This window comes from Kocuria sp. WRN011, assembly GCF_002295155.1.
Taxonomy (GTDB): domain Bacteria; phylum Actinomycetota; class Actinomycetes; order Actinomycetales; family Micrococcaceae; genus Kocuria; species Kocuria carniphila.
Map to the genome: position 1 here is coordinate 115,343 of NZ_NSGI01000006.1, position 56,555 is coordinate 171,897.

The 56,555-nt window shown below is 65.1% G+C and carries 56 protein-coding genes and 1 pseudogene (2 of these 57 running past the window's edge); 27 read left to right on the plus strand and 30 right to left on the minus strand.

Annotated features, from left to right (window positions below; genetic code table 11):
• Positions 1–181 carry the final stretch of a ubiquinol-cytochrome c reductase cytochrome b subunit gene (locus tag CKW39_RS09730; protein ID WP_095797945.1) on the plus strand. Its footprint begins 1,484 nt before the window's first position, so 181 of the gene's 1,665 nt are visible here — the last part of the coding sequence; its start codon lies off the left edge, out of view; its stop codon occupies positions 179–181.
• A 67-nt stretch (positions 182–248) separates the two neighbouring features.
• Here CKW39_RS09730 and CKW39_RS09735 read toward each other — a convergent pair whose 3' ends face one another.
• The 7 genes from CKW39_RS09735 to CKW39_RS09765 form a co-directional block, all read right to left on the minus strand.
• On the minus strand, positions 249–815 hold the full coding sequence (locus tag CKW39_RS09735; protein WP_095797946.1) for a dihydrofolate reductase family protein: 567 nt from the start codon (positions 813–815) through the stop codon (positions 249–251).
• A gap of 123 nt (positions 816–938) precedes the next feature.
• Positions 939–1,583: a polysaccharide deacetylase family protein gene (locus tag CKW39_RS09740; RefSeq protein WP_095797947.1), complete on the minus strand. Its 645-nt coding sequence runs from the start codon at positions 1,581–1,583 to the stop codon at positions 939–941.
• Between the two features lie 417 nt (positions 1,584–2,000).
• Positions 2,001–2,405 (minus strand): cytochrome c oxidase subunit 4, encoded by a 405-nt coding sequence (locus CKW39_RS09745; protein WP_095797948.1) that lies wholly within the window; start codon positions 2,403–2,405, stop codon positions 2,001–2,003.
• Entirely contained in the window at positions 2,402–4,123 is a 1,722-nt protein-coding gene (gene ctaD, locus CKW39_RS09750; protein WP_095797949.1) for a cytochrome c oxidase subunit I, read from the minus strand. The genes CKW39_RS09745 and ctaD overlap by 4 nt, the downstream gene beginning before the upstream one ends.
• Positions 4,124–4,133: 10 nt before the next feature.
• Positions 4,134–4,997 carry a cytochrome c oxidase subunit II gene (gene coxB, locus CKW39_RS09755; RefSeq protein ID WP_254049359.1) on the minus strand — a complete coding sequence of 288 codons (864 nt, stop codon included), beginning with the start codon at positions 4,995–4,997 and terminating at the stop codon, positions 4,134–4,136.
• Positions 4,998–5,279: 282 nt separating this feature from the next.
• Positions 5,280–5,648: an iron-sulfur cluster assembly accessory protein gene (locus CKW39_RS09760; RefSeq protein ID WP_095797950.1), complete on the minus strand. Its 369-nt coding sequence runs from the start codon at positions 5,646–5,648 to the stop codon at positions 5,280–5,282.
• A gap of 80 nt (positions 5,649–5,728) precedes the next feature.
• Complete coding sequence (locus CKW39_RS09765) at positions 5,729–7,141, minus strand: dipeptidase (protein WP_095797951.1); 1,413 nt, start codon at positions 7,139–7,141, stop codon at positions 5,729–5,731.
• Between the two features lie 85 nt (positions 7,142–7,226).
• Between CKW39_RS09765 and CKW39_RS09770 the strand changes: the two genes are divergently transcribed.
• Positions 7,227–7,823, plus strand: coding sequence for a DUF3043 domain-containing protein (locus tag CKW39_RS09770; protein WP_095797952.1), 597 nt, complete (start codon positions 7,227–7,229; stop codon positions 7,821–7,823).
• A gap of 104 nt (positions 7,824–7,927) precedes the next feature.
• Here the strand turns inward: CKW39_RS09770 and CKW39_RS09775 are convergent, their stop codons facing one another.
• The 8 genes from CKW39_RS09775 to CKW39_RS09810 all read right to left on the minus strand — a co-directional run bounded on the left by CKW39_RS09775 (position 7,928) and on the right by CKW39_RS09810 (position 17,185).
• Positions 7,928–9,022 (minus strand): quinone-dependent dihydroorotate dehydrogenase, encoded by a 1,095-nt coding sequence (locus CKW39_RS09775; RefSeq protein ID WP_095797953.1) that lies wholly within the window; start codon positions 9,020–9,022, stop codon positions 7,928–7,930.
• A 94-nt stretch (positions 9,023–9,116) separates the two neighbouring features.
• The gene (locus tag CKW39_RS09780) at positions 9,117–9,902 is read right to left on the minus strand and encodes an isoprenyl transferase (protein ID WP_095798098.1); all 786 of its coding nucleotides are present in this window, start codon (positions 9,900–9,902) and stop codon (positions 9,117–9,119) included.
• A gap of 20 nt (positions 9,903–9,922) precedes the next feature.
• On the minus strand, positions 9,923–10,678 hold the full coding sequence (gene recO, locus CKW39_RS09785) for a DNA repair protein RecO (protein WP_095797954.1): 756 nt from the start codon (positions 10,676–10,678) through the stop codon (positions 9,923–9,925).
• Between the two features lie 124 nt (positions 10,679–10,802).
• On the minus strand, positions 10,803–12,557 hold the full coding sequence (gene leuA / locus CKW39_RS09790) for a 2-isopropylmalate synthase (protein WP_095797955.1): 1,755 nt from the start codon (positions 12,555–12,557) through the stop codon (positions 10,803–10,805).
• Positions 12,558–12,712: 155 nt separating this feature from the next.
• A complete protein-coding gene (locus CKW39_RS09795) occupies positions 12,713–14,407 on the minus strand; it encodes an LCP family protein (RefSeq protein WP_095797956.1) in 1,695 nt (564 codons plus the stop codon).
• A gap of 94 nt (positions 14,408–14,501) precedes the next feature.
• Positions 14,502–15,551 carry a GTPase Era gene (locus CKW39_RS09800; protein WP_095797957.1) on the minus strand — a complete coding sequence of 350 codons (1,050 nt, stop codon included), beginning with the start codon at positions 15,549–15,551 and terminating at the stop codon, positions 14,502–14,504.
• Positions 15,552–15,584: 33 nt separating this feature from the next.
• The gene (ybeY, locus tag CKW39_RS09805; protein ID WP_095797958.1) at positions 15,585–16,091 is read right to left on the minus strand and encodes an rRNA maturation RNase YbeY; all 507 of its coding nucleotides are present in this window, start codon (positions 16,089–16,091) and stop codon (positions 15,585–15,587) included.
• Entirely contained in the window at positions 16,088–17,185 is a 1,098-nt protein-coding gene (locus tag CKW39_RS09810) for a PhoH family protein (protein ID WP_371514711.1), read from the minus strand. Before CKW39_RS09810 ends, ybeY begins: the two co-directional genes overlap by 4 nt.
• Before the next feature lie 187 nt (positions 17,186–17,372).
• Between CKW39_RS09810 and CKW39_RS09815 the strand changes: the two genes are divergently transcribed.
• Positions 17,373–18,296 (plus strand): GerMN domain-containing protein, encoded by a 924-nt coding sequence (locus CKW39_RS09815; RefSeq protein ID WP_095797959.1) that lies wholly within the window; start codon positions 17,373–17,375, stop codon positions 18,294–18,296.
• A gap of 83 nt (positions 18,297–18,379) precedes the next feature.
• On the opposite strand, the gene CKW39_RS09820 is transcribed toward CKW39_RS09815, so the two are convergent.
• The 3 genes from CKW39_RS09820 to hrcA all read right to left on the minus strand — a co-directional run bounded on the left by CKW39_RS09820 (position 18,380) and on the right by hrcA (position 21,367).
• Positions 18,380–19,141: a 16S rRNA (uracil(1498)-N(3))-methyltransferase gene (locus CKW39_RS09820; RefSeq protein WP_095797960.1), complete on the minus strand. Its 762-nt coding sequence runs from the start codon at positions 19,139–19,141 to the stop codon at positions 18,380–18,382.
• On the minus strand, positions 19,138–20,280 hold the full coding sequence (dnaJ, locus tag CKW39_RS09825) for a molecular chaperone DnaJ (RefSeq protein WP_095797961.1): 1,143 nt from the start codon (positions 20,278–20,280) through the stop codon (positions 19,138–19,140). The genes CKW39_RS09820 and dnaJ overlap by 4 nt, the downstream gene beginning before the upstream one ends.
• A 73-nt stretch (positions 20,281–20,353) precedes the next feature.
• Complete coding sequence (gene hrcA, locus CKW39_RS09830) at positions 20,354–21,367, minus strand: heat-inducible transcriptional repressor HrcA (protein ID WP_095797962.1); 1,014 nt, start codon at positions 21,365–21,367, stop codon at positions 20,354–20,356.
• A gap of 173 nt (positions 21,368–21,540) precedes the next feature.
• Between hrcA and CKW39_RS09835 the strand changes: the two genes are divergently transcribed.
• Positions 21,541–22,407 carry a DUF3097 domain-containing protein gene (locus tag CKW39_RS09835; protein ID WP_095797963.1) on the plus strand — a complete coding sequence of 289 codons (867 nt, stop codon included), beginning with the start codon at positions 21,541–21,543 and terminating at the stop codon, positions 22,405–22,407.
• A 193-nt stretch (positions 22,408–22,600) separates the two neighbouring features.
• Positions 22,601–23,053, plus strand: a complete 453-nt coding sequence (locus CKW39_RS09840) for a DUF4870 domain-containing protein (protein WP_095797964.1) — start codon at positions 22,601–22,603, stop codon at positions 23,051–23,053.
• 138 nt (positions 23,054–23,191) lie between these two features.
• On the opposite strand, the gene hemW is transcribed toward CKW39_RS09840, so the two are convergent.
• Complete coding sequence (hemW, locus tag CKW39_RS09845) at positions 23,192–24,436, minus strand: radical SAM family heme chaperone HemW (protein WP_095797965.1); 1,245 nt, start codon at positions 24,434–24,436, stop codon at positions 23,192–23,194.
• Positions 24,436–26,292, minus strand: a complete 1,857-nt coding sequence (gene lepA / locus CKW39_RS09850; RefSeq protein ID WP_095797966.1) for a translation elongation factor 4 — start codon at positions 26,290–26,292, stop codon at positions 24,436–24,438. The genes hemW and lepA overlap by 1 nt, the downstream gene beginning before the upstream one ends.
• 118 nt (positions 26,293–26,410) lie before the next feature.
• On the opposite strand from lepA, the gene CKW39_RS09855 reads away from it, so the two are divergent.
• Together CKW39_RS09855 and rpsT are read left to right on the plus strand one after the other, a co-directional pair.
• On the plus strand, positions 26,411–27,052 hold the full coding sequence (locus CKW39_RS09855) for a type II toxin-antitoxin system PemK/MazF family toxin (RefSeq protein ID WP_095797967.1): 642 nt from the start codon (positions 26,411–26,413) through the stop codon (positions 27,050–27,052).
• Between the two features lie 147 nt (positions 27,053–27,199).
• Positions 27,200–27,460 (plus strand): 30S ribosomal protein S20, encoded by a 261-nt coding sequence (rpsT, locus tag CKW39_RS09860; RefSeq protein ID WP_016995919.1) that lies wholly within the window; start codon positions 27,200–27,202, stop codon positions 27,458–27,460.
• A gap of 628 nt (positions 27,461–28,088) precedes the next feature.
• Here the strand turns inward: rpsT and holA are convergent.
• Complete coding sequence (gene holA, locus CKW39_RS09865; RefSeq protein ID WP_095797968.1) at positions 28,089–29,090, minus strand: DNA polymerase III subunit delta; 1,002 nt, start codon at positions 29,088–29,090, stop codon at positions 28,089–28,091.
• 173 nt (positions 29,091–29,263) lie between these two features.
• On the opposite strand from holA, the gene CKW39_RS09870 reads away from it, so the two are divergent.
• Together CKW39_RS09870 and CKW39_RS09875 are read left to right on the plus strand one after the other, a co-directional pair.
• The gene (locus tag CKW39_RS09870) at positions 29,264–30,322 is read left to right on the plus strand and encodes an alpha/beta fold hydrolase (protein WP_254049360.1); all 1,059 of its coding nucleotides are present in this window, start codon (positions 29,264–29,266) and stop codon (positions 30,320–30,322) included.
• Between the two features lie 189 nt (positions 30,323–30,511).
• Positions 30,512–30,739 (plus strand): 4-oxalocrotonate tautomerase family protein, encoded by a 228-nt coding sequence (locus CKW39_RS09875; RefSeq protein WP_095797970.1) that lies wholly within the window; start codon positions 30,512–30,514, stop codon positions 30,737–30,739.
• Between the two features lie 133 nt (positions 30,740–30,872).
• Here CKW39_RS09875 and CKW39_RS09880 read toward each other — a convergent pair whose 3' ends face one another.
• On the minus strand, positions 30,873–32,633 hold the full coding sequence (locus CKW39_RS09880) for a ComEC/Rec2 family competence protein (RefSeq protein ID WP_256382228.1): 1,761 nt from the start codon (positions 32,631–32,633) through the stop codon (positions 30,873–30,875).
• A gap of 27 nt (positions 32,634–32,660) precedes the next feature.
• Between CKW39_RS09880 and CKW39_RS09885 the strand changes: the two genes are divergently transcribed.
• From CKW39_RS09885 to CKW39_RS09895, 3 genes are all read left to right on the plus strand, one after another.
• Positions 32,661–34,193, plus strand: coding sequence for a recombinase family protein (locus CKW39_RS09885; protein ID WP_095797972.1), 1,533 nt, complete (start codon positions 32,661–32,663; stop codon positions 34,191–34,193).
• A 215-nt stretch (positions 34,194–34,408) separates the two neighbouring features.
• On the plus strand, positions 34,409–34,726 hold the full coding sequence (locus tag CKW39_RS09890; RefSeq protein ID WP_095797973.1) for a DNA-binding protein: 318 nt from the start codon (positions 34,409–34,411) through the stop codon (positions 34,724–34,726).
• A 374-nt stretch (positions 34,727–35,100) separates the two neighbouring features.
• A complete protein-coding gene (locus CKW39_RS09895; protein ID WP_143469976.1) occupies positions 35,101–36,732 on the plus strand; it encodes a hypothetical protein in 1,632 nt (543 codons plus the stop codon).
• Between the two features lie 120 nt (positions 36,733–36,852).
• Here CKW39_RS09895 and CKW39_RS09900 read toward each other — a convergent pair whose 3' ends face one another.
• Genes CKW39_RS09900 through CKW39_RS09910 form a run of 3 tightly spaced genes read right to left on the minus strand, consistent with a single transcriptional unit; the run spans position 36,853 to position 39,669 of the window.
• Positions 36,853–37,671: an AAA family ATPase gene (locus tag CKW39_RS09900; protein WP_010552309.1), complete on the minus strand. Its 819-nt coding sequence runs from the start codon at positions 37,669–37,671 to the stop codon at positions 36,853–36,855.
• Positions 37,668–39,065 carry a Mu transposase C-terminal domain-containing protein gene (locus CKW39_RS09905; protein WP_095797975.1) on the minus strand — a complete coding sequence of 466 codons (1,398 nt, stop codon included), beginning with the start codon at positions 39,063–39,065 and terminating at the stop codon, positions 37,668–37,670. The genes CKW39_RS09900 and CKW39_RS09905 overlap by 4 nt, the downstream gene beginning before the upstream one ends.
• Positions 39,066–39,072: 7 nt before the next feature.
• On the minus strand, positions 39,073–39,669 hold the full coding sequence (locus CKW39_RS09910) for a recombinase family protein (RefSeq protein WP_006590953.1): 597 nt from the start codon (positions 39,667–39,669) through the stop codon (positions 39,073–39,075).
• Between the two features lie 305 nt (positions 39,670–39,974).
• On the opposite strand from CKW39_RS09910, the gene CKW39_RS09915 reads away from it, so the two are divergent.
• From CKW39_RS09915 to eno, 6 genes are all read left to right on the plus strand, one after another.
• Positions 39,975–40,481 carry a universal stress protein gene (locus tag CKW39_RS09915; protein WP_076693227.1) on the plus strand — a complete coding sequence of 169 codons (507 nt, stop codon included), beginning with the start codon at positions 39,975–39,977 and terminating at the stop codon, positions 40,479–40,481.
• 5 nt (positions 40,482–40,486) lie between these two features.
• Positions 40,487–41,224, plus strand: a complete 738-nt coding sequence (locus CKW39_RS09920) for a 2,3-diphosphoglycerate-dependent phosphoglycerate mutase (protein WP_063718739.1) — start codon at positions 40,487–40,489, stop codon at positions 41,222–41,224.
• Positions 41,221–41,724, plus strand: a complete 504-nt coding sequence (locus CKW39_RS09925) for a CrcB family protein (protein WP_002854165.1) — start codon at positions 41,221–41,223, stop codon at positions 41,722–41,724. Before CKW39_RS09920 ends, CKW39_RS09925 begins: the two co-directional genes overlap by 4 nt.
• On the plus strand, positions 41,721–42,092 hold the full coding sequence (locus tag CKW39_RS09930; RefSeq protein ID WP_002854166.1) for a CrcB family protein: 372 nt from the start codon (positions 41,721–41,723) through the stop codon (positions 42,090–42,092). Before CKW39_RS09925 ends, CKW39_RS09930 begins: the two co-directional genes overlap by 4 nt.
• Before the next feature lie 47 nt (positions 42,093–42,139).
• On the plus strand, positions 42,140–42,625 hold the full coding sequence (locus CKW39_RS09935; protein ID WP_095797976.1) for an inorganic diphosphatase: 486 nt from the start codon (positions 42,140–42,142) through the stop codon (positions 42,623–42,625).
• 142 nt (positions 42,626–42,767) lie between these two features.
• Complete coding sequence (gene eno / locus CKW39_RS09940) at positions 42,768–44,102, plus strand: phosphopyruvate hydratase (RefSeq protein ID WP_082687493.1); 1,335 nt, start codon at positions 42,768–42,770, stop codon at positions 44,100–44,102.
• Here the strand turns inward: eno and CKW39_RS09945 are convergent.
• Complete coding sequence (locus CKW39_RS09945) at positions 44,087–45,085, minus strand: LysR family transcriptional regulator (RefSeq protein ID WP_254049361.1); 999 nt, start codon at positions 45,083–45,085, stop codon at positions 44,087–44,089. The genes eno and CKW39_RS09945 overlap by 16 nt on opposite strands.
• Here CKW39_RS09945 and CKW39_RS09950 point away from each other — a divergent pair.
• The 3 genes and pseudogenes from CKW39_RS09950 to CKW39_RS09960 all read left to right on the plus strand — a co-directional run.
• On the plus strand, positions 45,084–46,241 hold the full coding sequence (locus CKW39_RS09950; RefSeq protein ID WP_095797977.1) for a TDT family transporter: 1,158 nt from the start codon (positions 45,084–45,086) through the stop codon (positions 46,239–46,241). The two genes, CKW39_RS09945 and CKW39_RS09950, sit on opposite strands and share 2 nt — an antisense overlap.
• A complete protein-coding gene (locus tag CKW39_RS09955) occupies positions 46,238–46,822 on the plus strand; it encodes a uracil-DNA glycosylase family protein (protein ID WP_076693228.1) in 585 nt (194 codons plus the stop codon). The genes CKW39_RS09950 and CKW39_RS09955 overlap by 4 nt, the downstream gene beginning before the upstream one ends.
• Positions 46,823–46,962: 140 nt before the next feature.
• Positions 46,963–47,379, plus strand: a pseudogene (locus CKW39_RS09960) (recombinase family protein); the annotation flags it as partial.
• 11 nt (positions 47,380–47,390) lie between these two features.
• Here the strand turns inward: CKW39_RS09960 and CKW39_RS09965 are convergent.
• Positions 47,391–48,556, minus strand: a protein-coding gene (locus tag CKW39_RS09965) for an IS3 family transposase (RefSeq protein WP_095797978.1) whose coding sequence is annotated in 2 segments (ribosomal slippage) — positions 47,391–48,269 and positions 48,272–48,556 — 1,164 coding nt in all. Because the reading frame shifts where the segments join, the coding sequence is not laid out codon by codon here.
• Between CKW39_RS09965 and CKW39_RS15870 the strand changes: the two genes are divergently transcribed.
• From CKW39_RS15870 to CKW39_RS09990, 5 genes are all read left to right on the plus strand, one after another.
• A complete protein-coding gene (locus CKW39_RS15870; protein WP_256382225.1) occupies positions 48,555–48,836 on the plus strand; it encodes a helix-turn-helix domain-containing protein in 282 nt (93 codons plus the stop codon). The two genes, CKW39_RS09965 and CKW39_RS15870, sit on opposite strands and share 2 nt — an antisense overlap.
• 6 nt (positions 48,837–48,842) lie before the next feature.
• Entirely contained in the window at positions 48,843–50,237 is a 1,395-nt protein-coding gene (locus tag CKW39_RS09975) for a Mu transposase C-terminal domain-containing protein (RefSeq protein ID WP_002857201.1), read from the plus strand.
• Complete coding sequence (locus CKW39_RS09980) at positions 50,234–51,046, plus strand: AAA family ATPase (RefSeq protein WP_095797979.1); 813 nt, start codon at positions 50,234–50,236, stop codon at positions 51,044–51,046. Before CKW39_RS09975 ends, CKW39_RS09980 begins: the two co-directional genes overlap by 4 nt.
• A 183-nt stretch (positions 51,047–51,229) precedes the next feature.
• On the plus strand, positions 51,230–51,589 hold the full coding sequence (locus tag CKW39_RS09985; RefSeq protein WP_006590980.1) for a helix-turn-helix transcriptional regulator: 360 nt from the start codon (positions 51,230–51,232) through the stop codon (positions 51,587–51,589).
• Positions 51,586–52,188, plus strand: a complete 603-nt coding sequence (locus CKW39_RS09990; protein WP_062949375.1) for a cadmium resistance transporter — start codon at positions 51,586–51,588, stop codon at positions 52,186–52,188. Before CKW39_RS09985 ends, CKW39_RS09990 begins: the two co-directional genes overlap by 4 nt.
• Positions 52,189–52,729: 541 nt before the next feature.
• Here the strand turns inward: CKW39_RS09990 and CKW39_RS10000 are convergent.
• The gene (locus CKW39_RS10000; protein ID WP_095797980.1) at positions 52,730–53,791 is read right to left on the minus strand and encodes a YeiH family protein; all 1,062 of its coding nucleotides are present in this window, start codon (positions 53,789–53,791) and stop codon (positions 52,730–52,732) included.
• An 87-nt stretch (positions 53,792–53,878) separates the two neighbouring features.
• Here CKW39_RS10000 and CKW39_RS10005 point away from each other — a divergent pair, with 87 nt between their 5' ends.
• The gene (locus CKW39_RS10005; protein ID WP_095797981.1) at positions 53,879–54,784 is read left to right on the plus strand and encodes a LysR family transcriptional regulator; all 906 of its coding nucleotides are present in this window, start codon (positions 53,879–53,881) and stop codon (positions 54,782–54,784) included.
• Between the two features lie 88 nt (positions 54,785–54,872).
• Here CKW39_RS10005 and CKW39_RS10010 read toward each other — a convergent pair whose 3' ends face one another.
• Positions 54,873–55,679 carry an AAA family ATPase gene (locus CKW39_RS10010; RefSeq protein ID WP_095797982.1) on the minus strand — a complete coding sequence of 269 codons (807 nt, stop codon included), beginning with the start codon at positions 55,677–55,679 and terminating at the stop codon, positions 54,873–54,875.
• Positions 55,680–56,555, minus strand: the 3' portion of a protein-coding gene (locus CKW39_RS10015; RefSeq protein WP_095797983.1) for a Mu transposase C-terminal domain-containing protein. 510 nt of this gene lie beyond the right edge of the window; the window shows 876 of its 1,386 coding nt (coding positions 511–1,386); the start codon falls outside the window, past its right edge; the stop codon is at positions 55,680–55,682.

Consider the following 56,555-nt stretch of genomic DNA (forward strand, 5'->3'; position numbering starts at 1 on the left):
CCGCGCTAACGCGAAGGGCAAGGTCACCGGCATGGAGAAGATGCGCGGTCGCTTGAGCCGCTGGTACTTCGAGGACCGCGTTGCTCCCGTGACTCCCCAGGAGCTCGAGGCCGCACACGGTCACCACGACGACCACGAGGCCGTCGGAGCCGGGTCCCACAAGGCTCAGCTCGACAAGTAACCGGATGATCCCCTAGATCGTCCAGAAGGAAGCCCCCGAGGTTCGCCTCGGGGGCTTCTTCGTCTCTTTACGCCCCCACCCGGCGTGTGAAGGTCAGATGGATGACACCCGATCCAGAGACCACAGATTCAATAGTGAACCGGTCCTCAAGTCCTTCCAGACCCTCCCAGAGCCGTTCCCCACGTCCGAGCAGTATGGGAACCACCACGATGTGCATCTGGTCGATCAGATCGGCTTGGAGAAACTCTCGAACTATCGTGGTTCCACCGTCCATCTCGAGCGGGAGCCGAGGGTAATGGGTCAGGACCACTACGGGTGTGTGGAATGGCGGATCGTCTCCCCACCACCCGCGCCATTCCTCGGTCTCCCATGGGCCTCTGGACGGGGCGAACTTGTTCCGCCCCATGATCTCCACCCCGATGTCCTCGGCCCAATTGCTGGCAAACGCGTCGTCTACGCCCACGGTCGGCTCCTCGCGGCCGTGGAACCCCATGCGCTGGAACGTGCGGGTGGGCAGGGCCCAACGCAGCAGACGCTCCCCTGCGTGTCCGAAGGGAGCCTCGAGGGACTGGCTTTCGCCTACACCGAATCCATCGAGTGAAATCGAGAAATTGTGAACTCTTACGCGTGACATACGACCTCCTGGTCGTTGGGCCACGATCGATGAAGAGTGGTCGTAACCGAAGTGAGTTCGGCCGTGTTGGCCGCCAGGCTGCGGAAGGGCCGAGCCACTGACGCGTTCGCCTTGGCGCCGATGCTAGTCCTGTTCGGCTTCGGTCGGAAGGACGTCCGAAAGCCGAGCAAAGCTCATTCCGCGCTCTCGAAGGACGGGCAGAGCGGCTGTGACACCAGCGGCCGTGCCACTCGAGGGACGGTTGGAGTGCGCGAGAAGGATGTCTCCTGGTTCCATGCCCACCAATCGGTCAGAGACAGAAGGTGCGGGCAGGGTGCCACCGTCGTCGCCATTGCGGTTGAAATTGACGACGAGCAACCCCAAGGACCGGGCGATCTCCGCCGACACATCATCCAGATGAGCGGTCCCCGATCGGAAGTATGTGGGAGTGGTCCCGGTTCGCTCTTCGATCAGCTTCTGCGCGCCCATGATCTCGTCGTACACGGCTCCGGCGTCCGTCGTGCCAGCAATGCCGTAGGCAGATGCACCAGACACGGACAGCGGCTGGTGGGCCGTACCGTGATTGGCGATCTCGAACAGCGGATCGGCCGCCAGTTCCTCCGTGAGGGCCGGATTCGCTTCTACCCATTGCCCGGCCAGGAAGAACGTGGCGGCGGTTCCAGAGCCGCGCAACGCCTTCACCAGCGCCTCGTCTAGAGTGTCGCCTCCGGGCCCGCCGCAGCAATCAAAGGTCAGAGCAACAGGTTCCGTTCCTTCGGGTAGGGACATTGCTACCCCGGGTACGTCGATCCCCCAGGAATTTGGAGCTCGAGAACCGTACTCGGCGACGACTTCCTCTCGCGACAGGACCGGAGCCGTCGGTGACGGTGCGGCGGATGAAGCCTCCGGGCTCGACCTCGTGGGAACCGAAGCTTGTTCCTGCGTTGTATCCGTACGCGTCGCGCAACCCGTGACAGTGACCGCGCCAACTCCCAGGGCCACGGTCATGAGAGAGCGTCTGGTCAACTGGGATTCCACTGTCCTGTCCACGCCTTCTACTCTATCCACCCCTGCGTTCCCTCAGGCAGGACCGTGACGCAGCCGCAGGAGAATGGCGGGGCCTACGCTCCATGATCCGAGAACGGCACAGAGAAGCCCTCCTCGTCCGAAGACGAGGAGGGCTTCTCAGAGAATAGAACGGTTACATCAGTGAGCGTGGTCTCCGCGGGAATGCTCGAAGATCAGGCCGAACAGGCCCAGGATCACGACCGGCACGGACAGACCAATGATCCACCAACCAACGGCGAGAGCCAGGACGAAGATCGCGCAACCCATACCCAGCAGCAGCGGCCACCAGCTCCACGGGGAGAAGGCTCCGTAGTCGCCGGACATCTCCACGATCTCGCCGTCTTCACGGTCTTCCGGAAGCATGGCGCCGGTGGAACGATCCACGAGCCAGAGGTAGATCGCGAGCATGAAGCTCATGGCTGCCACGGCCAGCAACGCCGGGAATCCGGCCAGTTCCTGGAAACCGGTGAGGTATCCGTAGACCATGCCTACGACCGCGCAGAAGACGCCCAGGAGGATGAACGTTTTGATAGTGGTTTTCATCGACCGGTCCTTCCAGATCCGCCGACGAGCGGCTGTTCTGCATCGTACTGCTGGCTGGAGAACGCTGCCAGCTCGGGGTGGTGCAGGTCCAGAGCGGGACGCTCGGAACGGATGCGGGGCAGGGACGTGAAGTTGTGACGCGGGGGCGGGCAAGAGGTTGCCCACTCCAGGGAGCCGCCGAAGCCCCAGGGATCATCAACTTCGACCTTCTTGGCGTTACGCGCAGTCGTGTACACGTTCCAGAAGAACGGAATCATCGAGATACCGAGGAGGATCGAGCCCCACGTGGAGAACTGGTTCATCCAGGTGAAACCGTCCTCGGGCATGTAGTCCGCGTAACGGCGAGGCATGCCGTCAACGCCCAGCCAGTGCTGGATGAGGAAGGTCATGTGGAAGCCGACGAACAGCAGCCAGAAGTGGATCTTGCCGATGCGCTCGTTGAGCATCTTGCCGGTGAACTTGGGCCACCAGAAGTAGAAGCCGGCGAACATACCGAACACGATGGTTCCGAAGATCACGTAGTGGAAGTGCGCCACCACGAAGTACGTATCGGAGACGTGGAAGTCCAGCGGCGGGGTGGCCAGGATGATGCCGGTCAGACCACCGAACAGGAAGGTGAAGAGGAAGCCCAGCACCCACAGGATGGGGGTCTCGAAGGTGAGCGACCCTTGCCACATGGTGCCGATCCAGTTGAAGAACTTCACGCCGGTTGGCACCGCGATCATCATGGTCATGAACGAGAAGAACCCGAGAGCCACGGCACCGGTCACGTACATGTGGTGCGCCCACACGGTCACGGACAGGGCAGCAATGGCGATGGTCGCGAAGACCAGGCCCTTGTACCCGAAGATCGGTTTGCGGGAGAACACCGGGATGATCTCGGAGACGATGCCGAAGAACGGCAGAGCGAGCACGTACACCTCGGGGTGACCGAAGAACCAGAACAAGTGCTGCCACAGGATGGCACCGCCGTTCTCCGGGTCGAAGATGTGACCACCGAGCCGTCGATCCATACCCAGTGCGAACAGCGCGGCTGCCAGCGGCGGGAAGATCATGATGATCAGCAAGGACGTGATCAGCGTGGTCCAGGTGAAGACGGGCATACGCCACATGGTCATACCCGGTGCGCGCATGCACAGGATGGTGGTGATGAAGTTGACGCCACCCATGATGGTGCCGAAGCCCTGCAGGCCCAGACCGAAGACCCATAGGTCACCACCGACTCCTGGACTGAACGTTGTGTTGTTCAGTGGCGCGTACGCGAACCAGCCAAAGGACGCGGCGCCTTGGGGGGTTACGAAGCCGGCAACGGCGATCAGGGAGCCGAACAGGAAGAACCAGAACGCCAGGGCGTTCAGACGCGGGAACGCGACGTCGGGGGCGCCCAGCTGAAGCGGGACGATGACGTTGGCGAAACCGACGAACAGCGGAGTACCGAACATCAGCAACATGATGGTGCCGTGCATGGTGAACAGCTGGTTGTACTGTTCCTTGGTCTCCAGGATCTGCATGCCCGGATCGAAGAGCTCCGCGCGGATCAGCAGCGCCATGACGCCACCGACACAGAAGAAGATGAAGGACGCGATCAGGTACATGTACCCGATGGTCTTGTGGTCAGTGGAGGTGAGCCAATTGACGATCACCTTGCCCTTTGACCTAGGCACAACACGGGGAGCGACCGTGGTCGCTTCGTCCCGCGAATATTCGAGCGTAGACATTGCCTATCCCCTAGTTGTTGGACGTTTCGTTTTGGTTCGGGTTGCGGTTGTACTCGTCCCCGACGGAGCCAGTGTTGCCCTCGCTGCGCAGCTGTTCCATCTGAGCGTCGTACTCTTCCTGGCTCACAACGGCAACGTTGAAGAGCATTTCGGAGTGGTACTCGCCGCAGAGCTCGGCGCACTTGCCGGCGAAGACACCCTCGCGACCGGTGGTGAAGCTCATGTAGTTGGTGCGCTCGGGGAACATGTCGATCTTCTCGAGGAAGGCGGGAACCCAGAAGGAATGGATCACGTCACGGGACTTGATCTCGAGCTCGACCTTGCTGTCCACCGGGAGGTACAGGGTGGGGAGGGTTTCCTCCACGCCTTCCTCACCGGTCAGGTGCGCCTGAACGCCCTGGTAGTAGACGTCGTCATCGAGGTAGTTGAAGTCCCATGCCCACTGCTTGCCGTACACCTGAACGGTGACGTCAGGGTTGTCGTGGCGCGCTGTGATGGCCGTCTGTGCCCGCTCCGAGAAGAAGAACAGGGACACGATCAATGCGATCGGGACGATGGTGTAGAACACCTCGAGCGGTGCGTGGTAGGCCAACTGACGGGGGTAACCGGTCTCGTTCTTGCGACGACGGTAAGCGATCATGCACCAGAGCATGAGGCCCCAGGTGACCAGACCCACTGCCAGTGCTGCTACCCACGAACCGATCCACAGATCAATGATGTGGTCCGCGTTGTCAGTGGTGCCACGCTCGGTGGGCAAGAAGCCCATCTTCGCTTGTTCGGAGCAAGCGGTGAGCGTGGTCGCAGCCAGGACTGCCACTGCCGAGGCCTTGAGCATCCGGCTTCGGCGGCTGCCGGATCGAGTTTGCGAACTCACAGACGGCCCTTCCTCTTCTTTGTGTGGGCTACGTAGCTGCTTCTGCGCTGGGCAGAGGGCATACGTGGCCCGTTAATAATTCTCCCTTGAGAGCTTACCTCTCGACCGGCATTTCTGGTGACACTGTGTCACCGTGCCGTGTCGCCTTTTCCGGCCGATCAAGTCACCTTCTCGGACGTGCCGCACACGCACCGCGAGAAGTAGGAGAGAACAACAGAAAACGGGGTGAATCCAGTGCGACGTGGCACTGGATTCACCCCGTTCAGGAGTGGTTGGGACTCCTTAGTGGAAGGAGTCACCGCAGGCGCAGGAACCGCCGGCATTGGGGTTGTCGATCGAGAAGCCCTGCTTGGAGATGCTGTCCTCGAAGTCAACGGTGGAGCCGTTGAGGTACGGGACGCTCATCTTGTCCACGATGACCTCCACGCCGTCGAAATCGCGGGTGCTATCGCCGTCGAGGACCCGCTCGTCGAAGTAGAGCTGGTAGATCAGGCCCGAGCAACCGCCGGGCTGAACGGCCACGCGCAACCGAAGGTCCGTACGACCTTCCTGGTTCAGGAGATCGCGAACCTTCTGCGCGGCGACATCGGTCAACTGGACCTCGTGGGTCGGCATTTCTTGGGTGGTCTCGTTTTCGGTGGTGACGCTCATGGTGCTCGCTTTCTGTCCAACCGGGAGCGGTTCGCTGAGACGAACCTTTCGTTAATCTTCAAACGTTGCGGGCGCGGGAATCATTCCGCGTTTGCGCGGCCCTGTTGGGCCAGCGCGGCCAACACGAGAGCCTCTGCAGTCACTGCGTGGAGGAAATCCCCGATGTGCAGTGATTCGTTGGCGCTGTGGGCCCGGGTGTCCGGATCCTCGATTCCCGTGATGAGGATCTGGGCATCAGGGTACGCCTTGGTGAGGGTCGCCGTAAACGGGATGGAGCCTCCCATGCCGGATTTCACGGCCGGCCGCCCCCAGGCCTGTTCGAAAGCCCACAAGGCGATCTGGGAACTGACGGCTTGCGTGTCCGCACGGAAGGAGGGTCCGGCTTCTTCCACCGAGAAGCTCACGTCTGCACCGAACGGCGCGTGATCCTCGATGTGCCGGCGGAGGGCCTCCCCCGCGTCCTTGGGGTTCTGGCCCGGGGCGATCCGCAGGCTGAGCTTGGCACGCACGGTTGCGGCAATCGAGTTCGACGCGGTGGCCACGTCCGTCACGTCGATGCCCGTCACGGACAGTGCCGGCTTGGTCCAGAGCCGGGAGGCAATGGAACCAGTGCCGGCCAACTGCACGCCGTCGAGCACTCCAGCGTCCGCCCGGAAGCGGTCTTCCTCGTAGTCCACTTCCACGTCGTCCTCGGAGAGCAAACCCGCTACCGCAACGGCGCCGTTGTCGTCGTGAAGGGTGGCAATCAGGCGGGCGAGCAGTGTGGGCGCGTCCAGCACGGGACCGCCGTAAATACCTGAGTGGACGGAGTGGTCCAGAACCGACAGCTCGACAATGCCTCCGACCACGCCGCGCAAACTGGTGGTCAGGGCCGGAACCCCGACCTCCCAGTTGGCCGAATCGGCGATCACGATGACGTCCGCCGCGAGCTGCTCACGATACTCGCGCAGGAAATCCTCGAAACCGGGCGAACCGACCTCTTCCTCGCCCTCGATGAACACGGCAACACCCAGTGACGGTTCCTCGCCGGTGTGCTCGAAGAACGCCCGCAAGGCACCGATGTGGGCCATGACTCCGGCCTTGTCGTCCGCGGCGCCCCGGCCCCACAGTCGGCCATCCTTCTCGACGGCTTCGAACGGTTCGGTGTTCCACAGCTCGCGTTTGCCCGGAGGCTGCACATCGTGGTGGGCGTACAGAAGAATGGTCGGGTATCCCGGTGCCGGAGCCTTGCGAGCCACAACCGCAGGGTGCCCGGGCTGATCGCCCTGAGCCACGCGCAGGATCTCAACGCTGTCGAACGGCAGTTCCGACAGCAGACCCTTGACGGCTTCCGCGCTGCGCTCCAGATCGGTGGGATCGAAAGAATCCCAGGCCACACTCGGTATCGCCACGAGCTCGGAGAGCTCCCCCAGTAATTTGTCACGGGATCCGTTGACGGTTTCCCGCAGCGCATCGATGGTGTCCTGGCTCGGTGGAGTGAACTCGGTACTCATGGCCCCAACACTATCGCCGCGCCCCGGTTACGCGCCGAAGGCACCGCGATGCCGCGTCTCGCGCGGACTCCGCTATCCTGGATCGGTGTTTGGACGCAAGAAAGCAGATGAATCCACGGGATCAACGGCCGTAGGCGCCTCGAGCGAGCCGGTGGAAACCGCTCCCACCGATGGCCGCAAGGGTCGACCCACTCCTAGCCGCAAGGAACAGGAAGCCGCGCGCAAGCGCCCTCTGGTCCCCGCCGACCGTAAGATCGCCAAGGCCGAATCACGTCAGGCAGAACGTGAACGCCGCGCCGTGGCACAGGCGGGCATGGCCGCAGGTGACGAGCGCTACCTCGGCCCACGCGATCGCGGCCCGCAGCGCCGCTTCGCCCGAGATTGGATCGACTCACGCTTCAATATCGGCGAGTTCGTCCTGATTTTCCTGATCCTCATGTTGTTCATCCTGTTCCTGCCCAACCAGGCGATCGGGTTGACCTTCATCTGGATCATGTACGGCTACATCGCCCTGTGCGTGATCGACGCCATCATCACCACGACCCGGATGCAGTCCGCAATGCGCCGGAAGTTCGGCGAGGTCCAACGGGGAACCCGCTGGTACGCCGCGATGCGCACCTTCACCATCCGCCGTCTTCGCCTGCCCAAGCCGCAGGTTCGCCGCGGAGAACGCCCCGCCTAGGCCCTACCCTTCTCATCTGCAACAGCACACGGGACCCGCACCACATCGGTGCGGGTCCCGTTGCTTTGCGCGTCACTCTGCACTCGAGAGTGAACGCTCAATCGTCAGCCACGAACGCGGCGCGCGGCCTTTTTGAGTCCACGGTTGATCCTGGCGGCCCAGAACGGCCCTTCGTACAGGAACGCGGTGTAGCCCTGCACGAGATCCGCACCGGCATCGAGACGTTCGATCACGTCCTCGGGGGTGGTCACCCCACCCACGGAGATCAGGGTCAGCCGGTCCCCCGCGTGCTGGTGCAGCATTTTCAGAACGTCCAGCGAACGACGCCGCACTGTTCGCCCGGACAGCCCGCCCGCACCACACGCGGCGACCTCGTCCTCGGTGCTGCGCAGCCCCAGGCCATCGCGGGCAATGGTCGTGTTGGTGGCCACGATGCCGTCCAATCCCAGGTCGAGGGCCAGTTCGGCGACCGCCTGGACGTCCGCATCGGCCAGGTCGGGCGCGATCTTGACCAGCAGGGGCACATGGCGCCCGGTGACGGCCGAAGACTCCTCACGCACAGCGGTGAGCAGTGGCCGTAACGAATCAAGTTCCTGCAGTTGCCGCAGTCCAGGGGTGTTGGGCGAGGACACATTGACCACCAGGTAATCGGCGTACGGGGCCAGGGCGCGAGTGCTCGTGACGTAGTCCCCCACGGCATTCTCGAGATCGACCACCTTGGTCTTACCGATGTTCACACCCACGATGGGTCGCTCGAGTCCGGTCTTCAGTGCCTGTTCGCTGAGTGATTGCAGGGCCGCAGCAACGCGCGGCGCGACCGCCGCCGCGCCGTCGTTGTTGAATCCCATGCGGTTGATCACCGCGCGGTCCTTAATCAGGCGGAACAGGCGGGGCTTGGGATTCCCAGGCTGTGGCTGGCCCGTGACGGTGCCGATCTCCACGTGACCGAACCCGAGGTCCGTGAGCGCGTGGGTCCCGGTGGCACCTTTGTCGAAACCGGCAGCCAGACCGAAGGCGGACGGGAAACGCAGTCCCATGACCTCCACTGCGCTTCCGGGATCGGGCCGGGTGACCTTGTTCAGAACGGAGCCGAGGCCACTGCGGTGCACCGCCTTGATGCCGGCAAAACCGAGGGTGTGGGCAAGTTCCGCATCCATCCAGGAGAACGCGACTTTGAAGAACGTGGGGTACAAGCGCATGGTCTCAGTTTTACATACGGTCCCAACCCTCGAACTCGAGCGCTCAAGGAGTCACAAATTATTCAACTCACGATTTAACGTTTAAGTATAACTCTCAACTACGCCGTGCGACTTTATCCACGGCTCCCCCGTAACGGCGGTCCCGGCTCGCATATTCTTCGACGGCGCGCCACAGCACCGTGCGATCGACATCAGGCCACAGCACATCCAGGAACACGAGCTCCGCGTAGGCCGACTGCCACAGCATGAAGTTGGAAATGCGTTGTTCACCCGAGGACCGGAGGAACAGATCGACGTCCGGCAGCTCGGGCTCGTCCAGGTACCGCTGCACCGTCGACTCGGAGATGGAACGCGGGTCCAGCACACCGGCTTGAATGTCCCGGCCCATGGCTGCCGCGGCGTCGGCAATTTCTGCCCTGCCGCCGTAGTTCACGCACATGGTCAGGGTGACCACGTCATTGTCCTTGGTTTCTTCTTCGGCGTGCTCGAGGCGGTTGATCACGGACTTCCACAGCTTGGGTCGACGGCCTGCCCAGCGCACCCGGATACCCCATTCTTGGAACGTGGGCAGCTGGCGCTTCATCACGTCCCCGGTGAAGTTCATGAGGAACGCGACCTCCGAGGGCGAACGCTTCCAGTTCTCGGTGGAGAAGGCGTACGCAGACACGTTGGGAATGCCCATCTCGATGGCACCGGCCACTACGTCCAGTAGCGCCCGCTCCCCCGCACGGTGCCCCTCGTTACGCGGCAGTCCACGCTCGTTGGCCCAGCGCCCGTTGCCGTCCATGACCAGGGCAACGTGCTTGGGAACGAATTGCTCCGGGATGGCGGGGGGCTTGGCGCCGCTGGGGTGCGCCGGAGGTGGGGTAAATCTGCTCACGCTCACAGTCCTTTACTGAATCATTCGGTGCGTTCGACCAGGCTCAAGGAACGCACCGATCGTTCCATGTGCCATTGAATGTAGCTGGCGACCAGACCCGCGGCGGCCCGCGCCGTCTTGGAGTCCGCGGCATCGATGGTTTCCCAGTCTCCGGCCAACAAGCCCTGCAGCAGCACGAAGGTCGCCTCGCTCGGTGCGGCGGACCCCGGTGGCCGACACTGTGGACACACCGCACCACCGATTGCTGCCGAGAAGGAGCGATGAGGCCCCGGCGCACCGCACCGGGCGCAGTCCACAAAACTAGGAGCCCAGCCGGCAATCGACACGGCCCGGAGCAAGTAGGAGTCCAGGGTGCGTCCGGGTTCATGGAGTCCACGCGCCACCGCCGAGAGGGCCCCGATGAGCAAGTGGTAGTGCTGTTGCGCGGTGTCGTAGTCGTCTGCGGTCAACTTCTCCGCGGTCTCCACCATGGCGGCAGCGGCCGTGTACTTGGCGTAGTCGGAACCGATTTGTTCGCCGTAGGAGCGCTTGCCCAGCGCTTGCGAGACGATGTCCAGGGTGCGCCCCTGCACAAGCTGCAGCGTGGCCACGTTGAACGGCTCCAACCGTGCACCGAAGCGTGAGGTCGTCCGACGCACACCCTTGGCGACCGCGCGGACCTGTCCGTGATCCTTGGTCAGGAGAATGACAATGCGGTCCGCTTCGGCCAATTTATAGGTGCGAAGCACCACGGCTTCATCGCGGTACGAGCGAGAAGCGAAAGTTGAACCGGCCACTACTCTAGTCTCCCACGTTCTCCTGGGCGCCCGGTCTGGCACGCAAAAACGCCGACGCCGCTCGGTGGCCCTCCGTGCGGGAGGTCACCGAGCGGCGTCGGCGGCTGGATCGAGACAACGACGCTTAGGCTTGCTCCGCCAACTGGGCGTCGCGCACGGCGCGGTTGATGGCGGAGATCACGGCCTTGAGGGACGCGCGCGTGGTGTTGTTGTCCATGCCCACGCCCCACAGGACGCGGTCGCCCACGGCCAACTCGACGAAGCTCGCGGCCTGCGCATTGGCAGACGCGGACATCGTGTGTTCGGAGTAGTCGAGCAGACGCACGTCCACGCCCTCGTTGTTGAACAGCGAGATCAACGCGTCAATTGGGCCGTTGCCCTGAGAAGTGCGGTCGTGACGCTGCCCGTCGACGTCCAGGCCGATCTCCAGAACCGTATTGCCCTCGTCCTCCGCGTGGGTGGACATGCTGGAGATCCGGTAGCGGCCCCAGCGGTGCTCGCCGCTCTCGCGGGCCGGCAGGTACTCGTCAGTGAAGATGTTCCACAGTTGTTCGCCGGTGACCTCGGAACCGGAGGTCTCCGTGAACTTCTGCACCACTCCGGAGAATTCGATCTGTGCACGGCGGGGCAGGTCCACGCCGTACTCGCTCTTGAGTAGGTAGGCCACGCCGCCCTTACCGGACTGTGAGTTCACGCGGATCACGGCCTCGTAGCTGCGACCGACGTCCTTGGGGTCGATGGGCAGGTAAGGAACGGCCCACTCCAGGTCGTTGACGCCCACGCCCTGTTCGGCGGCGTCCTTCTCCATGGACTCGAAGCCCTTCTTGATCGCGTCCTGGTGTGAACCGGAGAACGCGGTGAAGACCAAGTCGCCGCCGTACGGGCTGCGCTCGGGCACGGGCAGCTGATTGCAGAACTCCACGGTGCGGCGGATCTCGTCGATGTCGGAGAAATCGATCTGGGGATCCACCCCCTGTGTCAGCATGTTCAGGCCCAGGGTCACCAAGTCCACGTTGCCGGTGCGCTCACCGTTGCCGAACAGGCAGCCCTCGATGCGATCCGCACCGGCCAAGTAGCCCAGCTCTGCCGCGGCCACACCGGTGCCGCGGTCGTTGTGCGGGTGCAGCGAGATGATGATGTCGTCACGCTGGTAGAGGTGGCGGCTCATCCACTCGATGGAATCCGCGTACACGTTGGGAGTGGCTTCCTCCACCGTGGCGGGCAGGTTGACGATCATCTGCCGACCGTCGCCGATCTCGAAGGTCTCGGCCACTTCGTTGCAGATGCGTGCCGCGAACTCCAGCTCGGTGCCGGTGTAGGACTCGGGCGAGTACTCGTAGGTCACGTTGGTGTCCTTGAGCTGCTCCTCGTACTTCATGCACAGGCGCGCACCGGTCAGGGCAATGTCCACAATGCCGTCCATGTCCTGCTTGAACACCACGCGACGCTGCAGCCGGGACGTGGAGTTGTACAGGTGCACGATCGCGTTGGGCGCGCCCTCGATGGCCTGGTAGGTACGTTCGATCAGGTGTTCGCGGGACTGCGTGAGGACCTGGATGGACACGTCCTCGGGGATCCGGTCCTCTTCAACCAGCTTGCGGACGAAATCGAAGTCGATCTGTGAGGCCGAGGGGAAACCCACCTCGATCTCCTTGTAGCCCATGCCGACCAGCAGCTCGAACATCTTGAGCTTGCGAGTGGGATCCATGGGCTCGATCAGAGCCTGATTGCCGTCACGCAGGTCCACCGCGCACCAGCGGGGTGCCTTGGTGATGACCTTGTCGGGCCAGGTGCGATCCGACATGTCGAACGGGAAATTCTGCTGGTACGGCGTGTACTTGTGCACGGGCATACCGGAGGGACGCTGCAAATTCTTCACGAAAAGCGGGCCTTTCAATAAATACGAGATAGGGCCGGCACCACGAAACTCCGCAGCGGGTAGGTCGGCCGTCCGTCAGATGGGTGAGGCCCCGCTGCGGCACATAAGCAGGAGTCGCACGTTCCCAGGCCGCATGTGATCCAACGTACCACTTGTCAATCCTGGCAAGTGAACTGTTCCGCTGTTTGACCCTGCAGCTCGTCCGGCAGGGCACCGGAGAGGTCCAGCTTGTCGCCGGAGGTGAAGTCCTGACCGATCGACACACGCAGGCCCTGCATTTCGTAGTCGGCCACGAGCTGGCTGTCCGGGACGCCCAGCAGGGCAGCGAGATCATCGGCTGCGGTGGCCCACGAGGGGTTGTAGAAGATCTGCGTTCCAGCAAGAGCGGTCCCGGTGCGGCTGGTTTCCGCCTGCGCGTAACCCGCCTCCGCGAGCAGGTCGCGGATTTCCTCACCGCGATCGGGGTCACCCGAGCGGTTGGCCACCGTCAGCGGCACCAACGACGGCTGCACCTGGGGCATCCACTCATCGGCGGAGTCCTCGGTCGCGGTCGCTTCGGGTGCGGTGGTCGGGGCCGCGGGGGCGGCGGTTTCGGCTGGAGCGGCGTCGGTGGTGGCAGGAGCCTCGGTGGGTTCCGCGGCGGCGTCGTCCTGCTGTGCTGGGCCGGTTTCCTGTCCCGCTTCGGGGGCGGACCCGCTCGCGGAGGCCGACGGCGCCGCGTCAGTCACGGCGCGATCCTCCTGGAGCGTGTCGAACAGGCGCTCGGCAGGCTTCTCGTCAAGAATCAAACGGTTGGGATTCTCAGGATTGGGGACGCTGGGCACGGTGACGAACGCGATCCGTCCCAGGTCGATCCCCGCGAACGTCCCGCCGATTCCCACGAGCGTGGGCAGGGAGGTGAGCCCCTCGTCCACGTGCAGGTTCTGGGTCATGACCTCGGCGATCTGGTACAGCTGCGGCAAATTGTTCAACGTGCCGTCGCCCTGGATCTTGCGGGTCAGGGAGGCCAGGAATGATTGCTGTGAACGAATCCGGGATTCGTCGCCCCCGTCACCGAACGCGGCACGGGAACGCAGGAACGCCAGGGCTTGATCTCCCTCGACCGAGGAAATACCCGCGGGAAGTTTCAGCCCGGACTTGGGATCGTCCACCGGTCGGTTCACGCAAACCTGCACACCGCCGACCGTCGACGAAAGTTCCTTGACCGCGTTGAAGTCCGCGAGCATGAAGTGATCGATGTCCACACCGGCCATCTCGTTCACCGTGGCCACGGTGCATCCGGGACCGCCGTTCTCGACGGCGGAGTTGATCATGTCCCGGTGCGCCGGGAAGACCTCGCCCGTCTCCGGATCGGTGCATTTGGGGATGTCCACCAACAGGTCGCGAGGAAAGGACACCACGGTCACCGCATCACGGTTCTCGGTGACGTGCACGAGCATCATCACGTCGGTGCGCCCGGTGGCGTCCTCCTCGTCGCCGTACTCGCTGTTGCCGGAGCCGGTGCGCGTGTCCGAGCCCATGACCAGGATGTCCAATGGGCCATCGCCCACGGACGAGGAACCGTCCGAAAGGTTCAGGGGGCTGCTGTCCAGGTTGCTGCTGAGTCGCAGGGCCGCCACTCCCCCGATACCGAGGACCGCGATCAGACCGAATACGGCCAGGATCACCGCGATCTTGCGGGCGGAGGGCCGGTGGTCCCCAGACCGGTGATGGCGACCCGTTTGTTTGAGCTTGACGTGCTCGAACTCGCGGTCCTCGTGGAGGGACTCGCGACGCGTGGCGGGAGTGTCCCAGGGCGCAGTTTCACGGGACGCGTTCTTGTCGCGGCCGTGTGTGCTGCGTGAATCCACTGGGTAAATCTCCTGTATCGGTACGTGACGCCGTGCTGGGCCCCAGACAGGGTAGTGAGGTTTCCCTAATCCCACCTGAGAATGATTGCGAGGATCAGAATCCCAAGCGAGACAGTTGTTTGGGATCCCGCTGCCATTCCTTGGCGACCTTCACGTGCAGATCCAGGTACACCTTGGTCCCCAACAGAGCCTCGATCTGGGTGCGCGCCTTGGTACCGATCTCCCGCAACCGCGAGCCACCCTTGCCGATCACGATGGCCTTCTGCGAGGGCCGTTCGACGAACAGGCTCGCGTGCACATCCAACATCGGGTTGTTCTCGGGGCGGCCCTCCCGCTCGGATGCTTCGTCCACCACCACGGCCAGCGAGTGCGGCAATTCGTCCCGCACGCCTTCCAGTGCGGCCTCGCGGATGAGCTCCGCCATCATGGTGATCTCGGGTTCGTCCGTGAGCTCGCCGTCAGGGTAGAGCGCCGGGGATTCCGGCATGAGGCTCACGAGCAGCGAGGCGAGTTTCTCAACCTGGAAGCCGTCCTTGGCGCTCACGGGAATCACGTCACTCCACCCGGCCTCGGACTGGTCCGCGCGCGGCTTTTCGTTGACGGAGGCGACATTCGACGACGACGCCGCGCGGCGGCGTCGTCGTTGCTCGCGCTGTGCCTGCTCCTCGGCCATGACCTCGCGGCCGAGTTCGGTGACCGCGACCAACTGCTCGGCGAGCTTGTCGCGCGGAACGGAATCAGCTTTGGTCACGATGGCGACCACGGGATTACGCCCGGCAGCCGCCGCCACCTGCTGTGCGATGTACCGGTCGCCGGGGCCGACCTTCTGATCCGCCGGGATGCAGAGACCGATCACGTCCACTTCACCGAGAGTCTCGGCCACCACGTCGTTGAGTCGCTGTCCGAGGAGGGTGCGGGGGCGGTGCAGGCCCGGGGTGTCCACCAGGATCAACTGGCCGTCTTGGCGGTGAACGATGCCGCGAATCGTGTGGCGGGTGGTTTGGGGCCGGTTGGAGGTGATCGCCACCTTGCGGCCCACCAGGGCGTTGGTCAACGTGGACTTGCCCACGTTGGGGCGGCCCACGAACACGGCGAATCCCGCGCGGAACTGCTGGTCGGGGGTGTCCTGATGATCGTCAGACATCAACGTGTCCTTTCGGAAAGCGTGGGGGCGGGACTACTTCATCGTTTCGACAGGCGCGTCGCGCCCCAGGAACTCTTCGAGCAGGCCCCGCTGAAGGGTGAACATGGCTTCGCGTTCGTCCTCTTCCACGTGGTCGTGTCCGAGGAGGTGGAGCATGCCGTGCACGGTGAGCAGGCACAGTTCGTCCTGTGTACTGTGCCCCGCCGCTTGTGCCTGTCGTTCGGCCACTGGCGGGCAGAGCACGATGTCTCCGAGCACGCCCAGGCTCGGTTCGGTCTCCGTGCCGGCCGTCAGCTCATCCATGGGGAAGGACATCACGTCCGTGGCACCGGGCAGGTCGAGCCACTGGACGTGCAGCTCGGCCATCTCGTCCTCGTCCACCACCGAAATGGACAGCTCCGTGTCCGGGTGAAGGTGCCAGCGAGCGAAGGCGAGGTCGGTCAGTGCGGTCAGTTGTTCCAGGTCCACGGCGCGGTAGGCGGCGGGGAACGTCGCTTGTTCTTCCGGGGAGTCCCACGGGGTGTCGATGGAAATGCTCATGCTCGCTCGTTCTGCTCGCCCTGTTCGAGGGGAGCCGAAGCGGCCGCCCTGCGCTCATCCTTGCGGCGACGGCGCTCGTTCCGGTGCCGGTTGGTGGTGGCGAACTGATCGTAGGCGGCCACGATCTCGCCCACGAGTTCGTGGCGCACCACGTCCTGGGCCGTGAGCTCGCAGAACGCGATGTCGTCAATGTTCTGGAGCACGTGCTGCACCTGGCGCAGGCCCGACGACGTGCTGCCGGGCAGGTCCACCTGGGTGACGTCGCCGGTGACCACAATGCGCGAACCGAAACCCAGGCGGGTGAGGAACATCTTCATTTGTTCCGGCGTGGTGTTCTGCGCCTCGTCGAGGATCACGAAGGCGTCGTTCAGGGTGCGGCCGCGCATGTAAGCCAGCGGAGCCACCTCAATGGTGCCCGCTTCCATGAGACGCGGAATGGACTCCGGGTCCATCATGTCGTGCAGCGCGTCGTAGAGCGGGCGCAGGTACGGATCGATCTTGTCGTTGAGGGAACCCGGCAGGAACCCCAGGCGCTCGCCAGCCTCCACGGCGGGGCGAGTGAGGATGATCCGGCTGACCTCTTTGGCCTGCAGAGCGCGCACGGCCTTGGCCATGGCCAAGTAGGTTTTACCCGTACCGGCCGGGCCCACGCCGAAGACCACGGTGTGCTCGTCGATGGCGTCCACGTAGTGCTTCTGGTTCACCGTCTTGGGCCGGATGGTCTTGCCGCGGGTCGACAGGATGCTCGTCGACAGCGCACTGGCCGGGCGCATGCCTTCGGCCTCGCGCAGCATGCGCGTCACGCGCATGACGGTTCGCTCCGTGATCTCGGTCCCTCGTTGAGCCAGGACCACGAGTTCTTCGAGCAGTGCAGCGGCCGAGCGCGTGTCGTGCACGGGCCCCTCAAAGGCAACGTCAACGTCGCGCACGGTGATGCGCACGGCGGGAAAGTTCTGTTCAAGAAGGCGCAGCGTGGCATCGGCTTGTCCAAGTGCGCGGAGAGCGGTGTCCCGGTCGGGCATGTGCACGACAACGCGGGTGTGGCCTTCGTGGTCTTGTGGGTTCGGATCGGCCCCGGATACATGATCAGTCATTGGGGTCCAGCCTACCGCTCGTTGTGTTGCAGGTTGATAACGGTTTCACCCAGGACGCACTTCTGGGTTCATCGCCACCTGTAACTGTGGGTATCTTGGTCCACCGGTACCAAACTCGTACGTTCTGCGCGCTCTCAACTCGTGTGCGGCGATCAACTGCTACAGCTCATACCGGGGTGGTGAACTCATGGAACACAGGCATTACTCTGCCCGCAATGCGGCGGTCCTACTGTCCGCGGGTCTTGCCGTGAGCCTGGTTCTCTCCGCATGCGGGTCCGCCAATGACCGCGCGACCAATGCCTCGAGCACCGCTCCCAGGATTGCCTCCGCACCCATGAACACGGACAACGCCTACGAGGGCGTCGCCACCGAACAGACTCCGGTCTACTGGGCCGGAAGCGGAGCGCAAGAGGGCTACCTCTTCCGGGAGTTCCGCACCGCCTCCAACGCGGACACCGTGGATCCCGTGGCCGAAGCCGTAGTCATGATGACCACGCTGTCGCCCCTCGACGAGGATTACCGTTCGATGTGGACCCAGGTGGAGAACGTGGGCACTTCCGTGTCCCCGGATGGAACCATCACCGTGGACATGCCCTCCACCGCCTTTGCGAGCAGGCTTTCGGAGGACGACGCGGAACTTGCACTCCAACAACTCGTCTACACCGTGTCCGCTGCAGCCGTTACGGCTGGACTCCTCGATGCCGCTACGGCCAAAGAAGTTCGCGTCCTGGTGGACGGTGAAACCGGATACAAGGCTTTCGGTTCCGTGAACCTGGATGAACCGATTTCCCGTGACGCCTCGATAGCCTCACCGGTGTGGTTGATCGATCCCCAGACCGGTACGGAAGCGGGTCAGACCATGACGATCTTCGGCAGGGTGCTGCCGGAATACGCATCGGCCCGGTGGGAAGTCATTCCGGAGGGCGAAGATCGACCTGTGAAATCGGGAGAGATTTCTGAACCGAAGAACACACCCGCGTCCACCTCCGGAACCGAGTTACGTTTCCCGGTCGAGGTTCCCGCCGGTGAGTACACGGTGCGGGTCATCGGTGTGAATGACGCAGGACAAGAGGTCAAGGACGACCACACCGTCACGGTCGTCGAAGACTGAGCAACCTACCCGAACTCACCTTTCGTGTAGGGCCTCGGTTCACGCCCTGATCGCCGATGAGCGAGCCACGGCGGCGCTGGACCTCAGGCCCAACGCCCGGTCAAGGCACACAATGCGGCCAGAGCTGCCGGTCCGGCGGTCGAGGCGCGCATGACCTCGTGGCCGAGCTTCAGGGGTCTCGCCCCTGCCGCGACGAACCGATTCAGTTCCTGATCGCTGATCCCGCCCTCTGGGCCCACGATCACACCGATCGACTCGGCTCCGGAGAGCTCTTGGGATTCGAGACCGCCCCAGGAGACAGCGGAGGACTCGTGCAGCACGAACCACAAAGTTCCGCTTTCCTGTTGCATCAAGGAGGCAAGGCCGCTCGAATTCACGTGCTCCCCGAGCTCGGGCCAGCGCGCACGCCGTGACTGCTTGGCCGCAGCGGCCATCGTGGACTGCCATTTGGCGAGAGTCTTGGCGGCGCGTTCGGGCTTGAGTCGCACAATGCTTCGGTCTGCCTGCCACGGGATCACCCGGTCCACGCCCAGCTCGGTGGCGCTCTCGGCGGCCTGCAGATCACGGTCACCCTTGGCCAGCGCCTGGACCAGAACGAACTCGGTGGCGGGGGCGGGCTCCTGCGTCACGGAGACGACCCGAACGGTCATGGTGTCTTTCTCACCGCTCACGAATTCGCACGCTGCCCGCTTCCCGGCGCCGTCCACGAGATCGAGGGTCTCCCCCGCCCGTAGCCTGCGGACTGTGACCGCGTGGCGCGCCTCGGCGCCGGCGAGGACGAACTCCTCACCGGCGCTCGCGCCGTTCAGTTCGGAACCGTCGGCGAAGAAGACCGGATCCGTCACAGATCGTTGAACCGATCCTTGAGCCGGGAGAAGAAGCCACCGGAGGACGGCGTGTTCATGGTGGTTGCGTCCGAGCGGCGCTCATTGCGCAGGGTGGCCAACTGCTCGATCAAGTCCCGCTGCTCGGAGTTGAGATCCTGCGGGGTCTCCACCTCGATGTGCACCTGAAGATCACCGCGGCCCTTGCCACGCAGGTGGGTCACGCCCAGATCCTCGAGCGTCACGGTGGCACCCGACTGGGTGCCCGAGGCGACGTCGACGTCGCGAGCGCCGTCGAACGTGTCGAGCTGGACCGTGGTACCCAGGGCGGCTGAGGTCATGGGAATGCGGAGGCGGGCGTGCAGGTCGTCGCCTTCGCGATGGAAGGTGGGGTCGGGATCGACCTTGAGTTCCACGTAGAGGTCACCGTTGGGTCCGCCGGCGGTACCGGCCTCACCCTGACCCGAGAGTCGGATGCGGTTACCGGACTGGACGCCCGCCGGAATCTTGATGGTGAGCGGGCGGCGGTCACGCACGCGACCCTCGCCGTAGCATTCGTGGCATGGGTTCTCGATCACGGTGCCGAAGCCGTTACAGGACGCGCACGGTGCCTGGGTGGTCACCACACCCAGGATCGACTGCTTCTGGTACTGCATGTGACCGGAGCCGCGGCACATGGAGCACGTGGTGGGGCTGGTGCCGGGCTGGCAGCACGAACCTTGACACGTGGGGCAGACGACCGCGGTGTCCACGGTGATGTCCTTCTCAATGCCGAACACTGCGTCCTTCAGCGAAATGCGCACGTTGATGAGCGCGTCCTGGCCCTGTCGGGTACGGGACTGGGGCCCGCGCTGCCCGGCGGCACCGGCGCCCTGGAAGAAGGTCTCGAAGATGTCCGCGAAACCGAAGCCGGAGCCGGGGAAGCCCCCGCCGAAACCGGTGTCGGTTCCGTTCTCGTTACCCGTGGCGTCGTAGACGCGGCGCTTTTCCGGGTCCGCCAGGACATCGTTCGCGTGGGACACACGCTTGAACTCTTCGGCGGCCTCCGGGGAGGGATTCACGTCCGGGTGGAGTTTGCGGGCCTTCTTGCGGTAGGCACGCTTGATCTCTTCCGGGCTGGCATCCCGGGTCACGCCCAGGGTTTCGTAGTGATCGCTCACGATGGAATCGATTCTTCTTTCGTCAGTGTGTGTTTCTCAACGCGGATGGGGAACGGTGCCACGGTGGGCGCCGCTACTCCCCCAGCGTGTGGGACAAATAGCGTGCCACGGCGCGGACCGCGGCCATGGTGGAGGGGTAATCCATTCGGGTGGGACCCACCACGCCCAGTTTGGACACGGATTCTGGGCCGTAGCCGGTGGCCACCACGGAAGTTTCCGCGAGCGGGTCGTCGGTACTGTCGGACCCGATACGCACGGCCACACCACGGACATCCTGTTGCATCTCTGACAACAATCGCAGCATGACCACTTGTTCCTCAAGTGCTTCGAGCACGGGACCGATACTGAGAGCAAAGTCACCGCTGAAGCGCGCCAGGTTGGCCGTGCCGGCCATGACCAGTCGGTGGTCCTCCGACGACGCCGCGAGCGACGCGAGTGCCTCGGCCACCACCGTGCCGGCCTCGGCCAGTTCCGGGGGCAGCTGCCGAACCAGGTTCGAGGCGCCCGCGGGTACGTCCTGCAGGGGCCGCCCCATGACCGACGCCAGCACACGGGCCCGCAGCTCCATGAGTTCGTGCTCGGGCAGTGCCCGGCTCACTTCAACGATGCGCTGCAGGACCCGGCCGGACGTGGGAATGAACACGACCAGCAGGGAGGTGCCGCCCACGTCCACGAGCTCCACGTGGCGCAGGGTGGTGCCGGAGGCCGCCGGGTACTGGATCACTGCCACCTGGTGCGTTAGCTGGGCGAGGAGCCGCACGGTGCGTTCCATGGCGTCGTCGAGGTCGTCCGCGCCGTCCAGGAACGACTGGATGGCGCGTTTCTGCGGAGACGACAATGGCCGAACCGAGGCAATCTGGTCCACGAAGGTGCGGTAACCCTTGTCCGTAGGGATGCGGCCGGAACTGGTGTGCGGGGCCACGATCAGGCCGTCTTCCTCCAACGCGGCCATGTCGTTGCGGACGGTGGCGGAGGAAACGCCCAATTGATGCCGTTCCACCAGCGCCTTGGATCCCACGGGCTCCCGTGAATGGACGTAGTCCTCGACAATGGCCCGCAAGATTTCTGCTCTGCGCGGCTGGCTCACTCGTGTCACCTCCCCGGCGTGGACGGGCTTGCACCATGGATCTGGTCTCCGTGGCTATTTTGGCACTCAATGGTTGACAGTGCTAATTCACATGAGTCTACCCCCGGTCTCCCCGCACGCTATTTGGTACGCTCGCGGCTGATCATCCACCCCGCACGTGAGGACGGCGCATCGTGACAGCATCCGGTTGGACCTGGGGCCCGCAGGATTTGACCAGCCCAGCGGTGGCCCGCACCGGACCCGTGCCCCGCGAGACCGCGCTGGAACCCGGCATGGTTCTCGAAGATGCGCAGACCGGCTGGGTGGGTGCCGCGGTGAGCCTGGAAACCATTGGTGGTATGCGCGTGGTCGGTCTGGAGGACCGGCACGGGAAGATCAAGACCTTTCCGCTCGGACCCGGGTTCCTGCTCGACGGTGAGCCCATCAAGCTGGGGCCACCCGCGCGAAAGACCGGGCCCAAGAAACCCGCTCGCACCCGCTCGGGCTCCGTGGCGGTGGAGGGGTTGCGCGCCAGCGTGGCCAAGGAGTCACGCATCTGGGTCGAGGGCTATCACGACGCCGAACTGGTCGCCAAGGTCTGGGGTCATGACTTGGCGGTCGAGGGCATCGTGGTGGAACCGCTGCACGGTATCGACGATCTTCCCGCGGCGGTCCGCGAGTTCAATCCGGGCCGCGAAAGACGACTCGGCGTTCTGGTGGACCACCTGGTCACAGGATCCAAGGAATCCAAGATCGCTGCGGACGCGCTGCGCGTTCCCGGGGCCCAGGGCAATTTGTTGGTCCTTGGCCACCCGTATGTGGACATCTGGCAGGCCGTGAAACCCTCGGTTCTGGGCTTACAGGAGTGGCCCGTGATTCCGCGCGGGATCGATTGGAAAACGGGCATGGCCAAGGCGCTGGGTCTGCCCCATAAGACTCCCGCGGACATCGGGCAGGCCTGGCAGCGGATTCTGGCCCGCGTGGACTCCTACTCGGACCTGGAACCATCACTGCTGGGACGGGTCGAGGAGCTCATCGATTTCCTCACGGCACCGCAGTAATTCCCACCGCGACGTCAACGGAGCAAACGCACTACCGAGGCTATGGATCAGAGCCAATGGTGACCGTTCGGGGTGGTGCGAGTAACACGACCGGCTCAGCTCGAACACAGACTCAGGCCCCTAGAATGAACCGAATACTTCAAGCGCAGCATCTCGCTGCACGACGGGCTCGTTGCCCCGGAAAGAGACATCTGTGGTTGATCAAGCCTCCGCCCCCTCCGGTTCCCGATCGGTGACCGGTGACGCTCCCGCTTTCGAGAGCATCTCCGCCCAGGCCGAACCCTTGGATATTTCCCAGGACAGGCAGTTCGCCACCCTCGCGCACCTGGGCGGTGTCTCCGGTGCACTGCCCAGCTACTTGATTCACCGCACGCTGGGTGATCGCGGACCGTTCACCCGCCAGGAGTCCCGCGAAGCGCTCAACTTTTCCCTGTTGCCCACCCTGATCATCCTGGTGGGCATCGCGTTGTCCCTGATTCCCGCGGTCGGTTGGGTCTTTGCCCTGGTAGCCGCCCTGACCTGGGTCGTTCTGGCGGTCCAATCGGTGATTGCCGGCATCAAGGTCAACCAGGGCGAGCCCTACCAATACCGCGGCAACACACACCTTTTCGACAAGCTGCAGACCAGGCGTTCCGCCAAGGCCTGATCCGCACCTCAGCTAAGACGACGCCGCCGCGTCCGGTTGATCCGGACGCGGCGGTTTTTGTTCGCGTTTCGTTCTACTGCCCTGCGCGCCACTTTGTGGTGGCATTCCACCGGACGGCTGCGCCCAGCGGCGGATACCTCACCAGTCGAGCAGGCGACGGGTCACGGCGTCGGCCACGAGACGACCTTGGTCGGTGAGTATCACGCGCCCAGCGATCGCGGCGGGCCCGTCCACCCAGCCGTCCGCGATGAGCCCGGCCACCGCGTTGCGCCCTTCGGGACGCAGACTTGAGGTCTCCAGACCCTCTCGTATGCGGATCCCCAGCATCACGTGCTCGAGGTACTGCGTGTCCGGGTCCAGGGTTTCGCGGCCCACGGCCGGTGATACCCCGTCACGGACCTTGTTCGTGTACGGCAGCGGGTGCTTGATGTTCCACCAGCGCACGCCGTCCATGTGGGAATGGGCTCCGGGGCCGATGCCCCACCAGTCCTGATTGCGCCAATACGCAATGTTGTGCGCGCTGCGGTTCTGCTCGGCGCTGCGGCCTTCGGCAGCGCGGGACCAGTTGGAGACCTCGTACCATTCGAATCCGGCTTCGCGCAGTAGGCGATCGGCCAGGATGTACTTCTCCGCCTGATCGTCGGGATCCACCTCGGGGACCTCACCGCGCCGGATCTGCGCTGCAAGCTTGGTGCCGTCCTCGATGATCAGCGAGTATGCGGAGATGTGGTCGGGTTCGAGCTCCAGGGCGGCCTCGACGGAGCGCTGCCAATCCGCCACGGTCTCCCCCGGTGTTCCGTAGATCAGGTCCACGCTGGCCGAGAGTCCCGCCTTGCGCGCACCCGCCACCGCCAGTGGAACATTGGCCGGAGTGTGGGTACGTTCCAGGACCTGCAACACGTGCGGAACGGCAGACTGCATACCGAAGGACACCCGCGTCACTCCCGCTTCCGCGAGGATCTCGAACGTGCAGTCCGTGACCGAGTCCGGGTTGGCCTCCACCGTGACCTCGGCATCCGGAGCGAGTCCAAAGCTGTCCCTGGCCTGGACCAGGACATCGGCGAGGTTCTCGGCCGGGAGCAAGGTGGGTGTGCCGCCGCCGAAGAACACGCTGTGCAGCGGGCGCGGGGGTGCCCCAGCGGCGTCGAGAACGGAACGGCCGAAACGGACTTCCGCGGCGGCGTCGTGATGGTAATCGTCGCGGGACACGCCCGGGCCTAGCTGCGACATTGTGTAGGTGTTGAAGTCGCAGTACCCGCAGCGCACGGCGCAGAACGGGACGTGCACGTACAGGCTCAGCGTGCGATCGCCCGCTCGGGCCACCGCACTCGAGGGCAGGGACCCGTCCGCGGGAGCCGGGTCCCCTTCGGGCTGAGCGGGCATTACTTCTTCTTGTCCTTGCCCGATTCTTCATCGGAGGACAGCGCGGCCACGAAGGCCTCCTGGGGAACCTCAACGCGGCCCACCATCTTCATGCGCTTCTTGCCTTCCTTCTGCTTCTCGAGCAGCTTGCGCTTACGGGAGATGTCGCCGCCGTAGCATTTGGAGAGCACGTCCTTGCGGATCGCACGGATGTTTTCGCGCGCGATGATGCGCGAGCCGATGGCCGCCTGAATGGGCACTTCGTACTGCTGACGCGGGATCAGGTTCTTGAGCTTGCCGGTCATGACCACCCCGTAGGAGTAGGCCTTGTCCTTGTGGGTGATGGCGCTGAACGCATCCACTTGCTCGCCCTGCAGCAGGATGTCCACCTTGACCAGGTCCGCGGCTTGTTCGCCGTCCGCCTTCCAGTCCAGGGAGGCGTAACCGCGGGTCTTGGACTTGAGCAGATCGAAGAAGTCGAACACGATTTCCGCGAGCGGTAGGCGGTAGCGCAGCTCCACGCGGTCCTCGGAGAGGTAATCCATCCCCTTCATCTCGCCGCGCTTGGACTGGCACAGTTCCATGACCGCGCCGATGAACTCGGAAGGCACGAGCACCGTGGCGGAGACCATCGGCTCGCGGATCTCGTTGATGCGGCCCTCGGGGAACTCGGACGGGTTGGTCACCTCGGTCTCTGTGTTGTCCTCGAGCGTCACGTTGTAGGACACCGAGGGTGCCGTGGAGATCAGGTCCAGGTTGAACTCGCGCTCCAACCTGTCGCGGGTGATCTCCAAGTGGAGCAAACCCAGGAAGCCGCAGCGGAAACCGAAGCCCAACGCGGTGGAGGTCTCGGGTTCGTAGACCAGAGCGGCGTCGTTGAGCTGGAGCTTTTCGAGTGCGTCGCGAAGGACGGGGTAATCCGAGCCCTCGACCGGGAACAGGCCCGAGAAGACCATGGGCTTGGGGTCTTCGTAACCGCCCAGGGATTCCTCGGCGGGCTTGATGTGGGAGGTGACCGTATCGCCCACGCGGGACTGGCGGACGTCCTTCACGCCGGTGATCAGGTAACCCACTTCGCCCACGCTGAGTCCCTTGGACGGCATGGGCTCGGGGGAAATTACACCGATTTCCAGCATTTCATGAGCGGCGCCCGTGGACATCATGCGGATACGTTCACGGGGCTTGAGGGTGCCGTCCACCACGCGCACGTAGGTGACCACGCCGCGGTAGGTGTCGTACACGGAATCGAAGATCATCGCGCGTGAGGGGGCGTCCTTGACACCTTGGGGCGGCGGTACGTCCTGCACGATCTTGTCCAGCAACGCTTCAACGCCCATGCCGGTCTTGCCGGAGACGCGCAGCACCTCTTCAGGCTCCACGCCGATCAGGTTCGCGAGTTCTTCCGCGTACTTGTCCGGCTGGGCCGCGGGTAGATCGATCTTGTTGAGCACGGGGATGATCGTGAGATCGTTCTCGAGCGCCAAGTAGAGGTTCGCCAGCGTCTGGGCCTCGATGCCCTGCGCGGCGTCCACCAACAGAAGAGTGGCTTCGCACGCGGCCAAGGAACGGGAGACTTCGTACGTGAAGTCCACATGGCCGGGGGTGTCGATCATGTTCAGTGCGTAGTCGGTGCCGTCCACGTTCCACGGCATGCGCACGGCCTGAGACTTGATGGTGATACCGCGTTCGCGCTCAATGTCCATGCGGTCCAGGTACTGGGCCTTCATCTGTCGCGGGGTCACCACACCGGTGGCCTGCAGCATGCGGTCGGCCAGCGTGGACTTGCCGTGGTCGATGTGGGCGATGATGCAGAAGTTTCTGAGCACCGAGGGGTCGGTCGAGGCGGGTGCCGGTGGATTGACGGCCAACGGTGACACAGGCGGTCCTTTCGTTCTCAGGATGACTCCCCAGTTTCCCACGTTCCGTGCGGATGGGCGAACCGGGCGTCCATGACTCACGCGGGGCGGGTTGCGTGCCGCCATTAGACTCGGGGACATGGCAGATTTCATGCGCCTCGCGCGCCAGGGCCTTCGGGCCTACCGCATGTACAAACGAGTGTCCGGTTCCATGCAGCAGAACCGCGGCCAGGACTCCCGCCCGGACATGCAGCAGCGTCCGACGCCGCAGCAGGGCCAGTACGAGCCTCAGGGCCGGTATGAACCGCGCGGTCAATACGAACCGGGTGGCCAGTACCAGGCGCCCTCCTCGCAACCCTCGTCCGGTGGTCGGCTGTCCAAGCCGTACCTCGGTGACTGGACCGGTCCCGTGAATCCGCACTACGACCCCCACCCGGACGGCCGTCCGGATCCTGGAGAAGTCGTGTGGACCTGGGTGCCGTTCCAGGAGGACCACCATCAGGGCAAGGACCGTCCCGTGCTGATCGTGGACCGCGCCGGTGACTACCTGCTGTGCCTGATGCTCACCTCCAAGGACTACGACAATGCGTCCTACAACGATCCGAACTTCGTGGATGTCGGAACCGGCACGTGGGATCGCGACGGCCGGCCGTCGGAAGCTCGCCTCAACCGCGTGATTCCCGTGCTGGCCGCCGATGTCCGTCGTGAGGGCGCCGTTCTGGACCGCCAACGTTTCGACGACGTGGCCCGAGAACTCGGGAACCGGCGCTGGACACGTTGATCTGATAAGCTTTATCGCTGTGTGTCCGCGCTGGTCGTCGGGCACAGCGGATGGTTGCCACCGAGCATCCCCACTCTCACACTCAGTCGATGATCATCCGTGAGCCCTCACTGACCGAAATTCCGTGAACAGTTTTAGGAGTTATACGTGGCCAACATCAAGTCGCAGAAGAAGCGCATCCTCACCAACGAGAAGGCTCGCCTGCGCAACAACGCTTACAAGTCCGAGCTGAAGACCCTGATCCGCAAGGTCAACGACGCTATCGGCGCTTCCGACAAGGACGCCGCCGAGTCGAACCTGCGCATCGTGTCCCGCAAGCTGGACAAGGCCGTCTCCAAGGGTGTTCTGCACAAGAACACCGCGGCCAACAAGAAGTCCGGCCTGGCCAAGAAGGTCTCCAAGATCTGATTCAGCCTCAGCTGACAGCCTGAGAGCCCGGTACCTCGAGGTACCGGGCTCTTGCTGTATCTCTATCTCCCGCGTTTGCCGCATTGTGGGATCTGGGGTCGTAGGCGGGTTACAGGGGTTATAGGCAGAGATGTGCGTAGGGCCCGGGCATGTCATAAGCGGTGTCGGGTGTCATAGCAAGCAGAAACGTCAGGCGCCGTGAGGGCCCTCCACGTCACATGAAGGGTGGTTAGGGCGTTACACGTCACCTCAAGGGTGGTTAGAACCTGGTGGGAGTCTCGGAAGGGTTCTAGCGCCGCACTCCGTGCAGCGGAGGGTTCTATCGGCACACTGAATGTCCGAGGACGACCGCTGGGCGAGGTGGCCGACAGCATTGCTGTTTGGGTGCGGTCAGTGCCGCCCATTATGGACATCTCGGGCGGTAGTTCCCGTTCACGGGGACATCTGGGGCGGTAGTTCCCGTTCCGGGAGAGAGCGGGGGCGGTGGTTCGCGTCCTGGGAGACCTCTGGGACAGTGGTTCGTACCTGCTGACATTCTGGGTGGAGGTATGTACCAGAATCGCAGTTCAGGGTGCGAGACCCTGCCCGAAATGTTCACACGCTACCGGCAACGGATACTGAGTCGGGGTCAGTGCCTTCCGGATGTCGCGATCACGGTAATGGCACGTTCGACCGCGTAGTACGGGGTGCGTGACTCCCCCTTGACCTGGGCATCCGCGTGAGCAATGGCCTTGAGTGCTTCGATCACGTGCCCCGGAGTGAAACGGCGGGCCTCGTTCTGAGCACGATCCACCTGCCACGGTGCAGCGCCGACATCCCGCGCCACGCTTCCCGAGCTACCCCGGGATCCGGCCACCAATGCGATGAGGCGCAGTTTGGCGCCCAATGCGGCCACCATGGGTACGGGATCCACTCCCACATCCACCGCCTGCCGCCAGAGCTTCAGGGCTTGGTCGGCGTTACCGGCCACGGCGGCGTCGGCTACGCGGAATGCGGTGACCTCAACGCGTCCGCCGTAGTACTTCTCCACCAGGTCGTGATCGATGGTGGTGGGGCCGTCCGAGATCAACTGCCCGCACGCGGCCGCGAGTTCTGCGGTACTGGTGCCCACAGCAGCGGCCAGTGCGCGAGCGGCGTCGGGTTCGATGCGCTTTCCGTGCTGCTTGAACTCGGCCAGGATGAACGCGGACTTGTCGCGGTCGGATTTCAAGGGCGCGCAGTCCACGACGAGCGCCTTCTCTTTGATCGCATCCAAGAGCTTTTTGCCGCGGTTGCCGCCGCCGTGTTCCCAGAGCACAGTGACCTCCGGGTCCGGTGACTTCACGTACGAGAGCGCATCCGTCAGGAGGTTCTCGTTCATGCTCGAGAGTTCTGTGACGCACACGAGCTTGGGTTCGTCGAACAAGGACGGACTGGTGACCACCGAAAGCTGCCCCGGTGCGTAGTCGGCCGCAGAAATGAGCGTGACCTCGCACGTTCCCCGTTCCTCGCGAATCTGGTCACGCAGGGACTCACGCACTCGCTGGATCAGGTACTCGTCCGACCCGGTAGCCAATACGAGCGGCTGGGGTGCGGCTTCCCGCCAGGAAGTGCCCGGGTTCGACGGCGTGGAACGGCGCGTGGCTGCCATGGGCCCTCCTCGGCGCAGGACAAACCTGCGCGATGGTGATCGGTGTGAAGTGATCTGGCTGCCCATGCTAGTTGAGCGGTCCGACGTTCAATTCAGTTTTCAACCGATGTGCAGATGTGGGGTTCGAGCCGCTGTATCGATGAATGGACGCGTGGGACAATCCAAGGATGGTGATGGAAGTCTCCTTCGTGACTTCCGCCGACGGGACACGGATCGCTTGGTCGCGTCACGGAAGCGGGCCGCCCCTCGTTTGGGTCGGCACGTGGCTCACTCATCTTGACCACGACTGGTCGAGCCCTGTCTGGCGCCACTGGCTCGATGCGCTCGGCCAACGATTCACCGTCATCCGCTACGACGACCGTGGTGGTGGGCTGTCAGATCGCGCTCCGGTCGAATACTCCCTGAAAACATGGCGGGCAGACCTCGAAGCCGTTATCGCCGCCGCCGGCGTCCACAGTTTCACCTTGTTCGGTATGTCCCAGGGCGGGGCCGTGGCCGTGGATTACGCGCATACCCATCCAGATCGAGTGAACACTCTCATCCTTTACGGCGCGTACGCCTTGGGTGCGGCTCGACGCGGCGCCTCAGCAGAGGAAGAAGAGGAGCGTCTCCTCAGGGAACATTTGATCAAAGTGGGCTGGGGACGTGCTGACCCAGTATTCCGCCGTGTGTTCACCACGTCGTTCATTCCGGAAGCATCCGAGTCTCAGATGCGCTGGTTCGACGAGTTGCAACGTCGCTCTATGTCCCCTGAAGCCGCTCTGGCGAGCAGTCGGGCCAGAGCGGGACTGGACGTCTGCAGGGCGGCCGCAGCTGTAACTACGCCAACCCTCGTTGTACATGGTGAAGGTGATCGGGCCGTACCGTTCGAGAACGGTCGTCAACTCGCCCGAATGATTCCTGGTGCCCGCTTCGTCTCCCTGGTGTCGTCGAACCACATCCTCCTCGCGAAGGAGGACGCATGGCCCCAGTTCCTGGCCGAAGTCGATGCATTCACCGGTATCACGCGCCGCCCGACCGCCGTTCTTACCGCACGAGAGATCGAGCTCGTGGAATTGGTTGCCGGAGGGTTCAGCAATTCTCAGATCGCCGATCGCATGTTGCTAAGTGCCCGGACGGTAGAAAGACACCTTTCCAACGTCTACGCAAAACTCGACCTGTCGGGAAAATCTGCCCGAGCGGCCACCGCCGCAATGCTGCCCGAGCTGATCCGCCGCAGCTCCGGAACGTGATTCGGGCTTTCGGGTGGCCCGGATTTTCCACGAGCGGCGTCTGCTGGTTCGTTGGCGGGTTGGGTACTACCCGCCACCGGTCATCGTGCCCGGTCACGTTTAATGGCGGCTGCTGCCGATGCGCCGACTCACGTTCCACGCCTACTGTCGAAGTGTCCTGTTCAGGACACCTCAATAAGGGAGCACGTCATGCCGTTCATCAACGTCAAAATCATCGAAGGTGTATTCACTTCCGAACAGAAACACGAGATCGCACGCAAGCTCACCGACACCATGGTGAGTATCGAGGGCGAGAACCTGCGCACCGTTACGTGGTGTGTTATCGAAGAAGTTGCCAGTGGCGACTGGGCCATCGGCGGAAACTCGCTGACGACTGAAGATGTGTTGGCACTGGCCCAAGGACAACCCGTCGGGTGAAACCCTCTCTATGGGATAGCTATCGGGACGCGTCTCATGACTGCGTTCTCGCAGAGTTCCCGTCCCAAGGCACCCTCCTCTGTGGAGCAATGTACCGTCACCACGGAGAGGGGCCCTGGCCGGGGTGGTGTCTTCACCGCGTCGAGACGGAAATGCGGGACCCGTCCTTGCGGATCCAGAGGGAGCCGTTCTGGTCGGTTCTTGCCACGGAGGCTCCACTGTCCTGCAGGGCTTGGGTGATAGTCGGATGCGGGTGGCCGTACGTGTTGTCCTCCCCGACCGAGATGACCGCGAGCGCCGGGTTCACAGTGTCGATGAGTCGGGTGCCGCCGTTGCGGGCACCGTGGTGGGAGACCTTGAGGATGTCGGCCTCGAGTGTGGCAGCATCGGGCTGACTACGAATCAGACGGTTGGCGCCGTCCTCCTCGAGATCACCGGCTGAGAGCCACGTGGTGGTTCCGTTCTCGCCCGTTATCGTGATGCGCAGTGCCAGAGACGCGTTGTTCTCATCTTCGGAACTTGGGGCGGATCGGCGTGCTCCGGATCCCGCCGAAGGTGGCACGGGCCCCAGAACGGTCACCGTGGTCGATCCCAACTCCAGGGTCTCCCCGGGGCGGGGAACCTGAGCTCGGTCAGCGAAGTGTCGAGCGGCCTCCGGGACATCACCGGTCGCGGTCGAGTACCAGACGTGATCCACCGGAAAGTCACCCGCGAGTGCTTCCAGACCGGCGGTGTGGTCGGCGTGGTCGTGGCTGAGGATCACGGCATCCAACCGCTCGATCTTGGCCTGGCGGATACACGAATTCAGGGCCCGTGGTTCGGGCCCGGCATCCACCAGCACTGCGCTGTGTTCCCCCGTGCGGTGCAGGACGGCATCGCCCTGGCCCACGTCGCACACCACCGAGTCCCACGCCGGGGCGGGACGTAGCCACCAGATCAGCCCCTGAACGATGAACACCAACGTGGTGACGGCCGCAAGGACGGCGAGCGCGCGGCGTCGGCGGCGGCGTTGGTCGGCGAGTTGCCGCCAGACAGGATCGGGAATGGGAGCGGGCGCGGGTGTCCCCACCACGATCCCGTGGGTGTCGGTGGGGCGTTGGCACCGCGTATCCAGCCAGTGCAGGATTCCTCCGGCCGTCACGCTGATGGCGGCGAGCAGGACGATGCCCCAGAGGCCCGGTGGCCACGGCGTGAGTGAGCCCGGCAGACCGGCGAAGAAGTCCGCGATCCAGGCAACCCCACGGGCTGGCAGAGCGGCGACAGCAAGAGGAAGCTGCGCGGCTCGCTCCCACGCGCCGGTCACGGGATCGGCTTTCAATCCGGGAATCAGCAGGAGAGCGGGCATCAGCACTTTGGGCACGACCAGAACGCAGACGGCGATGAGTCCGGCCACGGTCGCGACGGGCACCAACAGCGTGGCCGCCATATTGGCCGGCAGTGAATACGTGGGTAGCGCGGGGTTGAGCAGCAGGAGCACGGGACCGCACCACAGCTGCGCGACGAACGGGATGGCGATGCACAGCGCCACGGGCACCGGCAGCTTCAACGCCAACAGGCGGGCGACGGCGCGGCCGCTCACCACGATTCCCGCGGTCGCGAGCACCGACAGAATGAATCCGAAGTCGATGGACAGCCCCGGTGAGACCAGCACCAGGCCGATCACGGCGGCGCTCAGCGCATTGAGGCTCACCCCGTTGCGGCCGCTGAGCATACTCAGTGAACCGAGCGCACCCATCACTGAGGCTCGCAGGACGGACGGGTCGGGCCCCACGAGCAGGACGAAGCAGCCCAGTGCCAGCAGACCCGCCAGGAGGCAGAGTCGCCGCCCGGCCCCCATCGCCAGCGCCATGTATCCGGTCAGGGTCATCACCAGGGCACAGTTCGACCCAGTGATAGTTTATTTGTGAGGTGAGTGCTGACTATGCAGGCGACGAGACGTAGCAGAGGCCAGACGATCGTGGCCCGCGAGTACCTTCGTGTCTCCCAGGACCGGGACGGCAAGGGCAAGAGCACCAGCCAGCAACACGAAGAGAACGCGCGGGCGGTCGCAGAGAGGGGATGGAAGCTCCATCCGCAGGCGTACCGTGACGACGGCCGGTCAGCATCGCGGTATGCAAGGCGGGCCCGAGAAGGCTTCAGTCAATTGATCAACGACCTCGCGACTGGAGACTTCGACGCTGAGATTCTGGTGGTCTGGGAGTCGTCGCGCGGCTCTCGTCGCACGGGAGAGTGGGTGACTCTCACTCAGCTGTGTGAAGAGAACTCGATTCGCATTTTCGTCACGACACACGGTCGCGACTATGACCCGAAGAACGCTCGTGACCGCCGCTCGCTGCTTGAAGATGCGGTCGACAGCGAGTACGAGTCAGCGAAGACTTCCGAGCGGATCCGCCGTAACGTGAGGGCCGCAGCGGAGGCCGGTCGGGTTCATGGGAAGAACCTCTACGGCTATCAGCGCATCTACGACCCTCGTACGCGCGAACTGCTCCGGATCGAGGAACACCCTGAACAGGCCCCGGTCGTGAAGGAGGCAGTCAGACGGGTGCTCGCTGGCCACTCGTTCTATGAGATCGCGAAGGACTTCAACGTCCGTGGCATCCCTCCCCGTCGCCCTGCGTTCACGGAACGCCGCAAGAACTTGGGATGGACTCCTCCCGCCGTGAAGCAGATGCTCGGTATGCCTGCGTACGCGGGCAAACGTCAGCACAATGGAAAGATTGTCTCTGACGCGCAGTGGCCTCCCCTGATCGAACCCGAGGAGTGGGACAAGCTAGCTCTCATCCTCAACAACCCTGCGCGTAAGCGAAGTAACGACTGGCCCGCTAAGCACCTGTTGACAGGCATCGCCGTGTGCGATGTCTGTGGGGCCGGGGTGATCGTCGGAAAGCAGAACCAGGGCAGGAAGCAGCACGACGAGAATCGCGAGCCGCTACCTCGCGAGCACTACTACTCCTACCTCTGCCGTGGAGTACCGGGAAAGGTTGGATTCCACACGGCAATGAAGGAGGAGTACCTCGACCGGATCGTCGTGGAGTACGTTCTCGCGCGTCTGGTCCAGCCTGATTTTCTGAGCACCTACGGTCGCAAGGATGGCAAGGTGGACGCAGAGCGCAAAGCGCTCGTTGACGAGATCGACGAGCACGAGAGATACCTTGCAGGGGTTCGCGAGCAGGCGGCCGCACGGCACGATCTAGACATCCTGTTCGCGCAAGAGGACCTCATCAGGCCGAAGATCGCCGAAGCGCAACGGAAGCTCAATCAGTTAGTCGCGGCTGATCCGATCGTGGTCGAGTTGGCTTCGTCGAGCGATGTCCACGCCGCTTGGGAGCGCTTGGAGCTTGCCGATAAGCGACGAATCCTGCGACAGATGGTGGAGCCAAGGATCAAACGGGCGGAGAAGCCGGGCGCGCGCGGACTACAACCTGAACGAGTACTTCCCGGCTGGCGCGTCTGAGTAGCTCTTTCGACACGACAGACACCCGTGCTACGGTTTTGCCTAGGCAACTCGCAGCTGGGCAAGGACGTCTCGATGAGACGGTGACCACCGAAGTGACGACTAGCCGATCGTGCAGGCTCAGGGTCCGTAGACACACCCGTTGGCTCCTTCAGATGGGAGCAGCTTCGTAAGGACGATCACGAGGCAACACTTCTAACGAAGGTTGCTTCGCCATGTCCATCTTGTCTACCACCGGAACCGATCTGCTCTCCCTCGCCGAGGCGTCCGAGATTCGCGACGCAGAGGGTCGTCGTCGCTACGGCTCCATCGACACCCTCCGCCGGAAGGTCAAGTCCGGCGAACTCCCCCATCGGATGATCGACGGGAAGTATCTCGTTGGCCGCTCAGATCTCGACGCGTGGCGGAAGTCCAAGGCTGACGAGCGGGCTTACGCCGAGCTGAAGGCAGCAGCCAAGCGGGCTGCGAAGCTTGCTCCTCCCATCAGCCGCGAACGTCGTGAGCTGATCGCTGCGATCCTGCGGGGTGCTTGATAATGGCACCTCTCGTTTCCCCGGCCTCAAGCGCATCAGGAGAGCCTCAGTCGGTGGACACGGCCGGTGCAGAATCGATGCCTCCCGGCGGCACCGACGGTTGCAAGGACCAGGTTGGCTCCACGGTGGGGTCCGATCAGGAATCACGCAATGCTGTGGAAGCTGTGGTTTCGGTAGATAGCTCGCCCTCCGGAACCTTGGTAGACGAGGCTAATCATGCGCCCGGGGAAGGACTTGAGAATCGCCCGGGCCCAACTGTGGAAACTGTGGATTTGGGCCTCCCTTCCACGGAATTGGCCGCGGGGCCGGACGGCGGGCCTGAGCCGCGGGCCTCAACTGATCCGTATGCGCCGGGTGGGCCTTGGGCGTACGCGGTGACGAAGTGCGGCCGGATCTTCAAGATCCAGTCCGCGTGGATTCACCCGGATAGCGGCGCGACCCTGATCACCAAGGAACGCGTTGAGCAGGCAGTACGCCGTAAGGGCAACCTGCGCACGGCGTGGATCGACCACGACCGCGACGTCTACTCCGAGGAGGACGTCGCCGCGAATCCTCGCGCGGTGCTCGGTCAACTCAAGCCCGCCCATGTGCATGTGGTCGAGGAGCGCCGGAACTCGACCTCCGTCGCAGCGGTCGCCCGCGCCTACGGACTGCCTCCGGAGCAGGTCGAGGTCGCCAAGGGACGCGGAGCCTTCCTCGACTGCTGCGAGTACCTCACCCATGAGCACACGCAGCAGCAGGCGTCCGGCAAACACCTCTACGACGACGGGGCCGTTCACGCGAACTTCGACTTTCGCGGGGCGCTCGACCGCCACCGCGTGCAGCGGGTAGGACACGGAGAGGCTCAGGAGAACTCGCGGCTGTCGGCCGTCGACCGCCTGGCGATGATGGTGCAGAATGACGGCCTCACCCTGATGGAGGCGGAGACCCTGGACCCGCTGGCATACAACCGGGGCGAAACACGCCTCGTCAGGGCTAGGTCGACTTATCTCGCGAAACAGCCGCAGCCTCCGTATCGGATGAACATCTACCTGTTCGGCGAGGGCGGTACGGGAAAAGATGCGCTGGCGCGGGCGATGGCCCGACAGATGGTGCCGGGAGACTGGGTACCAGGGGCCAAGGAGCCCTTCTTCGTCCTCGGCGGGGACAACGTGGGCTGGGAGGGGTATGACGGCGAGCTTGTCGTGATTATCGAGGAGGCAAGGGCAGGCAGCCTGATCAAGTCGTTCGGCCGCAAGGAACTGTTTGCCTTCCTCAATCCATTTCCAGGCCGCCAGAAGCTCAACATCAAGAACTCCTCTGTCCTGCCTGTCAACATCATCACGATCATGACCGGGCCGGACGATTACGAGACGTTCCTCGACGGACTCGCGGGTGAGTACACGGACAGGTCTGGGACCCGGTTCACGGCCGAGAATAAGAGCCAGAGCTACCGACGCTTCCCGATGATCATCCCGGTGCGGGACGACGAGTTCGACCTGATGGTCAACAAGGGTTTCGTGGACAACACCAGCGAGTACCGCGAGTACTACCGCTATCAGGGTGTTCGGCAGAACATCCGCCAGGTCCTTCGGCGCGTGAAGGGAATCGAGGACCCCGGTCGGCGTGTGGAGGTGCAGCTCGCGATCGAGGCAAAGCAGGTCCAGCCGATTCTGGCCCAGCACGAGCGAATCGTCTCGTCCGTGTCGACCGAGTACGAGGACCCCGACACCCTGGTCGAGGAGTTTTCTGGGCTGGGCGAGTTCGTGTCCGAGGAAGAGCGTGCCGCGTCACGGGCTGATGCGCTCGCGCGTGCCCGAGCACAGGCGGATGGTGTAACGGCTGGCTTTCTCGCGGCTGGGCTGATCAATCGAGCTTGGGTTGCCGAGCGGGAGGGGCTCCCACCGGTGATCTACAGCGACGGCAACCCAGACATGTCGCTCTGGGATGCCAGTACCGGAACCTACAACGGCCAACCTCCGCTGCCCCTTTCAAGGATCAGTCCGGAGTTCAAGTCGACCGACTGAGCGAGTCAGTGGGATGCGCGTCGATCACGGTCTACCCCGTCGGACAACTCGGAGCGAGCCGACTTCACCTGTGACTTCGTCTGCTGAATGGCGGGGTTCTTCGGTCGCTTCGTGGCGGGGTCAGGTGACACCGATGACCAGGGTGCTCTGTGCGGCTTCGATGACGTCGTTGGTGATGGTGTCGAGTTCGTTGATCTTCAGGACCCGCTGGATCTGGGGGAAGAGGCGTTCGAGGAGCCGGAAGTTGCCGCGGGTGATCCGTGCGATGGCTGCGATGGCTTGGGCGTCGGTGAAGTCGTCGGGGTCGAGGGTCTTGCCGAGGGATCGCCAGTGTCGCTCGAGGACGAACAGCAGTTCGTCTTGTCCCAGGGGCCGGTACTGGTGGGCGAAGCCGACTCGGCTGTAGAACTGGGGGTAGTGGCTGAACTGCTTCTCCAGGCCGGGCATGCCGATCAGGATCAGGGCGATGCCGTCGCGGTCGTAGCGATCGCGCAGCAGTTCCAGCGCGGCGGGACGCAGTCGTTCGGCCTCGTCGACGATGATTAGCTCCACGTAGTTCCTGCCGTGTCGCCATCCCCAGGCCTCGGGAGTGGCCGTGCCGGGAGGTACGAGGTGCTGCTCGATGCACATGTTGGTGCGGGTGATGGCTTGGGTCAGCTCGTCCTTCAGGGTCCGCGGGGTGGTCAGCACGCTGGGGGTGTAGAGCACGGTGCGGCTCCGGTTCAAGGCGGCGTAGATCTTGGCGTCGTTGTCGGAGCGCGGCCCCCAGTAGGTCAGCAGGTCATGAGCCTTCTCGTAGTGTGCGTAGCGGCGTGCGGAGAGTGTCTTTCCTACGCCGGCTGATCCGAAGCACAAACCGATGGTGTGCCCGCGGCGCACGGCGTCGGCGAACTCGGTGAAGCGGCGGTGCTCCTTGGTGACGATGAAGCGCTGGCTCACCTGAGGTCCTCCTTGTAGATCTTCAACGCCGACCTCGGCGCCGGAGCCGGTGCTTCGGTGATCCGTGGCGTCTCGGTAGGTGCGGCCACGAGGGCGATGCGTTCGTTGATGCCGGCTCGCAGCGCCCGGCGGCGGGCGTTGCGCGCGGCCTGGATCTCCTTGAGGCTGACCTTCTGGTCGTGGTGCTCTTGGTTGACGGCCTTGCAGACGAATTCGTCGTGATCGAAGACGCGGATCTCGGTGATGTCGCGGGGGTCGTAGCGGATCACGACCGAGCGTCCGACGTAGCCGGCCAGAGTTGGCGAGACGTAGCGCAGGCCCTGGAAGCGGATGCCATCGCGGCGCACGACGCGGGTCTTGGCGACGGTTAACAGCAGTCTGTCGAGGTCTTCCAGGCTCTCGGGCATTCGGGGCAGCCAGCCATCGGCGATCCACGCGCTGCGCGGGGAGGTTCCGAGCTCGCTGTGCGTGCGGTCGTTGTAGGTGGCCACGAACGCCTCCAGGGCGCTATCGAGGGCGGCCAGGGACAGTTTCGGTGTCGGCCAGGGGTGCCCTTCGGTGATGAGTCCGGGCAGGGTGGCGAGTAGCTCGGTGTTGATGGTGCCGAAGAACCGCTCGATCTTGCCCCGTCCCTGGGGTCGGGCGACGGTGGAGTGGATCAGTCGGATGTGGAGGTCGACGGCGGTGTGGGCGAGCTGGTCACTGGTGAAGTCGCTGCCGTGGTCGACGTAGAGCACGTCGGGCAGGCCGCACATCGGCCAGGCCGGGTCGGTCTTGTGCCAGATCGCTTGGCGCAGCGCCAGGGCGGTGTTCATCGCCGACGGTGCGCCCAGGAAGACTGTGTAGCCGCAGACCGCCCGGGAGCAGTCGTCGAGGATCGTTGTTAGCCATGGCCGTGCGGGCTTGCCGTCGGTGCCCACCACCAGGATGTCGAGCATGGTGTGATCGGATTGCCACATCGCGTTGGGCAGCTCTGCTTGCCGGCGTAGCACCAGCTCGTGCTTGTCGCGGTAGGATGCTGCGCCCTCCAGGGCGAGGGTGACCATGCCGGGATCCAGGGTCCGCACGATGTCCCACACCACCGAGTAGGAGGGGACCGGCCACCTCCGGGCGGCGCAGATGCCCGTGACTTTGCGATGGATCGTGGCGATGGCCGGCCGCGGCTTGCTCAGTGCCAGGCCCTCGATCAGGTCGACGAGGTCGGGCGGAAGGCGGCGGGAGCCGGCGTCCGCCCGTGAGGCTGTCTCCAGTCCGGCGTAGCCGTCGGCGCGGTAGCGGGCGTGCCAGCGCTCCAGGGTCCGCAGCCCTACATCGGTCTCGCGAGCTAAGCGCGCGAGGGGCACCTGGTCCTCGACGTGGAGCCTGAGGATTCGCCACCGCGCTCGAGCGTCCACGACGCACCTACTGCACGACGTTCTCGCGCCCGCGCTCGGCGCGCTGAAGGGCGCGGTAGACCGTGGAGCGGCCCACGCTGAACAGCTCGGCCAGCTCGCCCACGGTGTGCTCGTCGGCAGCATGTAGCTGGACGAGGTGAGCTTCTTGCCGGGGGGTGAGTTTCGGTGACTTCCCGCGCAGCCGGCCCTTGGCCTTGGCGACCTTCATCCCCTCGCGGGTGCGGGCACGGATGAGGTCGGCTTCGAACTCGGCGACCATCGCCAGCACGTTGAACAACAGTTTCCCCATCGGGTCGGTCGGGTCGTACACCGATCCGGCGATGCTCAGCTTCACTTCCCGCGCCGCGAGGTCGTCGGCGATCTGGTGGGCATCACGGACTGAACGCGCCAGCCGATCGAGCTTGGTGACCACGAACGTATCGCCGTCCCGACAGGCAGCCAGCGCCTGCCGCAGGCCCTCACGGTCGGCGTTGCGGCCCGTGAGCCCGTGATCGACGTAGATGCGCTTGGGATCGACGCCGAACGCCGCGAGTCCGTCACGCTGCGCGGTCAGGTCCTGCTCGTCGGTGGAGACTCGGGCATAGCCGACCTTCAAGGGGGACATGCTCCCCAGTGTGTCATATAGCCTCCCTTCACCGGACAGTTCACCGGACGGGTCTTACGGGACAGCCTGTGAGCAGCTCCGCTCAGTGTCGCCCTTCAAGCTTCTCTCCCTGTCGTCCCGCGTCACGAAGCGGACCGGTTCTCGAGGTGCGGAAGATCGTCGGTGCGGGCATGGGGTGGTGGGTGCATACTGGTGGTGTCTTCGGACCCGGCAGTGGGGCTTGCCGGACCCAACCTCGACACTCGTCGACAACAGTCCCTATCTCAGCTGGTTGCGCTTCTGTGCGCCTGAGGTAGGGAGATGTCATGGTCGAGTCGAGCACTGCCGGTGTTGTCGTGGTCGGTGTGCAGTCCGGGCAGGGGCACGACGTCGTCGGTGTCGCGGCTGCCGTCGCTGAACGCTTCAGCGCCCGCCTGGTGTGTGTGGTCGTCGATCCGGCGCTGCTGTCAGCGGGGGTGCGTGCGGACGGGTCGGAGATCATCGAACCGATCGACCCGGACACGGCGGACAGCGACCCGCAGCAGCTCCCCGACGAAGACATGCGGGTCATCAGAGATCTTGCTGCGGCGCGATCGGTCGACGTGGACTTCGTCTCCCGCGTCGGGGACCCGAGTCACGCACTCGCTGCGGTGGCTGAGGAACGTGACGCGGTGATGATCGTCGTCGGATCCCAGGCTGGCCGACGCCGGATAGCGGAACTGCTCACCGGGTCCGTCGCCGCGCACCTGACGCATCAGCAGCACCGGCCGATACTGGTCGTCCCGCACGACCCGGTCGGCGCCACCGTCCTCCTCCCGTCGGAAGCCCCGTGACGGGCATGCTGACGCTCCTGCGGCATGGGGAGAGCACCGCGAACGAAGCCGGCACCTTCACCGGGCTCCTCGACGTCCCGCTCACGCACCGCGGCGAACGGCAAGCATCCGCAGCCGGACAGCTCCTCCGGTCGAACCACATCACGCCGGACGTCGTGGTCACCTCCACATTGCGCCGTGCCGTCCGCACCGCCGAACTGGTCTGCGACGCCCTCGGGACACAGCTGCCCACGGAAGCGGTGTGGCAGCTCAACGAACGCAACTACGGTGCCCTGACCGGGATGACGAAGACCGACGCCCGTCGGATGCTCGGTGACGACGAGTACGTGCGGCTCCGCAGGTCCCGTACCGGCACACCGCCACCGATGTCGCTGCACCTGTGGGAGGAACTGCGGTCGAGCTCCGCGCTGCGCGGCCTGCCCGACGGCGCCCTCCGACGCACCGAGGCACTCTCGGACGTCATCAAGCGGGTCCGCCCCGTCTTGCACGACCGGCTCCTGCCGATGGTGCGGTCAGGGCGGAGCGTCCTCGTCGTCGCGCACGGGAACTCGCTCCGCGCACTCTGCGCATGCATCGACGACCTCACCGACCCGGAGCTCGAGCAGCTCAACCTGCCGACCGGGCAACCCGTGCAGTACCACCTCGCCCCGACGGGTGCTCTCGTCCCGCGGGGTGGGGCGTTCCTGGATCCGGTAGCAGCACAGCACGCCGCGGCGCTGGTCGCGGCAGAAGGCGGAACATGACCACCCGAACGGACACCCCGATGCCCGACGACCAGCTCCCTCCCGACCCGGACGTCGACGTGTCCGACCCGGCAACGACCATGCGGCCGGTGCATCTGCGGTGGCGGTACGTCGGCCTCGTCGCCGTCGGTGGGGCCGGCGGTACTGCCCTCCGCGACGTCATCAGTAGCGTGCTCCCTGCCGATGGCGGGGTGAGTTGGTCGATCTTCTGGATCAACATCACCGGGGCGCTGGCCCTCGGTGTGCTGTTGGAAGCGCTCGCGCACCGTGGGCCCGATGCCGGTCGCCGGAGGGTGCTGCGGCTGCTCCTCGGGACAGGGGTCCTCGGCGGGTTCACCACCTACAGCACCCTCGCCGAGTCCACCGCCGCCCTGTTCCTCGACGGCCACGGCCTCGCTGGCACCGGCTACGCGCTCCTCACTGTCCTATCCGGCGCGATCGCGACCGCCTGCGGTCTCGTCGTCGCCGGCTGGTTCCGTCCCCGAACGGAGGAAGCATGAACGCCGCCCTCATCGTCGTCGTCGCCCTCGGTGGCGGTGCCGGCGCTGCCGGTCGGTTCCTCCTCGACGGGCTGATCAACACCGGCCGGGAGTTCCGGCTCCCCGTCGGCACGCTGACGATCAACATCACCGGGTCGCTGCTGCTGGGGATCATCGTCGGCGCCGCCACGCACCTCGGCGCGGTGCCGGTCGCGGTCCTCGGCACCGGGGTGATGGGCGGCTACACCACGTTCAGCACCGCCAGCTTCGAAACCGTCCGCCTCGCCCGCAGCGGACGGATCACCGCCGCCGCGATCAACGGTCTCGGAATGCTCGTCGTCTCCGTCGCCGCCGCGACCGCCGGCATCCTCCTCGGCGGCACCCTGTGACCACCCCACTCACTGACCACACACCCGCTCCAGCACCGGAGGTACCCATGCTGTTCGACGTCACGATCGAGATTCCCCGCGGCAGCGGCAACAAGTACGAGGTCGACCACACCACCGGCCGGATCCGGCTCGACCGGGCGGTGTTCACCAGCATGGTGTTCCCCCAGGACTACGGCTCCATCGACAACACCCTCGGCGATGACGGCGACCCCCTCGACGCCCTGGTGCTCCTGCCCCGTCCCACGTTCCCCGGCGTCGTCATCACGGTCCGGCCGGTCGGGATGCTGCGCATGGTCGACGAGAACGGCGGCGACGACGAGATCCTCACCGTTCCCGCTGGCGACGACCGCTTCGCGCAGCTGCGGGACATCACCGATGTGCCGGAACACACGCTGGCGGAGATCGAGCACTTCTTCGCCCACTACAAGGAGATCGAGCACGGCAAGCACGTCACCACCAACGGGTGGGCCGACCGTGCTGCTGCCGAAGCCGTCATCCGCACCGCACAGAACGCCCACACCCGACACCCGTGACCCACGGGTCCACAGACTGCCGCGGGGAGGCACTGGCGCTGAGTGATCGCCAGCAGGTCGTCCCTCCGCCTCCCCGCGGCTTCCCCTTCCAACCACAGACCAGCTCGACGCATGACCCGAACCGAACCGAAGGAGCGTCACCATGAACGACTACATCAGCGGCATCCACCACCACGGAGCCCATCAGGGTGAGTACGTCACCCACCACGACCACCCCGTCACCATCGACGCCGTCCACGGCGCCCGCATCCTCGACTCCCGCGGCTACCCGACCGTCCGCGTGTCCCTCGAGCTCGACGACGGCCGCACCGTCACCGGGGACGCCCCCGCGGGCGCATCCACCGGCGCCCACGAAGCCGTCGAGCTCCGCGACGGCGGTTCCGCGTTCGGCGGCCGCGACGTCACCCAGGCGCTCCACCTGATCGACACCGACATCTCAGGGCTCCTCACCGGCCGGTCGTGGTCGGCGATCGGGCAGATCGACGCCGCCCTTGCCGAACTCGACGGCACCACCGGGTACCGCCGGCTCGGCGCGAACAGCGTTGTCGCCACCTCGATCGCCGCATCCAGGGCCCTCGCCCATGCCGCGGACCTCCCGCTCTGGCAGTGGATCGCTGAGATCACCGGCTCGACGCCGCGGATGCCGGTCCCGCACTTCAACGTCCTCAACGGCGGCGCGCACGCAGCGAACGAGCTGGACTTCCAGGAGTTCATGATCGCTCCCGTCAACGCAGGCTCGATGGCAGACGCCGTCCGAATCGGCGCAGACGTGTACCACGCTCTCGCGGCGCTGGTTCGGGACCGGTTCGGCAGCCTCGGCCTCGGCGACGAGGGCGGTTTCGCACCGTCGATCGCTGCGCCCGAGGAAGCGCTCGACCTGCTCGTCGACGCGATCCGTACCGCCGGCTACGAGCCGGGCGTCGATCAGGTGGCGATCGCGCTCGATCCGGCCGCGAACGAGTTCTCCCAGGGCGACGGCTCCTACCGGGTGCTCAACGACAGCCTCGACCGGGACGGGCTGGTCGACTACTACCGGCACCTCATCGACACGTATCCGATCCGGAGCATCGAAGACGGGTTCGCGGAAGACGACCATGAGGGGTTCCGCCGCATGCAAGCGGCGCTCGGCGACCGGATCCAGATCGTCGGCGACGACCTCTACGTCACCGACCCACAGCGGATCCGCGACGGCGGCGAGCAGCAGCTGACGAACGCGGCACTGATCAAGCCGAACCAGATCGGGACCGTCTCCCAGACCCTCGGCGCGATCGCCACCGCCAAGAGCATCGGGATGGCCAGCATGGTCTCCCACCGTTCTGGGGAGACCACGGACACGTTCATCGCGGACCTCGTTGTCGGGACCGGCACCGGGCAGATCAAGTCCGGCGCACCCGGCCGCGGGGAACGCGTCGCGAAGTACAACCGGCTCACCGAGATCGCCGAGCAGCACCCGGAGCTGCCCTACGGACTGATCTGACCACCGGTACTCGAGCTGCGAGCAGTGTCCAGGAACGCCGTCACAGCGGGCCCCGGGCGGCCTGACCAGATCGCTCGCAGCGGCCGGATCAGTGGCGGGCCGAGCAGTAGCGCCCGGACGAGGGCACCGTCTTCGAGGTCAGTGTCGACGGTGCGGAGACTCATCACCGCGGGCGCGATGCCCGCTCGAGCGTTGGCGCGGATGATGCCAGTCGTTTCCAGCACTGCAGCCGGCGGGACCAGGGTCAGACCCGCGTCGTCGAGCCACGCTTCGACCGTGGAGCGGGTGCCGGACCCTTCCTCACGGAGCAGCAGGGGCGTCTCCGCGAGGTCATCCGAGGTGATGGCCGAAGCGCTTGCCCAAGGATGGTGCGGGGCGACGACGACCACGAGTTCGTCCTCATCGACCACCAACGATGAGAGGCCAATCGGCGCAGCAGGAGTCTCCGTGAACCCGACGTCGGCAGCGCCGGAACGGACGAGGTCGGTCACGTCGGCGGAGTTCCCCGCGATCAAACGCACCGACGCATCCGGCGTGGCAGCACGGTGGGTGAGCAGCCATCCGGGCAGCAGGAGTTCGGCGATCGTCTGCGACGCTGCGATCACGAGGGATCCCGCCGGTTCCCGCAGCGCGGCGACGCCTGCTTCAAGCCGCCGGGAGGCCTCCAACACCGGGACGGCGAGACCGAGCACCACCCGGCCGGCGTCGGTCAGCGCGGTCCCGGATGCCGTCCGGTGCGCCAGCGGCTGACCGGTCGCCTGCTCCGCGGCACGCAAGCGCGCAGACACCGCCTGCTGTGTCACCCCCAACACCTCGGCCGCGCGGGTCAACGACCCGGTCTCCGCGACGCGGACGAGGACCTCGAGGGTGTCGAGGTCCAGGATCCGGTCCGTCAACCGCCGCAGTGCCACAAGCAACCATTGTGCCCTGCCAACGAGTCCGCCGTTCCCGAACCACGGGGCACACGCGCACGATGGGTGCATGTCCGCTCACCTCGCCCACGCACCCGCAGCCTCTGAGCACGGTGTGCGCGACCGGCGGCTGTTCCGGGAGCTGGAGCGGCCCGGCCTGATCGTGTCGAACCTGACCCCGAACTGGTTCGCGTCGATCATGGGGACCGGGATCGTCGCCGTCGCGGCCGCGTCGTTACCGCTGCAGTTCCCCGGTCTGCGCACGGCGGCGACGGTCGTCTGGGCGATCGCGGCGGTCCTGCTCGTCGCCCTCACCATCGCGACGGTCCTGCACTGGGTCCGCTACCGGAGCACCGCAGCGAAGCACCACCTCAACCCGGTGATTTCCCACTTCTACGGCGCACCGCCCATGGCGTTCCTCACCGTCGGCGCCGGCACGATCCTCCTCGGCAAGGACTGGATCGGCCTCCCCGCCGCCGTCACCGTCGACTGGGTCCTCTGGACCATCGGCACCATCGGCGGCCTGCTCACCGCGGTCCTGGTGCCGTACCTGGCGTTCACCCGCCACGAGAACACGCCCGAATCCGCGTTCGGCGGCTGGCTGATGCCGATCTACCCGCCGATGGTGTCCGCCTCGACCGGTGCGCTCCTCCTGCCGTATGCCCCCGCCGGGCAGGCACGGGAGACCCTGCTGTGGTCCTGCTACGGCTTCTTCGGCCTCAGCCTCATCACGTCCCTGGTCGTCATTACGCTGATCTGGAACCGTCTCGCGCAACACAAGGTCGGTGCCGCCGGTATGGTGCCGACCCTGTGGATCGTCCTCGGACCGGTCGGACAGTCCATCACCGCGGTAAACCTCCTCGCATCGAACGCCCCCGCCGTCGTCGACGCGTCGACCGCCCACGCACTGCTGGTCGTGGCGCTGGTGTACGGGTTCGCGATGCTCGGCTTCGCGCTGCTGTGGACCGTCATCGCCCTCGCCATCACCATCCGCACCGCCCGCGAACACCTGCCGTTCAGCCTGACCTGGTGGTCATTCACGTTCCCCGTCGGCACCTGCGTCACCGGCCTGAACGGCCTGGCCCTGCACTCCGGACTCACCGTCGTCGCCGTCCTCGCAGTCGTCTACTACGTGGGCCTCGTCGCCGCGTGGATCACCGTTGCCGTCCGCACCTTCCACGGCTCCGTCATCCGCGGCACACTCCTCGCACCACCACAGCCGGCATGAGCACCCCCGACGAACTCGCGGACGAGGTCGCGGACGTTCGATCCCTGAACGCCCTCGCCGAGGCATGGCGCACCGCACCCGACGGTTCACGGCGGTTCGTCCCGAACTTCGACCCGAGATCCGGCGGCACATCCAGCCGCGTCCTGGTCCTCATGCAGTCGCCCGGCCCCCAGACGATCGCCGCAGCGCACACGGCGATCTGCAGCGAGGACAACCCGGGCCCGACCGCGGCCGCGTTCCGCGCAGCCCGCATCGAGTCCGGACTCGCACGCAACGACTACCTCCGCTGGAACCTCATCCCGTGGGAGATTCTCGGCCGCGTCCGACCTGTGGACATCGACGAGGGGCGACACGCCCTCGAAACTCTGCTCAAGGTGCTCCCCGTGCTCGATGCCATCGTCACGTACGGTACCGCCGCCCTCGACGGAGTCATGCGGCACCTCACCCTGGACGAGCACCCCCGACTCGTACCCGTCATCGCGGCACCACACCCCTCTCCGGCCAACGGCCGCCATCGCGCGGAACAACAACGACGTTCCGTCCAAGCGCTCCGGCTCGCGGCGCTGACTCACCGGCTGTAGCAAATACGAACGACTCCGCTACAACTGCCCGTGCCGACGGTTCGGCAGCGTGTGAGGCGGCGTGTCTTGTAACGGAACCCAATCCCGGAATCTACGTGCCGCCACTACCCCTCCTGGTCGAGTTTCGCTACGTTCTCTCCATGGGTCACCTCCTCGGGTACGCGCGCGTGTCCACCACCGACCAGGACGCGTCGCTACAGATCGACGCGCTGGGCGCCGCCGGCTGCTACCGCGTGTTCGTCGACACCATGTCCGGGTCGCTGCAACACCGGCCCGAGCTCGACAAGCTCCTCGACCAGCTCCGCCCCGGCGACACTCTCGTCGTCTGGCGACTCGACCAGCTCGGTCGATCCATCCGGCACCTCATCGACCAGCTGCACGCACTCGCCGAACGCGGCATCGGGTTCCGGTCGCTGCAGGAGACCATTGACACCACCTCACCCGGTGGCCGGCTTGTGTTCCACGTCTTCGCTGCGCTGGCGGAGTTCGAACGGGACCTCATCAAGGAACGCACCAACGCCGGCCTCGCCGCCGCCGGGACTGATGCACGAGTAGGTGTCAGCTGGGGTTAGGCCGCCAGGCTGACGGTCTGGTTCATGATGGTCTCGAATTCGATGGGGGTCAATCGACCCAGGCGCGTTTGTCGTCGGCGTCGATGGTAGGTCCGCTCGATCCAGGTGATGATCGCGATCCGCAGCTCCTCTCGAGTCCGCCACCGCTTGCGGTCCAGGACGTTCTTCTGGAGCAGCGCGAAGAACGACTCCATCGCTGCGTTGTCCCCGGCGGCACCGACTTTCCCCATCGATCCGATGAGGTGATGCCGGTTCAGAGCGTGCACGAACTTCCGTGACCTGAACTGGCTTCCGCGGTCCGAGTGCACGATGCAGCCGGCAGTGTCACGACGCCGAAATACCGCGTTGTCCAGGGCATTTACTGCGAGACGCGCTTTCATCCGGTCGCTGATGGAGTAGCCCACGATCCGTCCGGAGAACACGTCCTTGATCGCGCAGAGATAGAGCTTGCCCTCGTCGGTCCAGTGCTCGGTGATGTCGGTCAGCCACAGCTCGTTGACGTCATCCGCGGTGAAGTCCCGCTTCACAAGGTCGTCATGGACGGGCGGTCCCGGGCGCTTCCCGTTCTTGCCGCGCCTCTTCCCGAACGCCGCCCACCACTGGTTGTCCCGGCAGATCCGCCACGCAGTCCGCTCGCACATCCGCTGACCCACGGACTCCATTTCGCCGGCGAGGAACCGGTAGCCGAACTCGGGATCATCCAGGTGGGCGTCGAACAGCGCGTTCGCCCGATAGGCCTCGACCAACTCGGACTCGGTGACCTGCTGTTTCCTCCAGCGGTAGTAAGGCTGGCGGGAGAGCTTCAGGACCCGCAAGGACACCGCGACAGGGATCCCGTCACCGGCGAGCTCGCTCACGAGCGGGTAGAGCCTTTTCCCGGCAGGTTCGCCTGGGAGAGGTAGGCGGCCGCGCGGCGGAGGACCTCGTTCTCCTGCTCGAGCAGTCGGTTCCGGCGACGCAGATCGCGCAGCTCGGTCGATTCCTCCCGGGTCTTGCCGGGCCGGGCACCGTCTTCGACATCGGCCTGACGCATCCAGTTCGTCAGGCACGACTCGGAGATCCCGAAGTCCTTCGCGATCACGGCGAGCTTCTGGCCAGGTTCACGGTTCCTGGCGACGCGGACGACGTCGTCACGGAACTCCTGCGGATAGGGAGCAGGCATGGTCCACATCCTTCCCTGCAACGCTCCACAGCGCCACAGCCGATGTGACACCTACCCGTGCATCAGTCCCGCCCGAGCCCGCGGCAGAACCGGCGGCCGACCATCTCGGCTCTCCGCGGACCAGGTGCGCACCGCACGCCGGCTCTACGAACAGCAGGACATGACCGTCGCGCAGATCGGCGATGTCCTCGGCGTCAGCCGCACCACCATCTACCGGACGCTCGCGAAGCACGCCGAACCCGTCGCCCGCCGACGCGCAAAGCCCTCACCGACGATGTAGCCGGTCATGGACGCGAGCGAGCGGTGGCGAATCCTTCGACTGCACGTCGAGGACGCAATCCCGCTTGCCACTCTGGCCCGCAGCACGGGCGTCACCGAGCGCACCCTGCAACGCTGGCTCGCCCGCTACCGGACAGGCGGATACGCCGCCCTCGCCGACGACGCTCGCGCCGACCATGGCGTCCGACGCACAGCACCGGAACTCGTCCGCCTGGTCGAAGGGCTTGCGCTCACCAAGCCGCGGCCGTCGATCGCCACCATTCACCGTCAGGTTGGCGTCCACTGCGCTGAACGGGGACTGCCGTCGCCGTCGTACTCCGCCGTGCGGTCGATCGTGAACGGGCTCGATCCCGGAATGGTGACGCTCGCACTCGAGGGGCCAGCGTCATACCGTGACAAACACGAGCTGCTGCTCCGACGTCGCGCGGACCGCCCGAACGCGATCTGGCAGGCGGACCACACGATGCTTGACCTGCTCATCGTCGGGCCCAACGGCAAGCCCGCACGGCCGTGGTTGACGGTGATCCTCGACGACTACTCCCGCGCGATCTGCGGGTACATGGTGTTCCTCGGTGCCCCGTCAGCGGCGAACACCGCGCTCGCGCTGCGCCAAGCGATCTGGCACAAGCCGGAACCGGACTGGCCCGTCTGCGGGATCCCGGACGTGCTCTACACGGACCACGGGTCCGACTTCACCAGCCATCGTCTCGGCGACACCGCCGCTGTGCTGCACCTCCGCATCATCCACTCGCAGGTCGCCCGGCCCCAGGGGCGCGGGAAGATCGAGCGGTTCTTCGGCACGATCAACACCGAACTGCTCCCAACGCTCCCCGGCCATTTCGCAGCCGGATCCTCGGCGCCGACGCCGGCGCTGGATCTCGGCGGCGTCGACAGTGCCATCAGCACGTTCATCCGCAGCTACAACGCCCGCACCCACCGCGAGCTCCGGACGAGCCCACTGCACGCGTGGATTGCAGACGGGTGGCTGCCACGGCTCCCGGAGTCCCTTGAACAGCTCGACGGGTTCCTGCTCACCGTCCCCACGACGCGGGTCGTGCAGCGCGATGGCATCCACTTCGAGGGCCTCCGCTACACCGCGGCCACTCTCGCGCCGTTCGTCGGTAGCACCGTGAGTGTCCGGTACGACCCACGCGACGTCACCGAGATCCGCGTCTTCCACCGCGACGTGTTCCTCTGCACCGCGATCAGCACCGAGCACCAGACCGAGACGATCAGCCTCAAGCAGATCCAAGCCGCCAGGAACGCTCACCGCCGGGCTTTACGCGGGCAGATCCACGAACGCATCGCGATCGTCAATCCCAAACTCGACGACACCACCACACCGGCAGCCGTCGAGACGGATCGGCCGCGACTGAAGACCTACGAGGAGGACCGGTCATGACGAGCCAGTTCATCGGCACCAAGGAGCACCGCCGGTTCGCAGAGTTTGCCGACGCGGTCCGGAAGCAGAACACCATCGGCGTCTGCTTCGGGCCCGCCGGCGTCGGCAAGACCCTCTCAGCGCGCCGCTACGCGCACTGGGACAGCATCGGCCCGTTCATCGCCAGGTGGGCCGCACGCAGTGAAGACGACACCAAGATCTATGCCGCGGCCCACCGCGCCCGGACCGTCTTCTACACGCCCGAGGTCTCCGCGACGATGCGCGCCCTGCAAGAGGACCTCCGGCACGACATGATCCGCACCGAACGCTGCATCGAGGAACACCTCGTCCTCCACGGCGGCCACGTCGACCACGCGCACGGCCCCAACCCGTCACTGCTCGAGCTGATCATCATCGATGAGTCCGAACGCCTCACCGGCAACGCCATCGAGTGGCTCCGCGACCAGTACGACCGAACAGGCATCGCGATGATCCTGATCGGCATGCCCGGCATCGAGAAGCAGTTCACTCACTACCCACAGCTCTACAGCCGACTCGGGTTCGCCCACCAGTACCGCCCCCTCGGCCACGACGAGCTGCTGTTCGTCCTCGAACGTCAATGGCGCAAGCTCGGCAAGACCCTCGACCCCGACGACTTCACTGACGCGCAAGCCATCGCCGCCGTCGAACGCATCACCCGCGGCAACTTCCGTCTCCTCGAACGTCTCCTCCCACAGATTCAACGTGTCCTGAAGATCAACGAGCTCGACGTCATCACCAACGACGTCGTCGAAGCCGCCCGCAGCACCCTCGTCATCGGCACCACCTAACCCGACACGGAACGCAGCGAAAACCGCGACACAGAGCGAAGCTGCTCACAGACAGCCCGCCAGGCGTGCCGTCGTTCCTCTCGATCAGTAGCGGTGGTGTCCGGTGAGGGTTCCCCTTACGGGCATGCGATCTGGGCTGACGCCTGTGACCGAGTGGTCAGTGCGCGCTGTATAGTTCAGTCCATGCTGACTATTGCTTCGCGTCTCGACGTGATGAACCGCCTGGGTCGTGCACTGGCCGACCCCACTCGATCCCGGATCATCTTGACCCTGCTCGACCATCCCGCTTACCCGGCGGAACTGGCCCGAGATCTGGACCTGACACGCCCGAACGTGTCCAACCACCTGGCATGCCTGCGCGATTGCGGGATCGTCGTCTCCGAGCCCGAGGGTCGTCGGACACGATATGAGATCGCCGATTCGCACCTGGCGCAGGCGCTGACGGCACTGGTCGATGCCACCCTGGCAGTGGACGAAGACGCCCCGTGCATCGATCCCGCCTGCTCGCTTCCCGGATGCGACGCAGCTGGGGAGGGCGCATGATCCTCACCTCGGTCTTGCAGGCGATGGGCCTGTTCGCAGCGACCAACATCGACGACATCATCGTGCTCTCCCTCTTCTTCGCGCGAGGGGCAGGCCAGCGCGGCACTACCGCCCGCATTCTGGCCGGCCAGTACCTCGGATTCGCCGGCATCCTCGGTGCCGCGGTCCTGGTGACCATCGGCGCCGGAGCATTCCTGCCCTCGGCAGCCATCCCGTACTTCGGTCTCATCCCTCTGGGCCTCGGCCTCTGGGCCGCATGGCAGGCCTGGCGCGGAGACGATGACGACGATGACGACGAGGCCAAGGTTGCCGGCAAGAAGGTCGGCGTGTGGACCGTCGCAGGCGTCACCCTTGCCAACGGCGGCGACAACATCGGCGTCTACACCCCTGTCTTCCTCAGCGTGGAACCTCTCGCAGCAGTCGCCTACTGCATCGTCTTCCTCGCGCTCGTCGCGGTCCTGGTGGCCCTGGCAAAGTTCGTCGCCACCCGCCCCCCGATCGCCGAAGTGCTCGAACGCTGGGAGCACATCCTCTTCCCCATCGTTCTCATCGGCCTCGGCATCGTGATCCTCGTCAGCGGCGGAGCCTTCGGACTCTGACGTAGCGGCAGCGATCCAAACGGCCCCGACCGGGCGCACCCCTCTCGGTTCAGACCGCGACACCTACCTGCAGCCAGTCCTGCGTGATCGCGGCAACAAGACCGCCACGGAGCGCTGCAAAAAACCCCGCCACCAAGCGAACGAAGCCACAGCCCTGGATCACCCGAGACGGCGACATGGCATGGATCGACGTCGACGAGCTGCTGCGCGAGACCGGAGCCTGGTCGGGAGGAGAGCGACGCCTGGTGCGCATCGCCGCGTCGCTGCTGGGCGGCCCCGCCGTCGACCTGTCCGAGGACGTGCCGGCCTCGACCGTCAGGCGGCCGCCCTGGTGCTCGCTGCCGTCGCACACGCCAACGGCTCGCACGAGCACTCAGAGATTCAGTTCAACGAGGACGGCACACCGCGAGGCTTCTCGCGGGTGCCCACGCTGTATCCCTGGCCAGAGACCCGATAGCGCGCGAGGCGTGGCCGGACGAGGACGACGAGGACCAGTAACGATCGTTTGCGGCGCGTAGTGACGCCCTGGTGCCAGCCATGTTCAGCCGGCGAGGGTGACTCCGCAATAGGCGATCGTTGCGACGAGAACGGTGGAGAGCGCGGCCAGGGCGAAGGGCTTGAGGCCCACCTTGACGAGGTTCCGAACCTTGACGCCGCAGCCGAGTCCGAACATCGCTGCAGCCAGCAACCCTGTCTGCAGCAGCCCACCGGCCATCAGCACGGTGCCCGGCAGAGGGATGAAGGAACGCACGAACACCATCGCGATGAACCCGATGATGAACAGCGGGACGACGGGCGGCAGCTTCGAACTCGACCTCTGTTGACCGGGTTCGCCTGCCGTACGGCTGAGACGGCGCTCCCGGATGCTAAGGATGGCCACGACCGGGGCGAGCAGCAGCACTCGGGCGAGTTTGACGATGACCGCGACCGTGAGCGCTCCGCCACCGATGATGCCTCCAGCGGCGACGACTTGCGCGATTTCATGGATGGAACCCCCTGCCCACATCCCGGCCGTCTCGGAGCCCAGGCCAAGCAGGTCCGTGATCAGTGGGACGAGGGGAATCATCAGCGTTCCGAAGATCACCACGAGGGCGACCGCGGTGATGGTGTCTTCCTCGGCCTCGTCGTCCGGATCGGTGACCCCTGCCGCGCCCGCCACGGCTGCCGCGCCGCAGATGGAGAATCCGCAGGCGATTAGCAGCGAGAGCCCGGATGGAACCCGTAGCAGCTTCCCCAGGAGAACGGTGCCAAACAGTCCGCCGGCGACAATGCACACGATGACGACCAGCATCGGGGCTCCGAGTTCGAGGATGTCTGTCAGTACCAGTTGGAGTCCGAGGAAGACGATGCCGGCGCGCAGGAGCTTTTTCGCGGAGAAGTCTATGCCGTCGGAGGCTGCCGCTGGCAGCCGGACGACGTTGGCCAGGAGTACGCCAAGCACGATCGCGATAATGAGCGGGCTGACTCCCGGCAGCAGCAGGCTGACCCCGTACGATGCTCCGGCCGCGGCGAGGCAGAGGACAAGCCCGGGCAGCAGCGCGCGGACTCGGGCAAGCAGCGTGTGTTCCGGTCGGGCGGTCGCAACGTCCTGGGCATGGGTCATGCATCCATCATTTCCTCGGACCGCTCGTGCGAGTAGAGGCAGATACCGTCCGCCATACAAGTTATGCTTGTGCTTGGGAGGCGGAAGATGCACCACGAGCCGGACTTGGAGGCACTGCGAGCCTTGGCGCTCGTCGCGAAGGAAAGCAGCATGTCGGCGGCAAGCACGCAGTTGGGCGTGAGTCAGCAGGCGATATCTCTGCGCATCCGGAACCTGGAAAAAGATCTGCGCATGCGACTGCTGGTGCGTTCCGCACGGGGCTCCCGACTGACTCCGACAGGCGAGCTGATTGTCGGCTGGGGAACAACGCTGCTGACAGCGGCCGACGAGTTCTCGGATGCTGTCAACTCGCTCCGCACGGATCGCGGGAAGATGATGCGCATCGCCGCGAGCCTCACGATCGCAGAACACCTCCTACCGGAATGGATCGCCCGGTGGCGCATCTCTCACGGCAATGACGGCCCGGTCGTTCAACTCACAGCCGCCAACAGCAGCACGGTCGTCGAGGCCATACGCGAGGGAACCGCAGACCTCGGGCTCGTCGAGACCCCTGTCGTTCCCGCCGGCCTCCGGTCGGTCACCGTCGCTTACGACACCATCGAAGTCGTTGTGCAGCACGGTCACCGATGGGCGAAGACCCGCCGGGTGTCCGTCCGTGAACTGGCGGGCACTGGGTTGGTGCTCCGCGAGACCGGCAGCGGCACCCGACAAGCGCTCGAGAACGCCCTCACCGAGGCGGGCTTTCCCCTCGCAGCCGAGCCCGCAGCCGTGCTGACGACCACGCTCGGCGTTCGCAGCGCGATTATGGCCGGCATAGCCCCCGGCGCGTTGAGCTCCCTCGCCGTGTCCGAGGACGCCCGCGCCGGCCGACTCGTGCGAGTTCGGATCAACAATCTCCAGATCACCCGCCCGCTCACCGCCATCTGGGCCGGGACGACTCCGCCCCCTCACATACGGGACTTCCTGGACGTCATCGCGCGAACTGACCGGTAACGATCGTTTTCGGGCCATCGTCAGCAGGCGGCCGGCGATGTGTGGAGTTGATCGGTAAATGGCGGGCTTCTGGTCGGAGTATGTGGCGTTAGCTGGTGATGAGGGTGCTGGCGGCTGCTTCGATGACATCGTCGGTGATGGTGTCGAGTTGGTTGATCTTCAGGACGCGTCCGATCTGGGGGAAGAGGCGTTCGAGGAGACGGAAGTTGCCTCGGGTGATGCGTTCGATCGCGGCGATGGCCTGGGCGTCGGTGAAGTCGTCGGGGTCGAGGGTGCGGCCGAGGCGCTTCCAGTGGCGGGTCAGGACGAACAGCAGTTCCTCGCGTGCGAGGGCGCGGTAGCGGTGGGAGAACCCGAGGCGGCTGTAGAGCTGGGGGTAGTGGCGGAAGCGTTGGTCGATGCCCGGCATCCCGATGAACATGAGGGCGACGTGGTGACGGTCGTGGAGGTCTCGTAGTAGCTCGAGTGAGGTCGGCGTGAGCCGTTCTGCCTCGTCGATGATGATCAGTTCGGTGAAGTCGATGGTTCGGGGAACGTCGGTGGTCGTGATCTTCCCGATCGCGCAGAGATGCTCGTAGATCAGCACACCGACCTTCCCGCGGTAGAACTCGATGTCGCGCATGCGATCGCGGTGCTTGGCCAGGACCTCGGGGGTGTAGAACACGGTGCGGGAGCGGTGGGCGGCGGCGTAGTGCTTCAGGTCGGCCTCGCTGCGCGGGCCCCAGGCGTGGATGAAGGGTTCGAGGGTGTCCCAGTGGGCGTACCGGCGGGCGGACTGCGTCTTGCCGACGCCGGCCTCGCCGTGGCAGATGCCGATGGTGACGTCCTTGCGGATGGCGCTGGCGAACTCGGTGAAGCGGCGGTGTTCCTTGGTGACGATGAAGTCGCGGTTCATCTACTCGTCCTCTTCGTAGGTCTTCAGGCGCTTCCTGGGCCGTCGCGCGGGAGCGGGCGGGTCGGCAGGGGGCCGTGGAGTCGTGGGGATGCGGTCGTTGATGTCCTTGCGCAGCTGCCGGCGGTGGGCTCGTCGGGCGGTTTCGATGTCGTGGAGGCTGTAGCGCTGGTTGGGGTGGGCTTCATCGATCGCCGTGCACACGAAGGTGTCGTGGTCGTAGACACGGATCTCGGACAGGTCCCGGGGGTCGTAGCGGATGGTGACCGTGCGTCCGACGAACGAGGCGAGCGTGGGCGAGAGGTAGCGCTGGCCTTGGAATCGGATCCCGTCGCGCTGGACGGTGCGGTGCTTGGAGACTCGCAGAAGCAGCCCGTCGAGCTCCGCGAGACTCTCGGGGAGTCGTGGCAGCCATCCCTCAGCGATCCAGGCCGCCTTTGGGTTCGTGCGGATCGCGGTGTGCGTGCGCTGGTTGTACTGGCCGACGAACTCCCCAACGGCCCGGTCGAGACCAGGAAGGTCCAGAACCGGCACGGGGTGTGGGTGTCCAGGGGTGAGGCGCCCGGGCAGGGTCGCGAGCAGTTCGGTGTTGACGGTGTGGAAGAACCGCTCGATCTTTCCTCTTCCCTGGGGGCGGGCGACGGTGGAGTGGATGATGCGGATCTTCAAGGCGATCGCGGTGTACTCGAGGTGATGGCTGGTGAAGTCGCTGCCGTGGTCGACGTAGAGGACGTCTGGGATGCCGCACATCGGCCAGGCGGGGTCGCTCTTGGGCCAGATCGCTTGGCGCAGCGCCAGCGCGGTGTTCATCGCCGAGGGTGCGCCCTCGAAGACCATGTACCCGCAGATCGCTCGCGAGTAGTCGTCCATAACCGCGGT

Excerpts from the sequence above, each read along its gene's own strand:
- CKW39_RS09735 (WP_095797946.1), bottom strand. The coding sequence starts at position 815 with ATGTCACGCGTAAGAGTTCACAATTTCTCGATTTCACTCGATGGATTC.
- CKW39_RS09740 (WP_095797947.1), bottom strand. The coding sequence starts at position 1,583 with ATGTCCCTACCCGAAGGAACGGAACCTGTTGCTCTGACCTTTGATTGC.
- CKW39_RS09745 (WP_095797948.1), bottom strand. The coding sequence starts at position 2,405 with ATGAAAACCACTATCAAAACGTTCATCCTCCTGGGCGTCTTCTGCGCG.
- ctaD (WP_095797949.1), bottom strand. The coding sequence starts at position 4,123 with ATGTCTACGCTCGAATATTCGCGGGACGAAGCGACCACGGTCGCTCCC.
- CKW39_RS09760 (WP_095797950.1), bottom strand. The coding sequence starts at position 5,648 with ATGAGCGTCACCACCGAAAACGAGACCACCCAAGAAATGCCGACCCAC.
- CKW39_RS09765 (WP_095797951.1), bottom strand. The coding sequence starts at position 7,141 with ATGAGTACCGAGTTCACTCCACCGAGCCAGGACACCATCGATGCGCTG.
- CKW39_RS09775 (WP_095797953.1), bottom strand. The coding sequence starts at position 9,022 with ATGCGCTTGTACCCCACGTTCTTCAAAGTCGCGTTCTCCTGGATGGAT.
- CKW39_RS09800 (WP_095797957.1), bottom strand. The coding sequence starts at position 15,551 with ATGTCTGACGATCATCAGGACACCCCCGACCAGCAGTTCCGCGCGGGA.
- ybeY (WP_095797958.1), bottom strand. The coding sequence starts at position 16,091 with ATGAGCATTTCCATCGACACCCCGTGGGACTCCCCGGAAGAACAAGCG.
- CKW39_RS09810 (WP_371514711.1), bottom strand. The coding sequence starts at position 17,185 with ATGACTGATCATGTATCCGGGGCCGATCCGAACCCACAAGACCACGAA.
- CKW39_RS09815 (WP_095797959.1), top strand. The coding sequence starts at position 17,373 with ATGGAACACAGGCATTACTCTGCCCGCAATGCGGCGGTCCTACTGTCC.
- hemW (WP_095797965.1), bottom strand. The coding sequence starts at position 24,436 with ATGCCCGCTCAGCCCGAAGGGGACCCGGCTCCCGCGGACGGGTCCCTG.
- CKW39_RS09855 (WP_095797967.1), top strand. The coding sequence starts at position 26,411 with ATGGCAGATTTCATGCGCCTCGCGCGCCAGGGCCTTCGGGCCTACCGC.
- holA (WP_095797968.1), bottom strand. The coding sequence starts at position 29,090 with ATGGCAGCCACGCGCCGTTCCACGCCGTCGAACCCGGGCACTTCCTGG.
- CKW39_RS09870 (WP_254049360.1), top strand. The coding sequence starts at position 29,264 with ATGGAAGTCTCCTTCGTGACTTCCGCCGACGGGACACGGATCGCTTGG.
- CKW39_RS09875 (WP_095797970.1), top strand. The coding sequence starts at position 30,512 with ATGCCGTTCATCAACGTCAAAATCATCGAAGGTGTATTCACTTCCGAA.
- CKW39_RS09885 (WP_095797972.1), top strand. The coding sequence starts at position 32,661 with ATGCAGGCGACGAGACGTAGCAGAGGCCAGACGATCGTGGCCCGCGAG.
- CKW39_RS09890 (WP_095797973.1), top strand. The coding sequence starts at position 34,409 with ATGTCCATCTTGTCTACCACCGGAACCGATCTGCTCTCCCTCGCCGAG.
- CKW39_RS09910 (WP_006590953.1), bottom strand. The coding sequence starts at position 39,669 with ATGTCCCCCTTGAAGGTCGGCTATGCCCGAGTCTCCACCGACGAGCAG.
- CKW39_RS09915 (WP_076693227.1), top strand. The coding sequence starts at position 39,975 with ATGGTCGAGTCGAGCACTGCCGGTGTTGTCGTGGTCGGTGTGCAGTCC.
- CKW39_RS09920 (WP_063718739.1), top strand. The coding sequence starts at position 40,487 with ATGCTGACGCTCCTGCGGCATGGGGAGAGCACCGCGAACGAAGCCGGC.
- CKW39_RS09925 (WP_002854165.1), top strand. The coding sequence starts at position 41,221 with ATGACCACCCGAACGGACACCCCGATGCCCGACGACCAGCTCCCTCCC.
- CKW39_RS09930 (WP_002854166.1), top strand. The coding sequence starts at position 41,721 with ATGAACGCCGCCCTCATCGTCGTCGTCGCCCTCGGTGGCGGTGCCGGC.
- CKW39_RS09935 (WP_095797976.1), top strand. The coding sequence starts at position 42,140 with ATGCTGTTCGACGTCACGATCGAGATTCCCCGCGGCAGCGGCAACAAG.
- eno (WP_082687493.1), top strand. The coding sequence starts at position 42,768 with ATGAACGACTACATCAGCGGCATCCACCACCACGGAGCCCATCAGGGT.
- CKW39_RS09950 (WP_095797977.1), top strand. The coding sequence starts at position 45,084 with ATGTCCGCTCACCTCGCCCACGCACCCGCAGCCTCTGAGCACGGTGTG.
- CKW39_RS09945 (WP_254049361.1), bottom strand. The coding sequence starts at position 45,085 with ATGCACCCATCGTGCGCGTGTGCCCCGTGGTTCGGGAACGGCGGACTC.
- CKW39_RS09955 (WP_076693228.1), top strand. The coding sequence starts at position 46,238 with ATGAGCACCCCCGACGAACTCGCGGACGAGGTCGCGGACGTTCGATCC.
- CKW39_RS15870 (WP_256382225.1), top strand. The coding sequence starts at position 48,555 with ATGGTCCACATCCTTCCCTGCAACGCTCCACAGCGCCACAGCCGATGT.
- CKW39_RS09975 (WP_002857201.1), top strand. The coding sequence starts at position 48,843 with ATGGACGCGAGCGAGCGGTGGCGAATCCTTCGACTGCACGTCGAGGAC.
- CKW39_RS09980 (WP_095797979.1), top strand. The coding sequence starts at position 50,234 with ATGACGAGCCAGTTCATCGGCACCAAGGAGCACCGCCGGTTCGCAGAG.
- CKW39_RS09985 (WP_006590980.1), top strand. The coding sequence starts at position 51,230 with ATGCTGACTATTGCTTCGCGTCTCGACGTGATGAACCGCCTGGGTCGT.
- CKW39_RS09990 (WP_062949375.1), top strand. The coding sequence starts at position 51,586 with ATGATCCTCACCTCGGTCTTGCAGGCGATGGGCCTGTTCGCAGCGACC.
- CKW39_RS10000 (WP_095797980.1), bottom strand. The coding sequence starts at position 53,791 with ATGACCCATGCCCAGGACGTTGCGACCGCCCGACCGGAACACACGCTG.
- CKW39_RS10005 (WP_095797981.1), top strand. The coding sequence starts at position 53,879 with ATGCACCACGAGCCGGACTTGGAGGCACTGCGAGCCTTGGCGCTCGTC.
- CKW39_RS10010 (WP_095797982.1), bottom strand. The coding sequence starts at position 55,679 with ATGAACCGCGACTTCATCGTCACCAAGGAACACCGCCGCTTCACCGAG.